Below are 56,753 nucleotides of genomic sequence, written 5' to 3' on the forward strand. Positions count from 1 at the left end.
CATCCTAGACCTCGCCGACCCGGCGCCGCCGGCAGTTCGTCGTCTCCGGCGGCTACGCCGCCTCCGACTCCTCACTACCGGCCAAGATGAATGTCGGTACACCGGACGTAGTCATTGTCGCCGCCCAGTTTTCCCAGCAGTATTCCATCGGGCGCCAGGAAGATGACAGTACAGTAGAGCGTACCGCCGTCGCGCTCAATCACACCGACGATCAGGTATTGCCTCAGGTCGCCTGCGATCTGCGCGATTCGATTTGTCCACACGGATGGCACCTCGATGGCGCTGTCAAAGTACCGGCGATAGTCCTCTCTGCCTTCAGGCGTCCTCTCGCCGACGGGAGCGCCGAAATGCAGTCCCTTGGGATAGGCGGATACGAAGGCTTCCGGGAACACAATCAATTGCGAATCGAGTTTCGACGCCGCGACTACGTCCCGTTCGAGCTTGGCCAGCGTTCGTTCGACATCGAACATGGCCGATCCCGTTTGCATGACCGCTGCACGCAGAACTTGCTCCATTCTGACCTCCGGTTCAAAGGCGTTAGTTCACTTTATTAAAGGGCGAGAATTGGTGCGCGCATAGATTTTTTGGCCATCGTTCAGATCTCACATCGTTGAACGCCCGTCAGCCAGCCCGTCTCTACGCCCTATTCAGCGGATGACAAAGGCAGGTGGATTGATTCGTCGAGTCGGGCAACTGCGCCGGAGGACCCAGACACGTCGGAATGTGGGCAGAGAAAAGTCGTGATCGTGATGTGGCGGCAATTTCAGTTTAGACGCGGCGGTACTCCCTGCTGTATGCCATTCGCCATATGCACAGACGGCTCGCAGAAGCCTTTCGACGCTGGATTTGCCTGTGTAGTGGGGCATGCTTGTCTCATCCGCGCCCTTGAATACGGAAAAACAGACGGTGCCGTTCACGTCCGCTTCGCGCGACCTTCATTTGAACTGGCGCTCTCGGCCATGTTCAGCCGGTCGCCCGCTCACTCGGCCAGACATTCAAAAGTCGCTTTCATGCTGAAAGCTGCCGCTCGCTTTGCTCCGTGACCCGGAAGAGGCTGGCCGTTGAACCTCCGACTATGGGTTGTGTGCGCTTCCGTCGACAACGGTTAGTCCAGGCGGCTTGGCGAGTATTCGCATCGCTGCTGCAGCGAGCGTCTTCGATGACCTGCATGAGTGCCTCGCAGGAGAACGGCTTGTGCAGATAGACATCGAAGAGCCGGGCAATGTCTCGCTGACTGACAGCGTCGCCCGTCATTGAAACGAGGAAAGCCGCGGAGCAAATCGGCGTTTCCCTCAGCGACCGTGCGACAGACTCATTGTCCTCAGGCTTCGATCGGATTCTAAGCCTCGAGGACATCGTACAAACACGGGAGACGGAGGCGGACCGCATGTGTCGCGATCTAACCCACAGCGCCAGACGGAGAGTTGGATCCGACCCACCGGTCGCAGCGCGCATGTCTGTCTACCAATTCGCCCTGGTCGCCATGAAAGATCCAATATTTTCAACTAGTTGTGTGATCGCTTACCGCGGTGCCACCATTTGGCACGCACTTTGCCTTGATCCTCATCGAGGAGTATCTACACCCTCAAAACAAGCTCTGACATTCCTGACTGACTAATTTACCCTTGGAGAATCGAAATGAACGCGCTGGTAATCAAAGACCTCCCCGTAGCCGTTGAGATGGATCGTACTGCAATGACCGCCGTCAGCGGCGGCAGGTTGCCGCAGCAGATCGTGAACATCATCCAGGCCGTTGCCGACTATGCAAATGATGCTCCTACCCAGCACAGTTTTACTGGCAGTGGGGCTTCTGTGACGTATTAACAGAAACACGGTGATTTCGTAGCTCAAGGCCCCGCCAACGAGGGGCCTCTTTGAATTCGCTTCCGCTGACTTTATCTGCGCTGCCCCGATACCGACCATTCCGCTTCAATTCGACGGGTTGTTGTGAGCGTGAGCATTCTTTCTGAGGGCATTACGACCGTTTTCTTGTTCACGATCGATGAGGTACTAGGCTTCCGGTTCCTCACCAGGCGTGCTCAACTTTTCTCCTCGCAAAACAACGGACTCCCACACGGACCGCGGACGCGAAACACCATGACGACGCAGGTCCCAGCACCTTGTTGGCTTAAGCCGCCGTCGGTGTGGCGACCGGCCAGCGGCGGCTAAGTCGAATAGCTGTTCCCGAAAATGCCACTTGAACGTACGGACCGGTCAGTTTTCTGCCAGTGAGAGCGCGCACCGTGACTGGCCGTTGAGGGTCGGTCTGAGGCATTCACATAGGTGGGCCGAGTGTTTGACTCGGTCCTGCCACCACCGGTCATTCGACACTGACGCCTGAATCGCTGATAATCGCTAACTGCCCGCCGTTATATCCCTGAGTCTTGGTCGCAATCATGCTCAAACTCGCCTATCTGTTTCTCTCGATCACGCTCGCCACCCCGCTCTCGGCCCTAGCGTACGGTAGTGATAATCCAGACTACGATCAATGCATTCTGCATTCGTTGGGAAACAGTCAGAGCAGCTTTGCGGCTCGCCAGATCAGCAACTCGTGCGACGCGATTTACAGAAATGGCGCAATGCTTTTGCCGCGCGAAAGAGCGTATCACCTGTGTGTCCTGCAAAATGTGCAGACCGTGAGAGGAGCATTTGCGGTCAACGAGATACTGCATGCATGCCGACGTCAAAATCAGATGTAGGACGGACGCCATTGACGATTGCAGCCCTGAGATTCGCAAGATTTAATTTCGATTGCGTTCATTGACCTCGCCCCGTGCAGACGTGGCGAGACACTGGCACGAACGGCTGCTTCCGGAAAATGCCAAGGTCCGCTTCGGGTCCGACTGCTGCCCGACCCGAGGCATCAATGGCGGAGCACGCCGCCAGCTCATCGTCGGACCGGGTGCGGCCACAACCGGTCACTCGGCAAAGCGGCGAGAATTGGCGACAATTTTCGTTCGACGTATCCTTGAGGATCGATGTTCTGACACTCTTGGCCAACGACCCGATAACAAAGCCCGATGCAATCACATCTCAGAATCGCCAGGCCTGTCAGCGACCTTTCGCGGGCAGAAAGCATGTATTGCGCCGCGCTCAGCCTGGTTGTGCTGGCAAAAGCTCAGCCTGGTTGTGCTGGCAAAATTTCAAGACCATCAGGGGTTCGATGGGGTGATGCTCGGAGGTTCCGGCATGGACTATCACTTCGAGTTCACACAGTGCCGCGAACATCCGGTAGCGCCAACACCGACACGTGAGGATTTGCTGGTGTTTTACGCCCCGGATCGAGTTGAGTGGCGGTCGACTTGCGATCGCCTCGCCGAGAGCGGATTTGTTTGCGTGACGTCGCTCAACCCTTATTGGGATGTGTCAGGTAGAACATTTGAGGATCACGACGGCTATCGAATCGTTTTGCAAAACTCGGCATGGTCCTCATGATGCATGCGTAATGCAATTGGACGCCAGCTCGATCGCTTTGCAGCAAGTCGCCCGGTCGCGTAAAAGGCAAACTCCGGCCGCAAGCCGTCACTCGACAGTGGCTCTCGAAAGCGGCCGCTCACTGACATTGACCTACGGAGCGGCAGGCTCTAACATGCCTTTCATGCTCGCTTACGCCCATTACCCCTCCCGCCTTGTCCACGCATGCTGTCACGGCCTGCCAGGGGGAGCTTGCGTCTAGCGCGCCAATCTGCGTCACGTCCAAGCCTCAACTGGCCACCCGTTGCGAAACCGGTGGCCTTTTTGTTTTTCACGATCGCTCCACCACGCGAAAATTCCAATGCCACTCGTCCTATATGACACCTGGTCGCGCGCCGTGCGCCCCTTCAAGCCGATACAACCCGATGATGTCGGCCTGTATTGCTGCGGGCCTACGGTGTACGACCACGCGCATATCGGCAATCTGCGGACCTATGTGTTCGAAGACGTGCTCCGGCGCGTCCTGATGCTAAACGGCTACCCCGTACAGCACGTCGTCAATATCACCGATGTCGGTCATTTGGTCTCCGATGCCGATGAGGGCGAAGACAAGATGGAGAAAGGAAGCCGGCGAACAGGAGAGTCGGCATGGGCGATCGCCGAGCGTTATACAGAGGCTTTCCTGGCCGACTGGCGAGCGCTCAACTTGCTGGAGCCTTCGGTCTGGTGCCGCGCAACCGACCATATCGCGGATCAGGTCGCCTTCATTGTCACCCTTGAACGCGCCGGTTACACGTACCGGACCGCAGATGGCGTGTACTTCGACACCAGCAAGCAGGACGATTACGGCTTTCTGGCTCGCCTCAACCATGAGGGCCTGCAAGCCGGCAAGCGGGTTGCACTAGGCGAGAAAAAGCGCGCCACGGATTTCGCGCTATGGAAATTCAGCCCCGCTGATTCCCGGCGCCAGATGGAATGGGACAGCCCTTGGGGACGCGGCTTTCCCGGCTGGCACATCGAGTGCTCGGCGATGTCGGCCAGGTACCTGGGGTCCTGGTTCGATATTCACTGCGGAGGTGAAGACCACATCGCCGTGCATCACAGCAACGAAATCGCGCAGACGCAAGCCGCGCACGGTACCCGGCTCGCCAACTTCTGGATGCACGGCCATTTCCTTACACTGGACGCTACGAAAATGTCCAAGGCGGGCGGTGACTTCCTCCGCCTGCAGACACTGGTCGACCGCGGAGTCGATCCGCTGGCGTATCGCTACCTGTGCTTGACGGCGCACTACAGAAGCTCCCTGCGTTTCAACTGGGATGCGCTTGAAGCCGCAAAGGTCGCGCTCGACCGGCTACGCAACGTCTATGCGAGTTGGCCCACCGGTGGTACGGCGGATGAGCGTTTTGTCGCCCGGTTCAACGCTGAGGTCAATCAGGATCTGAATCTACCCCGCGCACTAGCCGTGCTGTGGGATCTGGTGAGGAGCGATTTGCCTCCTGCCACGCGACGGGCCACCGTTGACAGCTTCGATTCGGTACTTGGATTACGACTGCCCGATTGGCAGCCGGACAAGCGGGATATCCCTGCAGACATTGCTGCGTTGGCCGAGCAGCGCGAAAAGGCGCGCGCCAACAGGGACTGGGACCAAGCGGACCGCCTACGTGACACATTGAGAGCCTTGGGATGGCAAATCGAAGACGGTGAGCGCGGGCAACGACTGATCCGGACTGTCAAAGGAACGACGGTACTTGGGGATGGCTGCGTATGACGCTCGATAGATTGGCGGCTGTGCGTCCTATGCGCTATGCGGGGCGCACAACCGCAGGCGAGATGGCAACGGCTCGGCGCGACCGGTTGAACGTCTGCTTCGCGTGCGATCGACGGCCCGCTCCTGGTCGCTTTATGCCTTTTGCATGAGGCGCACACCGCAGACGATCGTCGTGCTATGTCGCGGAACGCAGTGCGGCAAATTTCGGACTTTCGGTATCGACCGTCAATTCGGTGACAATCGAACCGGGCGGTGGCGCTCCGGTAGACTTCAACTCCTGCCCAACCTTGCCGGGATTGCATGGACAGCGATACGTCATGGCTCGCGAGGCGCGTCCGAGACAATGACTCGGAACAGACATTCGTTGACAGCGGGATTCCCATCAGTTCGTTTGGATGTCTGTTGTCGAGAAGTCCGACTGTCCGTATACAGGGTCGACCTTTGCCCGACGCGGACTGATGAACGGCGGCTCACCCGGCGTGTTAAACGTCGGACTGGGTTCGGCCACAAGCCGCCGTTGGTCGATGCCTCGATATACACGTTCAGGCGTATCTTCCAGCCTGCAAACGGACTTTCGAGCGTTGAGTCCGTCTGTCGCGAGACCGGCCTTTGCGGCCGTTGGCGCCCCGTCCCATCGCAGCCTGTCCAATGGCTGCTCCCGAAAACTCGGAGGACTGAGGTCGAACTGTTTTCGACCGTTCGAGACTACCGTGACCGGGGCTCGTTTCTCGATACCTGGCATACACTCGTTCGGCGATAGCTCACGATTCGTCGCGCACCTCCTGGTGAGCCGCCTCCCTGGCTGTCGGCCACACCCGCTCCTCAAATTGATCAGACGGGACCGGCTCCGAATACAAAAAGCCTTGCGCAAAGTCACAACCCACGGCGGCGAGAAAATCACGTTGATCCGTCGTCTCGACCCCCTCGGCAATAACCTGCAATCCCAACTTGTGAGCGAGCATGACCATTGCTTCGCAGAGCGCCTGATTGCCGCCGTCGAAACCGAGGTTCTGTACGAATGAACGGTCGATCTTGAGATAATCGATGTCGAACCGCTTCAGATAGGCTAAGGACGAGTAACCGGTCCCGAAGTCGTCGATCGAAATCCCGATTCCTGCCTCGCGGAAACTCAGCAACTTCTCGTTCAATTCGGCGTCCAGTAACAGCCCTTCGGTTATTTCAATTGCCACGCTCTGTCTAGGCATGCCTTGCCGAATGAGGTATTCCGACCATTGGATACACACCAGATTGTCCTGGCGAATCTGCACCGGTGAAATGTTCACACTGATCTGAAACGATGGATGGAATCGTCTGCGCCATTGACGCGCCTGGCGCACGGCCTGTTTGAACACCCAATCGCCGATCGGAACGATGAGCCCCGTGTCTTCGGCCAATGCGATGAAATCCAATGGACTGATCGTGCCGCGCACCGGGTGCAGCCAGCGAATTAGCGCTTCAGCTTTATAAATTTCGCCAGTCGCCAGATTGACGATAGGCTGGTAATAAACACGGAACTGTTCGACTTGCAGGGCGGTACGTAGATCGCTCGTGAGACGCTGGCGCTTTTCTGCCGCCACTTGCAACTCGGGCGTAAAGTAGTGGAAACGGTTGCGCCCCGCGGCTTTGGCCGCGTACATGGCCTGGTCGGCATTCTTGAAGAGAACATCCAGTTCTGTCCCGTCGTCAGGGTAAAGCGTGACTCCGACACTCGCAGAAATGAAAGCCTCGTCCGGACCAAGCTTGAAGGGTTGGGCCAGCGTGGCGATGATCGTCTTCGCGATCTGTTCGATGCTCCCGGTGTCGTCCAACTCGGGCAGAATCACCGTGAACTCGTCACCGCCAAGTCGAGCGACCGTGTCGAATTCACGCACACACGAGGTAATGCGCCTCGCGGCCTCGATCAGCAGGATGTCGCCCATATCGTGTCCGAGCGAGTCGTTGACCTCCTTGAAGCGGTCGAGATCGATCAGCATCAAGGCCATCGGCCGCCCGGAGCGATGGGACACGCCGGCTTCATGCTCGAGACGGGCATGAAACATCTGGCGGTTCGGGAGATGGGTCAGCGCATCGTAATTAGCCTGTTTCCATATCGTTGCCTCGAATGCCATCCGGTCCGACAAATCACGACCGACCGCCAACACGGAGTTCACCTCGCCCGACGCGTCGATCTCTGGAGTGAGCCTGATATGGCTGCACTGTTCCTGTCCGTCCTTACTGAGCCATCTCAGTTCGAATTGGCGACTTTTCCCGGTTGTAATGGTTTCGCTGATCTTCTTCTCGTAAGCCAGCGCGTTAGCACCGCCCGGTATCTCTGAGGGCCGTTTGCCGAGCGACTCGCGAAGGCTGCGGGCCGCCGAGACACAGAAAGCCGGATTGGCGTAGGTGCGGCGCAGCTCCCGGTCGTAGCGCGTGATCGTGTCAGGTGAATTCTCGATCAACGTGCGCGACTCCTGCTCTTTGGCGACGAGCTCGGCCGTTCGCTCGATGACCGTCTGCTCCAAGGTAGCGTTGATCTCGTTGATCTTCTGGATCTTCTGCCCGATCGCCGCACTCATTCGTTCGAACCTGTGCGCCAATCTGCCCAATTCATCCTTTACGCCAATCTCACTGCGCGCGTCCACCGATGCCTCCGCCTCTGCGCCTGCATCGCTACCGGTGTCGTCCATCCTTCGCACCAGATCTTTGAGCGGTACAGAGATGCTGTGTGAAATGAAGTTGGCGAGGAAGATCGAAAGCAGAAACCCCGAAATGCCCACCAGTATGATCTGATCGCGTACGGACTGTGCCTCCGCCGTCAACTTCTTTTCCGGGATCGTACTGACCACAAACCATTTTGTGCCGGCGATACCCGTGTATGCAGCGAGATATCGTTCGCCATTCTTGCCATGGAAGTCGACGAAGCCCTTTGGCTCGCCGTGCGGATCGGCGTTTGCGATTCTTTCGAGCAGACCCGGTTCAGCCTTTCCGTCGGTGCTCATTGAAGAGCCGTCGGCACGAACAATCAGCTTGTCGCTACTGGCGTCAAGTACATAGATCTCCGTTCCACTGCCCACGGCGACGTCATTGAAAATCGATGAGAAATACTCGGGGCGAATCACTAGAACCAGATTGCCGATCTGCCGATTGTCGCTCTTGCCGATGATGGCGCGCACCATCCCGAGATCTTGCTGACCGGCCCCGTTGTCATAGCTGCCCCAGTAAGGCCGGCCATTTCGATCGGGAGCCTGCTGGACCAGATGCACCACACTCCGCGTCAATTGCGCGAACGCCTGGGTGTCCGTGATCCGGTTGTCCTTGTCGAGAAAATATTTCTGGTTGATGAAATCAACCGCGCCGTAGTGCTCCAGGAGCAGTCGGGTCAGATCCTGGCGAGCTTCGCTCTGCTCCTTTTCATTGCCGTGTGCGACGCGGGTCAGCGCGTCTTGAACCTGATCGGAGAGCACCAGAAGGCTGCTCTCCGTCTCGATCTGCTCCATCCGCAACGAGATGTTTTTGGATACCTGTTTGACTACCTCTTTGGAAAATATCTCCGCTTTGTGCTTGAACTCTGCTGTTGACTCCACATACGAAATGTAGCTAGAGACAAGTATCGGTATCAGCGAAAGCAGGATAAACGCGGTTATCAGCCGGTAGCGAATTTCGACCCGGCGCAGCAGATCCAACGAGAAGTAGGCGAATGCGCTTCGCAGCCAGGCGATCAGTGGGCTCATTTGTAGTGCATCTTCGCTTCATTCTTAACAGACTCGTCCAGGAGTTTTGCAGCCTGCATTGGCGTGATTTTCCTGAACAGCACATCCTGTATCAATCGATGCAAGCGCTCGATGGAATTGGAAGGTAGAAACGAATAGTACGGGCTGCCGGTCACAGCATAGCGACTGACCATGTTTGTGTAGTCAACAATCTTCTGATCGCTCACCACCGTCCCCGGGAACTGCTTGAATGGGGAAATGTTCTGGCGCTTAGCCTGGAGGATGGAAAACCCCTGCCCAGCGATGAACTCGAGAAAACGCATTGCCGCGGCCTTGTTGGGCGTTTCCGACACCGCAAACCCGGTTTCGCTGCCGATCACGGGCACCACCTGCTCGCCTGGCGCGTTCCAGGGCGGGATGAGCACGCCAACTTCAAAGGGATTGCCGTGCAGCAACAGACCGGCTGCCCAGCTACCGTGAAAAGCCATCGCGACTTTGCCCTCCTTGAATAGCCGTATGCCCTCGTCGTAGCCTGTTGTCATGAACGATTCCTGTACAAAACCCCGTTCCGGCATCAGCCTGATCCTGGCGAAAATATCCGCTACCTGGGGGGTGTTCAAATCCAGCGTGCCATCGCTGATTTTGTCCTTCCAGTCTGGCTCGCGCGCAACCACATTGTTAGCAAAGCCTGAACTGAAGGGGCCGTTGCCGAGCATATTTGGGAAGCCGCCGTTCCACATTATTGGCGTATAGCCCGCACGTTTGAGCTGTTCGCAAACCGCCAGGAATTCGTTGAAATTGGTCGGCAGTTCCCTGATCCCCGCCTTCGCAAACATGTCCTGGTTGTAATAGATCAAAGTCGTAGCCATTCCCCCCGCTATTCCAAAGTGCCTGGATTGGCGACTGGTCCAGTCTTTTTTGAGAGGATCGAGCATGTTGTTCCAGGCGGATGTCTTGCTAACGTCGGCGAGGAGCCCTTGATCGGCGAGGTCGGCCGCGTAGGCATTCGGGTTGATACTCACCAGATCGGGCAAGTTGCCGGAGGCGATCCGCGGCTTGATATTTTCTTCCACCGAATTGCCAATCATGAACTGCACATCCACGTGTATGTCCGGATTCAGCTTGCTGAATTCGGCAGCAATCTGAAGCATTTCTTCCGGCCAGTCAGGAGCCCAGACCAAGGCGGTGATGGTGGTACTGGCCGGCCTGCTCGTGCTCGAAGAATCGTGGTCTCGCTGATGGCAACCGCACAACGAGAAAAGAATGAAACAGGCCAAGACCGACAGCAAGGAACCAAACTCAGTTTGTCGCACGTGGGGTTCACTTTTTCAGGTTCGGCATGGATTGGGCGGCCCTCGGCAGAGGCTATGGGCGCATTCGATGGCAAACCGGTGAAACTTTCATCGCGGTCGAATCACTTGCATAACCATGGCGGCGTCCCTGCAGCGGTAAGTTGTGACGAAGCCCGGCATGCCGCTGCGCATTTCATCACAAATCTTTCTCGCTGCCGGCCGATCTTTTGTCATCGACGACGCCTATCGATCGGCACCTGAATGTTTATAAAACAGGGCTGCCTAGAGCGCTTGACGGGTCGGCACTCACACGGCATATCGGCAACAAACCCAGATACTTTAACTAAAGGGAGCCCGAATCTCGCCGGCATGACGGGAAGTGGCCGATACGAGGGGAGCGGCTCAGACGTCACCGACCTCGCATAGTTTTCATTTCCTGTGACACCGGACACACGTCTACGCGTTAACCCTAAAAGTTCCGCCGCGTTATATCAATTTTCGCAACAAACATTACCTATCTCACGACTTACTCTGCCCAGTTCGCCAAATTACAATGCAATCACTGACTACGAACAAGCAAGTTCGCAGCAAGATAAAACCCTGAACTGGAGGTAAGTATCATGAAATCGCTGATTCAAGCCGTTGTCATCGCCGTCGCTGTCGCCGCTCCGGTCGCCGCGTTCGCGCAAGCCAACCAGCCCGTGACCCGCGCTCAAGTGCGCGCCGAGCTGATCCAACTGGAAAAGGCAGGCTATCAACCTGGTCACGCCGACCCGCACTACCCGGCTGACATCCAGGCTGCGCAAGCCCGCGTCGACGCGCAAAACGGCGTCGGTCAAGCCGCTACCGGCTTCGGTGGTGTGGTGAGCGGTACGTCGCAAACGAGCCATGCGGCTCCGACGAGTGGCCCGAAGTCGGTCTACTTCGGTCAGTAAGCGGTAGGTGGCAGGCGGTTCGTCAAGCGCAGCTGTGTGGCCACGAAGCCCTACGGCGAAACGAACCGCGAGCACTTCCAGATAGCGCGTCCTTGCGACGCGCACCCCGATTCAAATGAACTGGCCCGCGACTCGGGTATCTCCGAGCGCGGGCCAGTTCGTATGTGGTTACCTCCGTCATCGGGCTCCCGATGACTTCGCCCAGGCCTTCACGGTCTGGGCGCTTTTTCGCGACGCTCTGCGTGCGCCGCGATGAATTCTCAGCTGCCCGCGCTCAGTCGCGTGCGATCAGATTGCCGACCTGGCCGCGCCCGGTCACTAGGCAACTCGACAGGAAGCTCTCGCTCTGCGCGCTCGCGCCAGCGTCACCAAAGCCCTTTTTCAACGCATCCGATTTGACGAGCGCCGCGCCCTGGTGACACGTAATCGTGCCGACCTCGCCCGCCTGCGCACGCATCAACGCCCGATCCGCCATCAGATAGCCAAGCAAAAGCACCAACGCAATATTGAACGCTTGTCGCATGGGTCGTCTCCTTTTCGAAGAGACTAACGTGAAGCGCGAATGCAGTGGCCTGGGGCTTTCCCGATTGTTGAAGATTCAATGATCCAGAATAAATCGCGGCTACTGCGGGCGATTCGTAGTGCATTGAAGCGATTCGGTTTTATTCGATGCGCGTGACTGTGCGCGCAACCGTAGGCGTTTACGCCTACAGCCGAGTTTCGATCCGCGCGATGCGGCTATTGATCGCATGGCGCACCAGCGCATTCGACGGCACCAGCAGCAGCGATGACGCGATGATCCGATACACGTCATGGCGCGTCACCTTCGACACTTTCGCCGGATCGAGCCACGCGTCGTTATCCGCGAGCAACAGTAAGGTGTCGAGGCCGATGAGGATCGGCCACAGGCAGGCGAGCCGCAAGCGCACCGCGCTCACCGGAATCGCGAGCGTATAGTCGAGCGCCGCGCGGAAATGATCGAGCGTCTTGCGCAGCAGTTCGACGAGCAGCGGCCGCGCGCGCATCGAATTGGCCGGTTGCAGCAGATCGCGCGCGCTCAGACCGTGGCGCTCGAGCATGCTCTGCGGCAGATAGCAGCGGCCGATGCGCAAATCTTTTCCGCAATCGCGCAGCACGTTGGTCATTTGCAATGCCTTGCCGAAACGCACGCCACGCTGCTTCATCGTGTCGGGCTGTTCTTTCAGCGTGCCCGGCATGTGCGCGTAAGTCATCGTGGTCCAGAACTCGCCGACGCAGCCCGCGACCAGATACGTATAGCGATCGAGTTCGTCGTATTCGCGCAGCGCCGCGATCTGGCCGGAGCGTTCGTCGGGGAACGTGCCTAGATCGAATTCCATGCCCTCGGTCAGCGTCGTGACGATCGCGCGCACCGAGTGGCAGTCGGACTCGCTCAGTTGCGCGAGCACGTCGAGCGCGGGGCTCAACGATTCGAGCAGCAGCTTTTCATCCGACTGCGCCTGCTGACCCGCGACTTCCGCGGCGATGCGCTGGAACGGCGCGCTGTCGACGGCCACGCCATTGACCTGATCGCGCAACGCGAGCAGCAATTCGAGGCGTTGGCCCGGCGCGATCAGCGAGGTGTCCGCAATCGTATCGGCCGCGCGCGCGAGCAGATACGCAAGGCCGATCGGATCGCGCATGCCGATGGGCAGCACGCGCAGCGTCAGATAGAAGGAGCGTGAAACGCCTTTCAGGAGCGGGCCGAGAAGAAAGGCCCGGGTCGGATTCGGCATGGGTTGGATCGGTTGGCAAATAGGCGGGTGAAAGCCCGCTGGGATCAGGCGCTGCCGAATTGTATACGGCGCGGCGCGTCACCCGGTACACCATGAACCAGCATCAGACGCCGTCCGCCGAAGCCGGCGCCACTCGCAGCCGCCGTTCGAAACTGCACCTGACCTATCTGATCGGCAGCCTCGACCGCAGCCTGCGGCGCCGTGTGAGCGAAGTGCTCGCCTTTCCGTTTCATTGCATCGGTTTGCAAGTTCGACCGGCCACCGCACTTCACTCCCCCCTCATACCGCATGCACTGGGCTTCTCGCCGCCGGCCTTTTTCGCCCTCTCACGCCGCCATGTCGAGCACATGCCGTTCGCCGAGCACGCGTTGCCGGATAGACTCCCCGCATTTCACGCCGCGGGACACTGTCGCTCGCGATCGGGAATGGGGATTGCTGCCGCAACGGGGTTGAGCACAGGACGGTTACGACCAGGCCGTCGCTTGCACTTTGAACGACACATCGACAATGACTACCGACGCATCCAACACGTCCCGCCCGTCCGACGCGGCGCGACCTAACGCGGCGCGACCTAATGCGGCCCGGCCTGACGCGGCCCGACCTGACGCGGCCCGACGCAATGTCGAAACCGGCGTGCCCGGTTTCGACGAGATCCTCGGCGGCGGTCTGGTGAGCGGTGGCGTCTATCTACTGGAGGGCATGGCCGGCGCCGGCAAGACGATCCTGTCGAGCCAGATCGGTTTTCATCGGGTGCGGCAAGGCGAGAAAGTGCTGTACATGACGCTGATCGCCGAATCGCACGACAAGCTGCTCGGTCACCTGAAAGGCCTGAGCTTTTTCGACGAAGCCGCGGTCGCGCAGCAGATGCTGTTCGTGTCCGGCTATCACGAGCTGATGCAGGACGGCCTCGACGGTTTCCTGAAGCTGATCGCGTCGAGCATCTACGACTACCGGCCGAGCCTGATGATCATCGACGGCTTTCGCAGCGCGCGCGAATTCAGCGAAACCGAGCTGTCGCTGTCGAAGTTCATTCACGAGCTGAACGCGCTGGTCGCCGCGATGGACTGCACGACGCTGCTGCTCGCGCCGCTGTCGGGCAACGAGTCGCATCCCGAGCACACGCTGGTGGACGGTCTGATCGAGCTGAACAGCTATCACGACGGCATGCGGCGCGCGCGCGAAATCGAAGTGCACAAGATGCGCGCGCGCGATCATCTGATGGGCAAGCACTTCTTCCGCATCGCCGGCAGCGGGCTGCTGATGTTCCCGCGCCTCGAAGCGCAGTGCGCGGAGCAAGCGGGCCCCGTCGATCTGAAAGCCCGGCTCGGCTTCGGCTTGCTGCACCTGGACAACCTGCTCGGCGGCGGCTTCGCGCAAGGCGCGACGACCACGCTAATCGGCCCGTCGGGCGTCGGCAAGACGCTGCTGTGCCTGCAGTTCCTCGCCGCCGGTCTCGCACGCGGCGAGCGTTGCGTGTATCTCGGCTTCTACGAGAGTCCGCAGAGACTCATCGGCAAGGCCGAAGCGGTGTCGATCGCGCTTGCCGATGCGTGGCAGGACGGTCGTCTGATGGTGCTTTGGCAGCCGGCGATCGAACTCGCGGTCGATGAAATCGCGTCGAAAGCGCTCGCCACCGTCAAGCAGACCGGCGCGACGCGCATCGTGATCGACGGCGTCGAGGGCTTTCGCGATTCGGCGTTGCGTACCGAGCGCTTCGGCCTGTTCCTGAACGCACTGCTGCATCAGTTGCGCGAAGCGGCCATCACGACGCTCGTCACCGAGGAGCTGCCGCTGTACAGCGATCCGGGTCACGCGAAGGCCGTGCGCGTGTCGGCGCTGACCGAAAACCTCGTGCTGCTGCGCTACGCCGAGACCGAAGGCGGACTGCGGCGCGTGATTTCGGTGGTGAAGCAACGCGAAAGCGCGCACGACACGTCACTGCGCGAACTGTCGATTTCGTCGCAAGGACTCGACGTGATCGACGGCTCGCCCGGCGCCGCGGGCATCCAATCGACGCCGGGCCTGTCGGTTACGCTGCAATCGCGGCGAAAAACCTAGCCGCCCATGAAAACCATTCTGGTAGTGGACGACGAGTTCGACATCCTCACGGTGTGGCGGCTGCTGCTGGAACGACACGGCTATGCGGTACGGACAGCGTCGAACGGCTCCGTCGCGCTCGAACTGGTCCGTTCGAGCCGGCCCGATATCATCGTGTCCGATTGCATGATGCCGGTCATGTCGGGCCTCCAGTTGTGCGCGGCGCTGTATGAGGACCCAGAGCTGCGCGACATTCCGATCATCCTGTGCAGTGCCGCATCGGACATTCCGGTGCAGCCGAATCCACATTTTGCCTACACGCGCAAGCCGCTTTCGTTCGACCAGCTGCTGGCGATGCTGGTGCGCATGGGTGGTTGACGGCCGCCCTTCCTCCCCCGCCTTCTCTGCCTCTTTCCCCCGCTAAAACACAGCTTGAGACGCTCGCGCCATTTGTCGAGCGTTTGCAGCGTTCTGCGATTCTCCGTGGCCTTTTACAGTAGGCCATCGATCGCGCATGGCCAGCAACCCGCAGCGCGACGCAACTTTCGGAGGTCGTCATGAACAGCAATCGTGGTGCGGTTCCCGCTGGCTTCTTGAGCATCGCGGTGGGCTCGTTGGCGCTGGCCAACCTGTGGCGCGTCGCAATCCGCCTGTGGCATTTGCCGGCCGTCGCCGGCAGCGTGGTGACGATCGCGGCGCTCGCCGTCTGGGTCATCATTCTGTTCGCCTACGCGCACAAGTGGTTCGCACAGACCGCCGACGCACGCGCCGAACTGGACCATCCGGTGCAGTCTTCGTTCGTCGCGCTCGCGCCGATCTCGACGCTGCTTGCCGCGCAACTGCTGCAGCCGTACGCGCATACCCTCGCGCTGACGCTGTACGGCATCGCGGCGATCGCGCAACTTGGGCTCGGCGTCTATCTACAGGGCAAGCTGTGGCAAGGCGCCCGCAAGCCCGAACTGACCACGCCGGCGATCTATCTGCCGACGGTCGGAGCGGGCTTCGTCGCGGCGGCGAGTTCGGCCGCATTCGGCTTCCATCAACTGGGCGCGCTGTTTTTCGGCGGCGGCATGCTGGCGTGGCTCGCGCTCGAATCGATGATCCTGCATCGCGCCGCCGTGCATGAACCGCTGCCCGAAGCGCTGCGCCCGACCCTCGGCGTGCAACTCGCGCCGCCAGTCGTCGGTGGTGTCGCGTATTTGAGCCTCACCAGCGGCACGCCCGATCTGTTCGCCTACGCGCTGCTCGGCTACGGTCTCTATCAGGCGCTGATGCTGCTGCGTTTGCTGCCGTGGATCCGCCAACAGGCATTCGTGCCCGGCTACTGGGCGTTCAGCTTCGGCGTAGCGGCGTTGCCGACGATGGCCCTGCGTCTCGTCGAACGCGGCGCGACGGGTCCGATCGAATTCGCGGCACCGGTTCTGTTCGTGGTGGCGAACGCGATCATCGCGATTCTGGTCGTGAAGACGCTTCAGCTGCTCGTGCAAGGCAAGCTGATCCCGCCCGTGGCGGCGAGTTCGACGGCGGCGGCGCCGGTCACGCAAGTCACGACGGCCGCGCGGATCGCCCGGGTTCGATAAGCTGCGGGCAGCGACCGAACGCGGCGGCGACGCGCAAAGCGTCCCGCCGCGTTTTTGCGTTTATGTCAGAACCCGTGCAACGACACGACGATCAACGCAGCCGCGACGATCGCGACCACGTCCTCGATCAACGCCGCGGGCGCATCGCGCCCGAACATGCTGGCGAGCGAACTGCGCACCTTCGCGCCGCCGAGCGTGCCGATCACCGCGCCTACCGCGCCGACCACCGCGCCCACCACCCCGACGATCATGCCGCCCGCCAGGCCGCCATGCGCGCCGCTGATCGCCGCGCCGCTCAGCGCACCGAGCACGATTCGCGCGCCGAACTGCAGCGGCACCTTGCGGCTCGGCGTTTCGGGCAATTGATCCGTGATCAGTTCGATGACCGCCAGCACGGTGAAGATATACGGCGTGGCCGCGAAGCCGAGGAAGGCAAGCGATGTGCCTTGCAGCGGCAGCCATCCCAGACGCGCGGCCCAGCTGACGGCGGTGGGGGCGATCATCGAGCGAAGGCCGGCGACGACGCCAATCAGCAAGGCCAGAACATACACGGACATAGCGGACTCCCGATCGAGGGCAATGATGCAAGGTTGCACGAGCCGACGGCTTACCTGGACGAACGTCGGCAGAACATGTCGAGCATTCCATCTGGACAGTCAACTTCTCACCACCTACATCGAGGCAATCCGTGGCAGCCGTTCACCGTTGCTCACAATTGCCGGCTCTTCATTGCCGACTCGCCACCGCGCGTCTGGCGCGGCGCCGCGCATGCGATTGCCCCCGTCGATGTGGCCCTAGTGTCGCACAATTCGACTGGCGAATAACAGACCCGGAGTCGGCGAAGTGGGCCGATGGTGATAAGTTAGCCCACTCACAAGAAAATCTTGCATCTGCACCATGAGACCGTATCTTCCGCTGAACGCGCTGCGCGCGTTCGAATCGTCCGCGCGGCATCTGAGCTTCACGCGCGCGGCGCAAGAGCTGAACGTGACCCAAGCCGCGGTCAGCCAGCAGGTCCGCTCGCTGGAGGAGCGGCTCGGCACTGCGCTATTCAAGCGTTTGCCGCGCGGCCTCGCGATGACCGACGAAGGGCTCGCGCTGCGCCCCGTGCTGTCCGACGCGTTCGATCGTATCGAGGCGGTGCTCAAGCAGTTCGACGGCGGGCATTTTCACGAGGTGCTGACGGTCGGTGTGGTCGGCACGTTCGCGGTCGGCTGGCTGATGCCGCGCCTGAAGTCGTTTCGCGACGCGCATCCGTTCGTCGAGTTGCGGCTGCTGACCAATAACAACCTCGTCGACCTCGCGACCGAGGGCCTCGATTTCGCGATCCGTTTCGGCGACGGCACGTGGCCCGGCTCGCTCGCCACCAAACTGCTCGACGCGCCGCTCGCGCTGCTCTGCACGCCCGAGATCGCCGCGCGCCTCGCACGGCTCGACGATCTCGCCAACGAAACGCTGCTGCGCTCGTACCGCGTGGACGACTGGATGAACTGGTTCGCGGCCGCGGGCATCGCGCCGCGGCCGGTGCGCGGACCGGTGTTCGATTCGTCGCGGTTGATGGTGGAAGCGGCGATACAGGGCGCGGGCATCGCGCTCGTGCCTGCGTTGATGTTCGAACGGGAGATCAATACCGGGCGTCTGGTGCGCCCGTTCGACGTCGAGGTCAAGGCGGGCAGTTACTGGCTGACCTGCCTGAAGGGCAAGCCGATGACGCCGGCGATGTTGCTGTTCAGTCAGTGGCTCGCCAAGGAAGCGGCCACGGCGGGTCACGCATGAAGTCCTACGCGGCCGTGCGGCAATACCCGTTCATCGCGGGCCGCTCGGCTTGCGGCGGGAACACGTTCCACGAACCGTCGCCGTGGCGGAAGAAGAAAATCGACAGCAATCCTTCCGGCTTCGACGCCTGCACACATACATAGCGTTGCTGTTGCGACGCGCGATGGCAGAACCGCACCACGCGCGCGGGCATCGACGGCGTGGGCGCGAGCCATTTGTCGACGGCCCAGTGCAAGCTTTTTTCTGCGGCTACCATGATGTTCTCCTCGAATCGTCCCGTTCCTGACGCGCTGCGTTCACGCGAGTTGCGCGAGTTGCGCCACGCGGTGTTCGTTCCTCGCCCCGCTCTCGACAAACGCCTTCACGAAGCACAGCAGTGCGCGCATGCCCGTGCCCGGATGGCGCAAGCAGCAATGCACCTGTTCGCTGCGGCTTTCGCCGAGCAGACACCACGCGCAGAAGTGTTCGCAGTTGTTGGTCAGCAGGCGATAGCGGTTTTCGCCGAGGCGGGAGCGCGCGCGGCGCACCGCATCGGCGCCGACGTAGATCGCGCTCGGCGTCGCGCGAACCGACAGCGAATGGCCGGCGGCGAAGCGCGCGAGTTCGACTTCCTCGACCGGTCCCGGATGCGCGGAGGCCGCAAAGCCCGAGTAGTGCACGACGCGGCCGTTGCCAACATAGATGCCGTGATGTTCGTAGCCGTTGCGTTGCGTGACCAGATGCGCGCCGATCGGCAGATCGATCGTCGATGATGCGGTGTCGCAAGCGGCTGCGGATTGCGGGTCGTCGTCGCGTGTACCGAGCGTTTGGGTGTTCATGGCTGGCCTCGTTCGCATTCCAACACTGTTGCGACAGCTTTTGCATCATCCGGGCCAGGCGCCGGAAAACCCCTGTTTACAGGGTTGACGGCCGATCGAGCGGTTTTCTGAAGAGGAAGATGTCAGGACGGGACCAACAGAAATCGCGCTGATCTGTTGGTGTGCGACGCTCATTCGCGAGCTGTGTCGCGGGTTGATTTCAACTGAATGGAGAACCCGTGGGACCCCGCTGAATGTGTTGGGTCTCACACCTGTTCGAATGTGGGCTTGTTGGCCGCGAGCCGACCGATCGCGTCGACCGCGTTCGTGGTAAATCCGCGCAAGCCGCGCCAGTCAACGCGCCGCGGGCTTCGCGTCGAATCCGCCCCCGATTGGCATGGCCTTTGCACCGTGTGGTGCAGAGTCCATTCAGCCGCGCGCATTGCGCACGCGGCCAACCGGAGAACGATATGTCCTGCATCAAATTGAACGACCTCTCGCTGAACCTCGCGCTCGATCGCAAAGCGATGGCGGCGATTCGCGGTGGCGGCGGCGCGCCATGGATCTATGGCTGGATTCAGCCGTACGTGCCGCAAACGCCGAGCATTGGGCCGGTGGTCAATCTGTACGAGGTCTCTAACAACTTCTATGCTAACCAGATGATCAACCAGTTCCAGTCGGTCGACGTACGCAACACCGGCGCGAACGCAAACCTCACCGTGTCTCCGGACGCACGCAACCGAAACGATATGGTGTAGCCGTTGTGACATGCGAGAGCCAATTTCGCTGGACGTCGTCCGCGCGTTCCGACACGGGACGGGTCCGCGAAATCAACGAAGATGCCTGCCTCGACGAGCCCGAAGCGGGACGCTGGGCTGTCGCCGATGGGATGGGCGGTCACGCGGTCGGCGACGTTGCCAGCCGCACCGTGATCGACGCGTTGACTCAACTGGCGGCGCCGCACGGCCTCAGAATGCTGATCGCCGATGTACGCACGCGTCTGCAAACCGCGAACCGTCAATTGCGCGACGAAGCCGCGCGCCGCCAGGTGCAGCGCATCGGCAGCACCGTGGTCGTGCTGCTTGCATGCGATCGCTTCTGCGGCTACGTGTGGGCCGGCGACAGCCGCATCTACCTCTACCGCGCGGGGCAATTGCGGCAACTGACGCGCGATCACAGCCAGGTCGAGGAGCTGCGCTCGCTCGGCGTCATCACCGACGAAGAGGCGCGCCATCATCCCGCGCAGCACATGATCACGCGCGCGGTCGGGGCAACGGATTCGCTCGAACTCGACGACGACGCGATCGAAGTCGCCGACGGCGACGTGTTCCTGTTGTGCAGCGACGGTCTCAGCAACGAACTGAGCGACGACGAGATCGCCGACGTGCTGACCACGGCGGAGCGCGAAAACGCATGTTGCGAACTCGTCGACCTCGCGCTCGCGCGCGGCGGGCGCGACAACATCACCGCAGTGGTCGTCGAAGCGCAGGACCCGAATGCGGCGGACAAGACCTTGCTGAACCCGGCGCCTTGATGATCTTCAGGCGCGCGTTTCACCGAGCGTTCAGTGGTCCTTCACTCAGCCTTCGTCGTCTTCCTCGTCGCGCTCGTTCGCGCCGTTCTTCGTGGGCGGCGCATTGCGATTGCGGAAATCCTTCGAGTGCAGGCCGTGCTTTTTCAGCAGCATCTGCAAGTGCGAGCGATTCATATCGATGCGCCGCGCCAGTTCGGCGACGGTTCCGCTGACTTCACGCAGTCCGCGTTCGAGGAACGCTTTCTCGGCGTCGTCGCTGGCCGCCCGCTTCGCGTCGCTCAACGACATCAGATTCGCGACGCTGATCGGCTGCTCGCCGCTCGCCTGTCCGCCCTCCGCCTGCGCCGCCGCCGAACCGGGTCCGGCGGGTCGCATATCGAGCGGCAAATGCTCGACGTCGGCCATGTCTGCAGCCAGACATGAGATGCGGTACATCACGTTGCGCAATTCGCGAATGTTGCCCGGATACGCGTAGCTCAATAGAAAGTCCCGCAAACGCGGCGTCAACCTGACCGGCCGGCGTTTCAGCGTGCCCGCCGCTTCGTCGCCGAACCACGCAATCAGCAACGGAATTTCGTCGCGCCGTTCGCGCAGCGGCGGCAACGTCACGTGAATCACGCTGAGCCGGTAGAACAGATCCTCGCGAAACCGGCCTTCCTCGCTGAGCTTGCGCAGATTGCGATTGGTCGCCGCGACGATGCGCGTATCGACCGCGATCGTTTCGTCGGAGCCGACGCGTTGAATCTCGTGCGCCTCGAGCACACGCAGCAGCTTGACCTGGCCCGCGAGCGGCAACTCGCCGATTTCGTCGAGAAAGATCGTGCCCGTATGCGCGCTTTCGAATTTGCCCTTGCGGTCGCTCGACGCGCCGGTGAATGCGCCCTTGCGATGCCCGAATAGTTCGGATTCGAGCAAATTGTCCGGAATCGCGCCGCAGTTCACCGAAATGAACGGCTTGTCCGCACGCGAGCCGTTCGCGTGAATCACTTTCGCCATCAGCTCCTTGCCGGTGCCGCTTTCTCCATCGATCAACACCGGCAAATCGGTTGGCGCCGCTTTTTCCGCGATTTCGAGCGATTCGAGCAAACGCGGGTTGTCGCCGAACGTGCCCTCGAAAATGAAGCTGCGTTCGAGTAGTGCCTTGCGGCGCGCACCGCGCGATTGCTCCGCGCTCGTCTGCGGCTCGCCCGCGGTGGCCGCCTGCACGAAGCGCTCCTTGTGCGAAAGCTGCATCACTTCGTCGCGCAACGACGTGGCCTGCCGCAGCAGCTTGTCGATATCGGCGCGTTCGAGCCGCGACGACCAGCGCAACGTGGAGCGCAGGATCTCGATCCGCTCGATCAGTCCCGCGTACGATATCGCGGGACTCGCCTCTTCAATCTGGTCGAGTATCTTCATCATGATGCGCTCAACTGTTTCTGCACGAGCTGATAGTACATGCCGCCGCGCTGGATCAGCTCCTCGTGACGGCCCTGTTCGACGATCGCCCCTTCATACAGCACGAGAATCTTGTCCGCGCGCATGATCGTGCTGAGCCGATGCGCGATGATCACCGCCGTGCGGCCCTTCAGGATGTCGTGCATGTTGCCGAGAATATTGCTTTCCGATTGCGAGTCGAGCGCCGACGTCGCCTCGTCGAACACGAGCAGACGCGGATCGTGATACAACGCACGCGCAATGCAAAGCCGCTGGATTTGACCGCCCGACAAACCGATGCCGCGCTCGCCGACGACCTGCTCATAACCGAGCGGCATCTTGCTGATGAAGCCATGCGCGTCGGCCATTTTCGCCACTTCCTCGATGCGGCGGCGCTCCGGCGCGTCGTCCCCGCTTGCGATGTTCTCGGCGATCGTGCCCGAGAACAGCAGATTGCTTTGCATCACGTAGCCGATTTGCGCGCGGAAATAAGTCTTGTCGATCACGCTGGAGTCATAGCCGTCGATCGTCATTTTCCCTTCGCTCGGCTGATAGAAGCCAACCAGCAGCTTCGCGAGCGTGGTTTTTCCCGACCCGCTGCGCCCGACGATCGCGACCAGTTCACCCGGCTTGATATCGAAGCTGATGTTCTCCAGCACATAAGCGGAATCCTCTTCGCCATAGCGGAAGTACACGCCTTGCAGGCTGATTTCGCCTTGCAGCTCCGGCAGCATCACGCGCGAGGGCAAATCCTGCGGCTTCTGTTCGGGCTCGATATCGAGCACATCGCCGAGCCGTTCCATCGCAACACCCGCATCGTTGAGCATGCTCCACAAGCCGACGAGACCCATCAGCGGACTCAATACGCTGCCCATGAATGCATTGAACGCGATCAGCTGACCGATCGTCAATTCACGCGCGAGTACCAGATTCGCGCCGACCCAAAGAATCGCAATCGTCGTTGCCGCATTCAGCAATTGACTGCCGAAGCCGACCAGAATATTGAATGCGTGAGCGCGATACTGCAATTCGAGCGCCTTTGCGTATTTCTTCTCCCAGCGCAACCGTACCGGCCGCTCGATGCCCATGCCCTTGACGGTCTCGACGCCGGACAGAGCTTCCATCAGGAACGACTTCGCCTCGGTCGACGCCGTGAACACCTCGCGTGCGTAGCCCTTGATCTTCGGCGTCGCGATCACCGTGAGCCCCATGATCGGAATCACGAACGCGATCAACACCAGCGTCATCTTCACGTTGTACACGAACATGATCGTGAAGTAGATGAAGATCATCAGCAGATTCAGCGCGGTCGTCACGGTGGACTCGGTCAGGAACGCGCGGATCGTCTGGTTTTCCTGAAAGCGCGCGAAGATATCGCCGGTCTTGCGCTTCGCGAAGAACGAAAACGGCAGCGACAACGTATGCTTGAAGAACTGCGACATCATCGCGAAGTCCATGTTGCGAACCATGAAGTTCGCCAGATACGCGCGAATCGTCGACATCAACTGCGTGAAGACATTGGAGATGATGAGCCCGCCGATCAGCATATGCAGCAGACTGACGTTCTGATGCACGATCACGCCGTCCAGAATGTTCTGAATGATCAGCGGTGGAATCACGCCGAGCACCTGAATCACGAAGGTCGCCAGAAACAGATAGCCGAGTATCTTGCGGTACGGCTTCAGATAGCCGACAAAGCGAATCCACGGCGAGCGCTCGGCCGACATCTGCAGCAGCTGCGATCCGCCGGTAAACAATAGGCAGGTGCCACTCCACCCGCGTTCGAAATCTTCGACGCTCAGCTTTCTGAAACCGAGTGCCGGGTCCGCCACCCAGACATAGTCTTTCGACAGCCCGTACACGACCACATAGTGATAGCCCTCCCAATGCACGATGAACGGCAGATCGAAGCCGCGCAGCGAATCGAACGTGCATTGCACGCCGCGCGTCGTGAAGCCGAGCGACTCGCCCGCGCGCGCGAGGCTGTCGAGCGTCGCACCCTGCGTCGTCACATTCGCGAGTTCGCGCAATTTGCCAAGCGTCATCGGAATGCCGTAATGGCGGCAGATCATCGCGAGACACGCGGCGCCGCAATCCATCTCCTCGGCCTGCTCGACGAGCGCGAAACGCCGGATGATCTTCTCGCCGAGTTCCGGCTTGCTGTGCAGGTCGAGCATCAACGGCAGCTTGCGCCGCTGTTCGAGCCGCTTTTGCCGCTGTAATTCGCGATCGCCATAGCGGATGCGCTCGTCGAGCACTTCTCGCAGTTTCGGATTGCGCTCGAGAATGAAATGAACGGTGCGCTCGGGGATGACCAGCAGCCGCGTGTCGGTGGTTGCAACGACCGATGCCATCTGTTCCTGGCGCATCAGGCACGCCTTCTCGCCGAATATCTCCCCTTTGCCGAGCGTCGCGAGCGTATAGTCGTGGCCCTCCTCCTGCCGCACGATGCGCACCTGGCCTTGCCGCACCACATAAAGCCGCCTGTCGTCGCGGCCGTCCTGTTTCAGAATCTCCTTGCCGGCAGCGACCCGTTTTGCGCCGACGCTGCGCACGTACTCTTCGAGTTCCGCCTTGTTCAGCTTGCCGCGCAGATCGAACAATTGCGCAACGAAGCCCCCGGCCGAATTGATCGCCACATAGCTGGCGACGAACGCCAACGCAGCGGGGTTGCCCGCCATCACCGGCTCGATCGCGCTGCGCGGAATGAACAGCACTTCGGTCTTGCCCGACGAACGTACCGACGCTTCGTGAACGTACGCGCGCAACATCGCAATGTCGGCAAAGATCTCGCCCGACTTGCGCACGCCCATGCTGGTTTCCTTGCCGTGCTCCTCGGTGAAGATTCGTACCGTGCCCGAGCGGATCACATAGAGACCTTCGGCCACTTCACCGGCCGAGCACACCGTTTCGCCAAACGAATAGAACCTTGCCTGCGCGTACTCGGCAAGCCGCTCGATTTCGTCGCGCGAGAACGGCGACAGGATCTCCACCGAAGCGAGAAATTCGGCGGTGGAAGGCGCGGATGGCGCGGTCTGGAGGGCGTCCATGTATCGGTGAGCCTCGCTTTATCGGGCGCTAGTCGGGCACTAGCGCGCTTCGATCACGTGTTCCTGGGCGCGGGCAATGAGCCAGCTCTCGCGCAGCAAACGGCGGATTTCGGTGGCCACGTCGGCATCGAGCGTGGCCGGATATTTGGCCGTGACCGCGAAGATCTCGAAACACGAACGGTCGGCCGACGGAAACGGCCCAAGCAGATCGCCGACCGCCGCATTGAAAATCTTCGCCTCGATATCGGGCTTCAGCGAACCGCGCAGTACCTTGCCGATCACGCCGCCCGACTCGCGCGTATCGGCAATCGAATGCTCGCGCGCCATCTCGCCGAAGGCGTCGGGGTCGTCGTGCAGGTACGAGATCATTTCCTTCGCCTTGCCTTCGCTATCGAGCACGATATGGCTGACTTCGATCGCGTCGAACTTCGGTGAATTCAACGCGAAGTAATCATGGATCGCAGCGTCGTTGCCGATGTCGTCGAGCATCTTCTCCTGATAAAGCCCGTCGGTAATGAACGCCTCGAATTCGTCGAGGCTCACGTGCAGCGCGTCGAGATAATGATTCATGTCCGCCGCGCGATGCAGCCCGCGCACGCGGCGAAACTGGTCCGCGCGCTGCTGGATTTCGTCGGCGCTGACGGCGACGCCCTGCTTCTTCGCCGCATGGACGGTAAGCTTGTCGCGCACGATCTGCTCGACCAGGCTCTCGAACTGGCCGGTCAGTTTCAGAAGACGAATGAACTCGTCCACGTCCACGACTTCGTCATCGATACGCACTATCGCGGTCATTTGCTCGGCTCCTTTCGTGGATGTTTGATTCGCGCGCTCAACCCGCCACCTCTCTGAACGGATCGAGACCGAGGTCGATCAGGCGCCGCTCGCGCACGACGATTTCCGCATTGGCGGTCATGCCGTAACGCAGCGGATAACGCGTACCGGCCACCTGGTAGTAGTCCTTGTCCAGCGTGACACGGCCTTCGTAGACCGGTTGCTTGTCCTGCGCGGATGGCTTCGTGGCCGGCGAGATATATGCGAGCGTGCCGCTGATCAACCCGTAGCGCTGGTAAGGAAACGCGTTGAACTTCAATTTGACAGGCAGGCCCACGTGCAGAAAGGCGCGGTCGTGTTCGGAGATTTCGATCTTCAGCACGGGCCGCGCGTCTTTTGGCGCAATGCCGCCGAGCGGTGCATTCGCCTGAATCTTGTCGCCGCGCTGCGTCGACGTGACGTCGGTGATCACGCCTGAAACCGGCGCGAGAATCAGCAGAAAATTGTCTTTATCGATGTTCTCGAAACGCACCCGCGCGGCGGCATCGGCTTCGAGGCGCGCGCTTTGCAGTTGCACGCGCAGTTTGTCTTCCGCATCGGTGATGTCGCGCACCGCCTGATCGTATTGCAGTTGCAGATCGGTGCTTTGCTGGCCGCTCGTCGCGAGTTGCGCATTGGCCTGCGCGTATTCATGGCTCAGACGAAAGTCGAGCTCGGCCAGCTTCGACTGCGCGACACGGTAAGCGTTATCCGCTTCGAGCGCGGCCGTGCGTTTCTGCTCGACCTGTAATTCGGCAATGCCACCGCCGCCCGGCTGCGCAAACAGCCGCGAATAGCGATCGAGTTCCTGATTCGCCGCTTCGCGCGTGCGGCGCGCGTTGTCGAGCGAGCTGCGCGCTTCGTCGAGTTCGGCCTTCTGCCCTTCGGCAAGCTTCGTCGTGCCTTCTGAAACGCGATTCTCGTGCAAGCGCTCCTCGACTTCGAGTTGCGCCTTCAACGACGCGGCCTTGCGTTCCATCAACGCCTTCTTCTCCGGGAACTGCTTCCATTCGCGTTCGGCGTCTTCGAGCTTCACTTGTGCCTGTAACGCGTTGCTCGCTGCCTCGATCGCGCCGCGCGCATTGAGCCGCGCGAGCACGTCGCCTTTCGACACCGGCTGCCCCTCGGCGATATACAGATCCGCGAGTTCGCCGTCGATCGGCGTATAGATGCGCCGCACCTCCGATTCCGGCGACAACGTGCCGGGCGCACTGACGATCACATCCGCGCGGCCGACGAACGACCACAGCAAACCCGACACGACGAGCGCGACCATCGCCCAGATCAGCGCGCGCGCAAGCCGCACCGGCTCGGACGTCAAAATCGCAATGCCTTCGACGCTATGATCTTCGAGCGCCTCCGACAACGGTCTAGGGTGAGGATCGCGTTTCACTCTGATCGCCTCCAATCAACGCGAGCTTCGCTTTCAGCAGCCCAGGGTCCAGCACCATGCGCAATTCGGTCAACGAGCGGCGCTGCAAACTCGCTTCGGCTTCGATATCCGCGAGCAGGCGATCGAAGTCGGCGGGATGATCGGCCTTCAACTGCGTATAGATGCGCATGCCCTGGCGTGCCGCCGTCTGCGCCTCGCTCAGCAGACGCGCCTCGTTGCGAAAGCCCGGGGAGATGCCGGCTTCGAGCCGCTGCGTGCCGCCGATCGGGCCGTTCGCGCGGTACTCTTTCCACAGGCTTTGCGCGCGCACCAGCAGATCTTGCGCATGCGCGAGTGCCTTGTCATGCAATGCGGCCACGTCTTTCTGGATCGCCTGCACGAACCATGCGTCGGTCCGCGGATCGAGGCTCGCGTAGAACGACAGCAGACGCTGGTCGTAATCTTTCCCGTCACGCGTTTTCCGCAGATCGTTGTATTGATCGGACAACGCCTTCTTGTGCGTCGCTTCGGCCGAGAGCACATCGGACCACGGGCTCGCCGGCATCGACTGCAAATCGTTCAGCGCCTGCTGCGCGTCGCCGCGCTGCCACGCGGCATCGACCGCGTCCTGCCGTTGAACGATGTCCGGCGACGGCAAGCGCGTCGCCGCAAGCTGCTGGAATTGCGCCTGAAAAGGCGGCGTGCTGAAGCGCACCGTTTTCATCATCGCCAGCAATGACGTCAATTGACGGCTCAACGCGGCATTCAGCAACCCGGTGTATTGGCGCAAATCGTCGCGCACTCTATCGAGCCCCGCGAGCCGCGGATAACGCTGCGCGTAATCGTCGAGTACCGGCGGCAGCGCGTCGGGTTTGTCGCGCGAAAGTTCGGTATGAATTACGCCATTGAGCCGATCGATCGCGGCGACGTACACCGAATCGTCGCTTTCGAGCTTGCGCAGATGGCTGAGCGTGTGTGCGTAGGGCTCCGCGAAGACCGGCACGTAACTCGCAATCCGATCGAGCGCGCGCTGGTGACTCGCCGCGTCGTCGTCCCAGCGGTGCAGCAGACCGTTGATCGTCGCTTCGTCCGTATACATGCGGATCGGCGCGTCGACGCCGCCACGCGCCGCGACGAAGCGTTCGAGATCGCCGACCCATTGCAATTCGCCGACCAGCGACGCGGCATCGGCGTCATTTCCGCTCAACGCCCTCATGTTCTTCAGCAGCGTGTCGGCCTGGTCGAACTGCGCTTTTTGCACGGCTTCGATCCAGCCCGGCAAGTTCGCTTTCAACAACGCCTCGCTCGCGAGCGCGCTGATTTTCGTGTCCGCCGGATGCGTGGCCAGATAGCCGCGCGCCATCGTGAGGGCGCTCGAGTAATCACCGCTCGCGAGCAGGCTCTTCAACTCCCGTTCCGATGAACCGTGCAGATAAAGGCCCACGCCAAGCGCAACCACGATCGCGATAGCCGCTCCGCCCCATGCCGCCGCGCGCCGCACATTGGTGCGCTCGCCGTCCGCTAACGCCTTGTGGAGTTCGCCGGCGATCATCTTCCAGCGACGCGGCTTACCTCTGGCCGCGCTTTTAGCTTTGCCGCTTCTTTCGTTCGCGCCGTCTCTCGTATCGGCGGGATGCCCCGCCTGCGCACCTTTGGCGCCCTGCGCGCCATTTGCCGTCCCTACTCCGTCACGCTTCGCGCGCGCGGAGCCCGGCTGCGCCGCTTCATTCACTTCGTCTTCGCGTTGCAGCGCCGGATCGACGCAAAAGATGTCGAGAAACGAATGCGCAGCGCCGACGAAGGTCGTCTTGTCGGCATCGGCGGCACTGTCGACAGCGGGCTGAAGAGAGAGCTGGGTCACGGTGGGTTCGACGTCGGCGGAGTTCTGTAGCGACACCCTGTAGACGAAGTGGTCGCCGCCAAATGCAACGACGTCGCCCTCCGCTAGTGCAAGCGCCGATTCGCCGATCCGCTGTCCATTCACGAACGTGCCGTTGGTGCTGCCGAGATCCTCGACATAGAGCTCGCCGCCCTTCAGAAACAGGTGCGCATGGCGCCGGGAAATGTAATTGACCTGGTGCGGATAACGGTCTTTGTAGCGGGAGAAAACCTCGTCCGTTTTACTGACCAGAAATGGAAAAGCCAGCACGTCGACCGGTTGCAGACCCAGGTCATCGCGCTGCGGCACCAGCAATAGATGAATGAGGGGAGAAGCGCTTCCAGCGGTGACGACGCGCGCGCGCGGCTCGATGCCGACGCGATAGCGCAGTTCGCCGCCAAAGCAGAGTTCATCGCCGGCGCGTACACGCGCAGGGGTTTGTCGCACCGCGATGCCGTTGACCGTCGTGCCGTTCTTGCTGCCGAGATCGGCAACATAAATCGCGCCATGCTCGATGAAAACGCGCGCATGTCGGCGCGAGAGAGCGGCGGTCCATGGTGCGGGATAGTCGCTGAACGGCGCTTCGCTGCGGCCGATGGCGAACAGGTTGTCGACGATGCGAATGGCGTCGAGCGCGGGGCGCTGCGCGCAGGCAACCGGTGACAACACCACGTCGAAGGCAGCGTCCACTGTCACGCGCATTTCAGCAATCGGAGCTTCGCCGGTGGCCATTTTATCTGGATCGCTAAGCGTTTACCCGCCGCGGCGGGAACGCGGGGCGAACTGGACGAAGAACAACGGCGCAACGATATTGTCGTGAAGAGCCACGCAAACGCTGACCCCTAAAGGATTGTAAGTCACGCATCGAGAGTGTCAATTTGGATATCGCCGGATGAGAAGACCGCGGATAAGCCGTCAGCCGACGAAATACCCGCGCGGTACGCCAACGCGTGGATTAGCTCAATGTTTCGTTACTTCTCTTTGACCTGCGCTTGCACATCGACACCGGGCCATCCGCCGCCGAGCGCCTTATAAAGCGTTACCGTGTCGGACAGAATCAATTGGTGGTTTTCCAGCAACGCCTGTTGCGCCTCCAGCAAGGTCCGCTCGTCTTCGAATACTTCGAGTTGCGACACGACGCCAAGGCGCAGTTGCGACTGGATCTGATCAGCGACGATCTGCAGGCGCGACACCTGCTGCAGCAATTCCGCGTGCTGCGCCTTATGGGCACTCAGATTGACGAGCGCGTTCTCCACTTCCTCGAATGCGCCCATCACGGCCACGCGATATTGCTGCTCGGCGACTTTCGATTGCGCCTCGGTCACCTTCACATGTGCGCGCACGCCCGGGTCGAACAGCGGAAAATTGATGCTCGGCATCAGGCCGAACGTGAACGACTTCAGCAACTGGTTAAGCGCGTAACTTGCCGTGCCGCCTTGCGCGGTGAGGCCGATGCTCGGCAATTGCGCGAGCTTCGACTGACCGACGAGGTCATAGGCCTCGAGCACCCTGAATTCGGCCGCCACCACGTCGGGGCGGCGCGACAGCAATTGCGCGGGCAAACCATCGGGCACGCCCGGCAATTTCACGCGCTCCTGTAAATGGCCCTGCGGCACATGGAATTCGCCGGCCGGCACGCCGAGCAACGTGCATAGCGCGTTGTCGGAGACCGCCCGCGATCGGCGCAGATCATAGAGATCGTTGGTGAGCCGGTTGATTTCCGCCTGCTGGCGCAACACCTGCGTTTGCGGCACGAGCCCATTGCGCGCCTGGCCTTCGTAGATCGCCAGGATTTGCTTGTTCGTGGCGATGGTCTTTTGCTGCTGTGCGATCTGGTCGTCGAATTGCAGGATCTGGAAATAGGTACTGGCCACATTCGCGACGAGTTCGAGATACCCCCCGCGCCAATCCGCCTCGCTCGCGTGGAATTCGGCCTTTTGCGCCTGCACGCCTTTTTCGACCTTGCCCCAGATGTCGATGTCCCAGTTCACCTGCAGCGCGAGGTTGTACGTCTTCGTCAAAGGCTGGCCAGTCGTCTTCGTGTAGTCGGCGCCGGCACCGAGGTCCGCCGTCGGCAATGCGGCCGCGCCTGTCTCGCTGATCTGCGTGTGCGCGACTTCGATACGCGCGGCCAGCACCCGGATATCGAAGTTGCCGTCAATCGCCTTGTCGATCAGCGTATCGAGGTACGGGTCCTGGAAGCCCTTCCACCAGTCGCGCTCGATCGTCTCCGCGGCCGACACCGGCGCGCCATTGCGATCCGACCACGATGTCTTGGCCGGCGTGTCCGGGCGTTGATAAGCCGGCATGCTGACGTCGACGCACGCGCTCACTGCCAAAGCGCACATCGTTGCCGCGCAGATCCCGCGCAGCACACGGGCTATGCGGCGAGGCGTCCTCGCTTCAGCAGGAACCCGCTGAAGGTCCAGCGAATCACACGACGAATCGAGCGATGACTCCGGCAATGCTGACACGGTGGTCTCCAGTTGCACCCGCCTGTTTCGCGCGAGATGCCCGGTTTTTCAGGCCGAGCCGCTTCCGCGCGGCTTCGGCAATGAAGCGGCGGAAAAGTCGATGCGGGGAGCGGCGGATACGCGAAGGATGCGTGGAAAGGACGATTGGATTAGCGGTCTTTTTGAGCGATGCGCCTGTTGGGGCACGCACACGCGGCCGCCCGGGCCGCGCGTGCGCCGCTCACTACCCGTTGTTGACGTTGCTCGAGTAAATGGTCGGTTGGATGTAGGTGGTCGTACCGCTGACCAGCGCCGAGTCGTTGCCGTTCGCGCTCTGGATGTTCATTTCCGTGTTGATCATCTGCGTCGTGGAGACGTTCTTGATGCTGCTCGGCGCAAAGACGGGCGCGTAGCTGAGGTACGACGGCATCGAATAGTAGCCGTTGCCACCGCGCACGGCGCTCATCGCCTTGCTGTCGAGTTGTTCGGTGTTGGACAGGTCCTTGATCATCAGCGTGTTCATGGCAAATCTCCTGGGAATGGGAAAGCATCATCGAGCGTCGGGGTTCGAGCAACTTGTCTGCTCGGGCGCTACTGATGCATGGGCTATGCCAGGAGTGCCTTGCTTTCGTCATTCGCGTCCTGAATGCCTTGTAGCAAAGGCCAGGAAGATCGCGCCCGCTGTCCCGACGCTGACGAGCGGCAGAGCGAGACCAGTGAATGGTGGATCGCAGCCAACAGCGCGCGCGACATTGTTGGCTGCTCGATGACAGTCAGCGCGCGATCACCGTGATCTTCTTCGAATACACCGGCGGGTTGTGCGGCATATGCATGTCGTCGCCCATCAACAGCTGCAGCGTATGCTTGCCTGGCGGCAATGAAATCATCGTTTCCGTTTCGCCCGCGCCGAAATGCAGATGATGGCGATCCGAGGGTATCTCCTGATCCATCGGCGGCAGATCGGTATCGATCAGAAGATGATGGTGGCCGGTGTTCGGGTACTTCACGCCTTTCGGCGCGACCCCCATGAAACGCAGACCGAACCACACGCGAAACGGTTTATTGGCGGGCACCACCTGGCCATCGTTCGGATAGCCGATATACGCGTAGGCGCCGGGCGGCGACGGCGTCGCTGCCCACGCGCACTGCGGCGCGGTCGATACCGTCAGCGCCGCTGCGACGAATGCCGCGGCCGCAATGATCTTCTTCATCAGGACTCTCCGTTCCGGCTTGACCAGTTCGAACGAACGGACCGCGTTAGTTCTTTAGCACGGTGATGGTGATCTTCTTCGAATACACGGGCGGTACGTGCGGCACGTGATTATGGTCGCCGAGAATCAGCTGCAGCGTGTGCTTGCCGGGCGGCAACTCGATGCGCGCGTCGGTTTCGCCCGCGCCGAAATGCAGGTGCTGGCGATCCGATGGAATCTCCTGATCGAGCGCGGGCAAATCCGTGTCGATCAGAAGATGATGGTGGCCGGTATTCGGAAACGCGACGCCCTTCGGACACACGCCCATATTGCGCAGCCCCATGCGCACCCACAACTTTCCGCCGTGAATCACCGCGCCATCCGACGGCCAGATGATGTACTCCTCGGCCCCCGGCGGAGACGGTGTCCGCTCGGCGCGCGCAACGCCGCCAGTGCCAATACCAAGGCAGACCGCGACGAGCGTCGCGCACACCGCAGCGCGTAATCCGCCGCGACGCGCTTGCGCCGGATCACGACTGCCGAAAAGGAAGGAAACACGGCTTCTTCGCATAGCGCACTCTCCCGAACAGGAGTCATGGCTGGGGCCCGGCTATCGATGACCTTCCGGGTGTTCGAGCGGCACGTCGCGGGTTGAATCCGGCAGGCAGCCACCTAGTTAAAACGACCGTGTGACGTGACTTTGTGAATCAGCTTAGGACGTATCTTGCCAAAAAGATACGCAATGCTCGTTAACCGTATGACGCGTTAAGGACTCCCGGACAGTTGTAACGCAAGGCGCGTGCTATCGTTAATAAAGAGCGCGGGCAGCGCGAGCCTGGTGCACGAATGCCTGAACTCTGTCCGGTACAAACGGGATATAAAGATGTGGCGACGATTCCTGCTGGTGTGCATGGTTGGGGCAATCCAGGCGCAGTGGGACGGTGCCGGTGCCGCGACGCAACATGAAAGCATCGAGCCGAGCGCGGCTTGGGTAGCGAGTCATCCGGCTCGGCCGGCGGATACCGCTTTGCTCCTTTCACCCTTTGCTTCGTCACGCGACGGCACGCATTCGCGGCGTGTCGCGCTCGTGATCGGAAATGGCGAGTACGGTGACGCCACTAACCCGATCCGCGCCAACGCGCCGCGCGACGCCGAATCGATCGGCGCTGCGCTCCGTGCGCGTGGCTTCGAAGTCATCACGCGCACGAATGCTACGCCGCCGCAAATGCGCGCGGCCATCGACGAATTTCAACGACGATTGCGAACGGGCGATATCGCACTGTTCTATTTCGCCGGACACGGCATGCAGGTAGGCGCACAAACGCTGCTTTTGCCGGCGGGACTCGATGCGCGAGGCGATATCCGCGCGCCGGTGTCGCTACTGAATAACGGCGTCGATCTGAATACCGTTTTGCATGCGATGCAATCCGCTCGCGCGGGCCGGCTCAATCTCGTGATTCTCGATACGTGCCTCGACAATCCATTTGCCCCCGCCGCGGTTGCGATCGATAAACCGGGGATCGCTGCCAACACCGTGATTGCCTATGCAACCGCACCGGGCGGTTTCGCGGCGGACGGTCCGCGCCATGGCGTCTATACCGATGCCTTGCTGCAAGCGCTCAACGACGCCGACGCATCGTCTCGATCGCTCGCCGCGCTGTTCCGACAGGTCGGCGCCGAAGTACGCGCCGCTACACGCGGAACGCAGCAACCGTGGCTCTCTGTCGCGCGTTCATCCATTCCCATAAGTGGCGAAGGCGCTATCGAGTCGTCGAATACGTCAGAGCGTCGCGCCATCACGCCGCGCAGTCGCGGCATCATGCCCAAGGAAAGCGGCGAACAATACGAAATCACGTTCTGGGATTCGATCAAGGACAGCAACTACCCAGCCGATTACGAGGCATATCTGAAGGCCTATCCGAATGGCCGCTTCGCCACACTCGCACATGCGCGTATCGATCGATTGCGCGCGGCGGCATCGGCTCCCGCGGTGAGTGCCGCGCCGGCGGCACCGCCAGCCGCGCCCGCGACGCAGAGCGGTCACGTCGCGCCACCCACGCCGCCTGCCCACGTCACGCATCCCCCGACGCAAGCCAGCGCAGCCGTGCCGCCGCCGCCACCGCGCCCCGCTGCCGCGCCATCGCCAACGCCGCCCGCCACGGCCGCCGCGGCGCCATTCGCCGAAAAGACCGTCGCCCATCCACCGACGGCCGGTGAAATCCGCGACTGCGCGGCCTGTCCGGTCATGATCGCGGTACCCGCCGGCTCGTTCGCAATGGGCAGCAATACCGACGATCCGTCGGAAAAGCCCGTGCATCACGTGAGCATTGGCGCGCCCTTCGCGATCGGTAAATTCCCCGTGACGGTCGAGCAATGGAATGCGTGCGTCGCCGCCGGCGCCTGCCAGAAGCTGACGCCGGAGAGCAATAGCATCAAGACCGCACCCGCGCGTGATCTCAGTTGGGACGACGCGCAGCAGTACGTCAAGTGGCTCGCCAAAACGACCGGCAAACCGTACCGTCTGCCGACCGAAGCCGAATGGGAATACGCGGACCGCGCCGGCACCACGACCGCGTACTGGTGGGGCGAGCAGATGCGCAAGGGCAACGCCAATTGCAAGGACTGCGGCGACCCGTGGCACAAGGAAGGCCCGGAAAACGTCGGCACGTTCGCCGCGAATCCGCTGGGTCTGTACGACATGAACGGCGGCGTCTGGGAGTGGACCGCCGACTGCTGGCACAACACCTATCAGGGCGCGCCCGTCGATGGCCACGCGTGGGACTCGCCCGGCTGCGAGATGCGCGCGATTCGCGGCGGCTCATGGCGCGAAGGCGGCGACTACATGCTCAGCGCGACGCGCTTCAAATACGGCGCGGGCGTGCGCCAATCGCAGAACGGTTTTCGCGTCGTCAAGGATCTGCACTAAAAGCCGTGTCGATTGGCACCCTGACGGATCATCGCGTCGCGGGTTTGGTCGTAATCGGGGCGAAGTCCGCCAACAGGCGATCCTGCCCGTATTGACCGCCAATCTGCTTGAGCCGGGTCTCGAGCGCGCGCAGATAATCGGCGCGCGCTTCGCTTTCCGGGCGCAGCTTGTCGAACAGCGGCACCGGCGTCACCATCAGCACCACCATTTCCGAGCCGAACGGCTTCGATACGGTCCAATCGCCCGCATTGCTGCCGATCGTGTACGGACCGCCGTTCGCCTGCATCTGATTATCCGGCCACAGACGACTGGGCACCATGTGCACGACGTGGCCGTCTAGCTGGTAGTAGTCGACGGTCGCAAAGGAATCGAACGGCGGCGCTTTCAGGTCCACCACCAGCGAGTCGTTCTCGGTCAGAAAACCGCTTGGCGGACGCATCTGCAGCGACGCCACGCGCCCCGCCTGCCAGTTGCGCACCAGAAACGGCGCGAGCGTTTTGACGAAGTCGCATTTATCGTCGGCGAGCGGCCGCACGTCTAGCGAAACCGTATCGACGCCAGGCAGCGCCGCCAACGTCTCCTTCAGATGCGCGGCACCGTATCGCTGCGACAGGAAACCGCGTACCGTCAGTGCGTGGTCCTGCACCGCGCCCGATAAAGCCGAACACGGCACCTGGGCAAGCGTGGGCGTGATCGCGGCGAGCGTCAACGCGGGCTTCGGCGCGGGCGCCGGAGGAGGCGTTGTCTGCGCGGCATTCGTTGCAGGCGCGACAGCGGACGCCCCAGCCGCCCGATCGACCTGATCGCCCTGCGATCGCGCCGCCTCGGTTTGCGCGGCTTGCTGCCGGCTGGACCCCGAGCGAAAAGCGAACACGCCCACGGTGACCGCGCACACGACGGCGAGGCCTGCGAGCCCGACCCACGCGAGCGTCCCGGACTTCTCCGCGCGCGCTTCATTGTCGAACTCGGCGATAAAGCGCACGACGCTCGGTATCCGCGTATTGCGATCGAACGACAACGCGGCACGCAACGCGCGCCACTGTCGCGCATCGAGATTCGCCGGACGCTGCGGCTTGAAATCGGCATTGCGCGCCTGCGTGGCCGACAGGCGATCGAACGGATGATGTCCCGTCAACAGCTCGTACGTGATGCAGCCAAGCGCGTAGATATCGTCGCGCGGGTCCGGCTCGCGATGCTCGATCATCTCCGGGCTCGCATAGGCCGGCGTCAACGCGCCCAGACTGCCGGGATCGAACACCGTCGCGTCGCTCTCCTCTTCAGGCCGCTGGAATACGCGCGCGATGCCGAAGTCGATCACTTTCACTTCGGCATTCGTGGTCAAAAACACGTTCGCGGGTTTGAAATCGCAATGGACGAAGCCGCGCTCATGCGCGTACGCGAGCGCCGCGCACATGCCGCGCACGATCGGCAGCGCGGCCCGCACCGGCATGCCCTGATAGCCCGGCGTGCGCAGCAGCTGGCTCAAGGGTTTGCCGCTCAGGTACTCCATCGTCAGATAGACGATCGGCCCGTCGCGGTCGAAGTCGTAGACGGTGATGATGTTGCGATGCGCGAGTACCTGCGCCTTGCGCGCCTCGCGCTGCAGCGCGACCAGCGAATTCGGATTGCCGCGAAACTGGACGTTCAGCACCTTGATCGCGAGATAGGGCTTGCGATCCGACGCTTCGAGCTTGCGCAGATCGAGCGCCTTGTACACGGTGCCCATGCCGCCCACGCCGAGGCACTCCTCGAGCACGAAGCGGTTGTTCAGCGTATCGCCGATGCCTTTGATGGTCTCGTGCGCGGCGCCTCCGGCAGTACTCGCGGCGCCCGCACTGCCAGCGCTCGACGAACGCAGCGACGGTAGATCGACCGTGGTCTGGATGCCGGTTTCCTCGCCACCCGCCGCGACGTTCGACACGCGCAGCAGCTCGATGCGCCGTCGCACTTCCAGGTAGAGATCGTCGGGCAACGGTGACCGATGATGCGCGGCGTACAGCGTCTCCAGCAGCCGCGTCGGACCGAGGTGCTCGGTCGCCAACGCGCTGTCGAGCTGCGCGACGAACTCGTCACGCGATAGCTCGCCGCTCTGGAAGTCGAGAATCACACGCGCAAGGCTAGCCATTTGTGCGAAGCACCGCCGTTGCCGCTGGACCGTGTCGCATGCGACCGACGCCACGCGGGTCGATAGAAAACCTGTCGTATCCAGTTACATGTGCCGTTTCGATACTAGCTCCCGGTCCGCGCTTTCGCAAACCAGGCAAACCAGGCATGAGCCGCGCGCCGCGCCGCGTGCTGGCTCGCGCAATGTCGTGCGCCATCCAACAGGGTCCGCCGCGATGTCGGACGGCGGCCACCGCTCCGAGCGCGTCAGCGTGCTTCGAGCTGACCGGCACGGTGGTCCCTCCACGCGCAAAACCCTTATACGACAGGGCTTCGCCGATTTCCTCAGGATCCTTGATTAATACTGGCACAGCCTGTGCATTAGTGATGTCCGAGCAAACGAATTGCTCGAAACCACTCGCAACACTGCGAAAACTTCTTTCAGGAGACTCACCATGAAAACGCTGATGATCAAAGACCTGTCCGTCACCGAACAACTCGACAGCAAAGCCATGCAAGCCGTACGCGGCGGCTTCGGCCCGAGCAAGTACTACAGCTTCGCCCCGGTCTATGCGCCGACCAGCGTCAAGAACACCACCACCACGCAACTGATCAGTAACGAACTGAACTTCCAGAACGCCAACGGCAACGATGTTGCGCTCGCCACCGGCATCACGTCGGACTTCTCGCCGTATATCAATTCGAGCAACAGCAACCACTAATAGTGCGTGGTGCGGCGAGGCGCCCGCAGCCGCGGGCCGCTTCGCCGCGAGCCATTCATGTCCGCTTTCCGTACGTCTTTGGAGAAACGCCATGTCATCCCTCATGATTCGCGATCTGTCCGGCACGCGCGAACTCGACCGCCGGGCCATGTCCGGGATCGCCGGCGGCACCGGCAGCAACGTGCCCATGCCCTCGGGCCTTGGTGGTCTCGGCAGCCTTGCCGGCCTCGCCAACGTCAACGTCAACGTCAACGTCATTCAGAATCTGGATCAGAAGCAAATCGTCAACGTCGCAGCGCTCAATGACATCGGTTCGATCGGCCCAGGCGTCGTGCTGCCGCTGAAGCTGAGAGTCGACCCTATCCTGTCGGGCGCCAATTACTCCGCCGTGTAAGCCGGGGCAGCAGCGGGGGACTGGGGGTTCCTTCACTGCCGCGGCAACACCACGGCCATGCGCGTCGCGAATGGATTTCCTATACTGATAGTGCGTTGAGACCTCAATACAACGAATGACACGCCGAACACATTCCGAGCACGGCGGCCGGCACCCGAACGGGTCTGGCCGCCGGAGCGTCTTTCTGGAGCCATCATGGCCAAGCTGAGCATCAAGGATCTGACCGAAAGCGTCGAACTGGACCGCGAGGCGATGGCCGCGATCGTCGGCGGCGCCCGTGTCGGCGCGCGCTCGAGTCTCGCCGCACCGCTGGTGCCGGCCGCGATGCGAGTCGTCGAGTACCCGCCGGGCTTTCCGGCCGCGCATCTGCGTATCGCGGAAGCAGCCTCGCCGCGTAGACGCCAGCGCCGCTAGCATTCCTCGCCGGGGCGTTTCACCATCACGGCACGCGCATATGGCGCGTGCCGTTTCTGTTTGCGCTTGCGATTGAGCGTTGGACGCCTGAGTTCGCCACGCGCGACGCTGCGCTGCGCCCCAACCATTCGCTCGTGACTCGTGGGACGCGCGCAAACACTTCGACGCGCAATCGCGATCGTGTCCAGTGCGATTCAACGCGGCTATCGCGCGGATCCTTGCCAGGCTTCGCATCGCGGCCCCCGCTCCATGTTGCGGCGCACGTTCCCTCACATTGGCATAGGCCTTGCAGAAATCGATGCGGGCGCCGCACTGTGCTCGCCTTTCCACGTCAAGGAGAAATGCCATGAAAGCCACTGTGATCATCAAAGACCTGCCGCCCGGCGCGGGCGAGCCATCCGACGAGAAAACGCTGAGCGCCGAACAGATGAAGACGCTGCGCGGCGGCCGCTCGGTAGTCGTCAAGGTGGACGGTGGCGGCACGGGTACCGTCGACGACTGGGACATCAACACCGCGATCTTCGAAGGCCGCATCAGCGGAACCTATCTATAGGACGCGCGACGTGTCCGCAATTGGAAAAACGGCACCCGGCTCAGGTTTTGAGCGCGACGGGTGCCGTTTCAATTGGCTCGAGAATCTCCGCACGCGCCGCGCGCCGTCCCGGTGATCTGATTAAAGGATCGACCTTGGGCACAAGGTTTGCTCCCTAGGGATTACCCTGCGGCCTTGTGGCCAACGTAGATAAAGCAGGTCTCTCAACCAGGCGGAGGTCATAACATGCTAGGAACCATTCTTCTAATCGTGCTGATTCTGCTTCTGATCGGCGCATTTCCAGCATGGCCACACAGCCGATCGTGGGGCTATGGTCCGACCGGTGGACTCGGCATCGTACTGATCGTGGTGATCGTTCTGCTGGTTGCCGGTGTGATATAGACCACGCGTAGTGGACTGGAACATGAGGCGGGCCGCCGTCTATCCGCGTGATGTCGCGTGCCGACAGGTGGCGGCTTCGCTTTTTCGTCGTTGCCGAAACACTCGATGGAAAAGTTACTGGCCAATCAGGTCGCGCTTATTACCGGCGCCAGTTCGGGAATCGGCTATGGCATCGATATCGTGGTCGCGAATGCCAGGCTACAGAAGGACGGAAAATTCGCCGACATGACGCTCGGCTTTTCGAACAATGGCTAAAGCCCGATACGCGGACCATCGGCGTTGTCGTCGTTGGATTGCTCGAATAGATCGACATCTTCGAGCCGGGCACGCTGCCTGCTGAAACTCCTGCGTATTCGAACTTCAATACGAAAGGAGATGACATCATGCCTTACCTACTTGGCTGGCTGCTCGGCGTTCCAGTGATCGTACTGATCATCCTGTACCTCATTTTCCATTGATATCGCGCGGTACAGACGATAAGGATGACGTTGTTCCCGCGGCGGCGGTATGCGGATCGTTTCATGGTCAGCGTACCGCCGCCATCAGCGTGCCCATCCCTACCAGCAAGCTCCCCATCAGACGGCTCACGATGCGCAGCCGCGTCGGCCGCTGTAGAACCGTACGCAGACGGTGCGGGAAGATTGCCGTCGATGCCACGCCCGACGCGAATATCAGCGCAAAAGTACTGCCCAGCAAAAGGTACTGATGATCGGCCGACGAATGCGCTTCATTCGACGAGGTACTGATGGGACAGAACCGGTGAAGCCGCAAACGTGCCGTATCTCCATTGTCTGAAGCCTCGAAAACGAAGGGTATATCCGCCGCTATGCCGCATTGCTCGATCAGCAAAAACAAGATCGCAGGCATTCGCCATAGCCGCTCGATGTTCGCGCTGCGCTGCATGAAGAGCATTGCGTCAATCGCAATCTGATTGACAAGACTGCGCGCGCTTCAATGCGCGGCCCGCGAGGCGGCGATGATCGCGTCGGCCACGGCCTGCGGCTGGCTCAGCATCGCGACGTGGCTCGTGGCGACGCGCGTGATCTTCGCGTCGATGTGTTTCGCCATCTCCAGTTGCAAGGACGGATCGATCATGCGGTCGCGGCCCGACACCACGAAGTACGACGGCTTGCCATGCCAGGCGGCGTTCGTCACCTTGTCGTCGATACAGCCAGCGGCCCAAGGCTGCTGGGTCGCCGCGATCAGGCGCTTTTGCGACAGCGGCAGATCCTGCGCGAAGTCGTCCAGCACCGCCTGGGTCGATAGCGTCAGATAACCCGCCGAGTCCTTGCGCAATTCGCTCGCCCAGACTGGCGCGGGTTGGTCCTTCGTGATGTCGGCAATGGACTGACCGTTGTCCGGCGCAAATGCCGCGATGTACACGAGGCTCTTCACCTTGTCGTCGTTGCCGGCCTCGCTGACCACCACGCCGCCCCATGAATGGCCGACCAGAATCACAGGCCCGTTCTGCTGCGCGATCACGCGCCGGGTTGCCGCCACGTCGTCGGCAAGCGAGCTCAGCGGATTCTGCACGGCCACCACGTGCAGGCCGCGCGCTTCGAGCAATGGGATCACTTTGTCCCAGCTGGACCCGTCAGCGAAAGCGCCGTGTACGAGAACGACGTTCTTGCCCTTCAGGTCATCGGACGGCGCGGCCAGCGCGGACTCCGTGGCCTGCAACGCGAACAGTCCGCCCAGCAACAGAACGGAACCCAGAATTTTTTTCAGCAGCGTGGTCATCGTTTTTGTCTCGACAGGTTGAGTTAAACAAGGAGTCCGCGCGTCGACGTGAGCCGATGCACGCGGACGGCCTGCTCATTTGCATCGATCACGAATGCGCGTAGATGGAACCGAGGCCGGCGATGTGGGAGCCGTCGTACACGCGATCCGCCGCCGCACGCTTCATCGGCACGTGCGAGCCCGAAGCGGAACTGCCGTTCGCGACGCCACCGTAGGCGGCCGCGTCATGGCCCGCACTGATGCGCGCCTCGGCCGCTTCGATGTTCTGCGGGTATTGCGTGTTGTCGCTGGCCGGGTTGTAGCCGGCCTTTTCCAACTGGACCAGTTGCGCGCGGACTTCGGCACGTGTGAGTGCCTGTTGCGGTTGAGATTGCGCGAACGAAACGACGGGAACGGCGACGAGTGCGGCGACGATCAGCGATTGAACGAGTTTCATGAGTCTTCTCCGGGTATCAAAACATTCAGGGATCAACGAATCAGGAGTGCGCGTAGATCGCGCCGAGGCCGACGACGTTCGAGCCGTCGTTGGCGCCATTCGCGGCCGCATGCTTCATCGGCACATGCGAGCTGGAAGCCGAGCTGCCATTCGCGACACCGCCGTAGGCGGCCGCGTCGTTGCCGGCGCTGACGCGCGCTTCTGCCGCTTCGATGTTCCGCGGGTATTGCGCGTTGTCGCTGGCCGGGCTATAGCCGGCCCTCTGCAACTGGACCACCTCCGCGCGGACTTCGGCACGTGTGAGTGCCTGTTGCGGCTGCGATTGCGCGAACGAAACGACCGGAACGGCGACGAGTGCGGCGACGATCAGCGATTGAACGAGTTTCATGAGTCTTCTCCGGGTATCGAACCATCAGGGATAAGGATTGAGCGGGACGCGAAGCCATCAACGCAGATACACTGTGACGTCCCGCCTGATTCACACGCAACGTTGTGAATCAACCTTGCGTGAAGACATTAGAACGCTCCAACGTATCTGCAATGTTTTCGTCACCCCCCATTTCTGCAAGCGTGTTTGTCTGCGTATGCCGTTGATACATTGCGATACAAAAACCGACTTCCGAACATGCCGAGCAGGGCCGGCGTCGCATGCGTCGTGCGGTTTGCAGGTGGGTTGCAAATAGCCCGCTCATGAAAAAACCCCAGCAGCCGTACGTTCGACTGCTGGGGTTCCGTTCAGAAGAAGCCGGCGCGCGCCGGCTCCATCAAAGGCGGGTGACGTCGAGAATCGCATCCGCAAAGGCTTTCGGCGCTTCCTGCGGCAGGTTATGGCCAATGCCGCCGCTGATATTGCGGTGCTGATACTTGCCGGTAAACTTCTTCGCGTATGCTGCGGGCTCGGGATGCGCGGCGCCGTTCGCATCGCCTTCGAGTGTGATGGTCGGCACCGCGATCGTCGGTCCGGAGGCGAGGCGCTTTTCGAGTTCGTCGTATTGCGGCTCGCCCTGCGCGAGTCCCAGACGCCAGCGATAGTTGTGAATCACCACGGCAACATGGTCCGGGTTATTGAACGATTCGGCGGAGCGCTCGAACGTGGCGTCGTCGAAATTCCATTTCGGCGAGGCGGTATGCCAGATCAGCTTGTTGAAGTCATGACGGTTCGCTTCATAGCCCGCGCGGCCGCGCTCCGTGGCGAAATAGAACTGATACCACCACGCGAGCTCGGCCTTCGGCGGCAACGGCGCGCGGTTCGCGTCCTGGCTGCCGATCAGATAGCCGCTCACCGACACCATCGCCTTCACGCGTTGCGGCCACAGCGCGGCGACGATGTTCACCGTGCGCGCGCCCCAGTCGAAGCCGCCGAGCACGGCCTTGTCGATTTTCAGCGCGTCCATCAGGTTGATGATGTCGACCGCGACCACCGCCTGCTGACCGTTGCGCGGCGTATCCGCCGACAGAAAACGCGTGCCGCCGTAGCCGCGCAGGTAAGGCACGATCACGCGATAACCGGCCGCCGTCAGCAACGGCGTCACTTCGGCGAAGCTGTAGATGTCGTAAGGCCAGCCATGCAGCAGAATGACCACCGGTCCGTTCTGCGGGCCCGCTTCCGCGTAGCTGACGTTCAGCGTGCCCGCGTTGATCGAGCGAATGTTCTCGAACGACGCCACGCGCGCGCCCGCTTTCGCATTGCCGGCCGCGTCGGCCGATTGCGCATGCGCGAGTCCGCCCAGTCCCAATTCGAGCAGGCTGATACCGGCAACCGCCGTTCCGAGAAAGCGGCGGCGGCGACTATTGATCTGATCCGACATGGTTGTTCTCCTTCAAGCAAAGGCTTTGATACGGAATTGATCGGGTCCGCTCGCGCGCGATATCGCACAGCCGCATGCGAGCGCCGTGCAGACGGAGCGGACTTCAATGGCAATCTGAAACGAATCGAACGAGACGGGTAGAGCGAATCTGAAACCGGAGATGCTTGACGACTGAACCACTGGCTTACCGCTGTCGCAACGCTTGAGATAGATAGTGACAGCGCAAGCCTTCATCAGCAAGAGCAACTAAGTTCACAAATCGTTGCCTTGTGGGCAACACATTAACCGCAATCGACAAATCACATGCGCGAGATCAACCAGCAACGCCTTCGCTACTTCAACGAGGTGCTCACGCACGGCACCATCCGCGGCGCCGCCGAAAGCATCAATACGTCGCCCTCCGTGATCACGCGGCAGATCAAGCTGCTCGAGGACGAACTCGGCGCGGTGCTGTTCGAGCGGCAGCCGCGCGGAGTCAGGCCGACCGAAGCGGCCACGCATCTGCTCGAATTCTGGCGCGGCTACCGTTCGCAGCAGGAGAAGCTCGAAGATCAATTGCATGCGTTGAAAGGCCTGCAGCGAGGGCAGATCCGGCTCGCGGTCAGCGAAGGCTTCGTCGATACGCTGGTCGACGATGTGCTCGCGCCATTCTGCGTCCAATATCCAGAACTCGAAATCGGCCTCGATATGCTCGCGGTCGACGCGATCCAGGAAGAAGTCGCCGAAAGTCGTGCGCATATCGGGCTTGCGTACAATCCGCCGCCTCATGCGCGCCTCGAGCATCGCGCGAGTTCGCCGCAGCCGGTCGTGTTGTTGCTAAGAAGCGACCATCCGCTCGCGAAGCGCAAGCGACCCGCGACGCTCGACGACCTGCGCGCGTGGCCGCTCGCGTTGATGCCACCCACCTTTGGGATCGGTCATGTCGTCAAGATGACGGAACTCGCCGAAAACGTGTCGATTCCCGCGACGCTGACCACCAACTCACTGAGCGCATTGAAGCGCTTCGTCACGGTCGACAACTTCATGACGCTGATCGGCGAATTCGCTGCCTACCGCGAAATCGCGAGCGGCGAATTGACGACGATACCAATCGCGCATCCGCTGTTTTCCGGCGCGCAGGCGCGTGTGCTCGTCAAGACCGGCCGGCCGCTCGCACCGGGACCTCTCGAATTGCTGCGCTGGATCGAGGAGCGTATGCCGATGTTCTCCACGTCCAGCGCAAATAGCGTCGCAGCCGCGATGGGAACCGCGGTGCGTAAGCGCAGGGCGCGCTGAGCCAGCGTTCGGCTACCGCCGCCTCGCCCCCCGCGCGCATCGGCTCCTCAACCGATTTGTGTCGCAATGTATCCGCGCCATCCGCAGACACACTACATTGCAAGCGCGCCTGACCCCGACATAAACCAGATACGTGCGGGCGTTCCAATACGGCCATCCCAGCCAACGGAACGCCCATCATGCACAGTACTCTCGAAACTCCGCTCGCCCTGCTCGCCGGGCTGCTGACGATTGCCTCTCCCTGCGTGCTGCCGGTGATGCCGATCCTGCTCGGCACTTCCGTCGAACGACCGAGCCGCACGCGGCCACTGTTCATCGTCGCCGGCTTCATTCTGACTTTCGCGTCTTTCGCGCTGCTATTGGGCGCGGTGTCGAGCACCGTGCACGTCGCGCAACAGGTACTGCGCAATACCGGCATTGCGTTGCTCGCGCTGTCCGGGTTTCTGCGTATCTGGCCGCGACCTTACGACTGGCTCGTCGCGCAACTGCAAGGGCCGCTCGAGCGCATCGGCGCGGCCATTGCGCCAGGGACGCAACCCGGCAGCGGCAACGCGGGCGGCTTCGTGCTCGGCATGTCGCTAGGCGCGGTATGGACGCCCTGCGCCGGCCCCGTGCTCGCGTCGATTCTGGTGCTCGTCGTGAAGGCTCAGGATCTCGGTTGGTCGGCTCTGCTGCTCACGCTGTATGCGATCGGCGCGGCGATTCCGATGCTCGCGATCATCTACGGGGGCCATTACGTGATGCGTCATGTACGTGTGGTCTCACGTCACGCGGAGCGCCTGCAACAGGTATTCGGCGTACTGGTGATGCTGACCGCCCTCGCCATCTATTTGCAGTACGACGTGCTGCTGTACGCGCGGCTCGCCGGTCTTTTCCCTTCACTCAAAGGACTTTGACATGACTACCCGCTTAAAAACCTTCGCACTGTCCACCGCGTTTGCCGCCTGCGCGTTGATCGCGACGAGTACGGTCGCCATCGCCGCGCCGCAGGAAAGCGGCTCGCCCGCACCCGAGCTCACAGGCATCACGCAATGGCTCAATAGCGAGCCGCTCAAATTGCAGCAATTGCGCGGCAAAGTGGTACTCGTCGACTTCTGGACCTATAGCTGCATCAATTGCGCCAACACGCTGCCTTACGTAAAAAGCTGGAACCAGAAGTACAAGGATCAGGGGCTCACGGTGATCGGCGTGCATACGCCGGAATATCCGTTCGAACGCGACACCGGCAACGTGAAGACCGCGCTGAAACGGTTCGGTATCAGCTATCCGGTTGCGCAGGACAACCAGTACGCGACCTGGAATGCCTATAACAATCAGTACTGGCCCGCGTTCTATCTGATCGACAAGCAAGGTCATATCGTCTACACGCACTTTGGAGAAGGCGCCTATGCGCAGACCGAAGCCAGGATTCAGGCGCTGCTCGCGCAGAAGAATTGACGAAGCGTTTGCTGACTCGGAGAACGGGAAAGCCCGCTGCACCCACGCGATCGGGTGCAGCGGGTCTTCGTTTTTGGCGGACGACTAAAAGAGGTAATTGACGAAAAGGCCGTACGTAATCTGACTCGTCTTTTCGGTGATGGGGCTGTCGGTCGCGTCGCCGCGCAGCCACGCGAACGACACGCTCGCGCCAACGTTCCAACGCGTCGCAATCCGGTAAACCCCGTTGACTGAGAAGCGCAACTGGTTCAAACCGGAGCTGGCCGAGTAGGTCGGCAATCCCGAGCGCGCGCTCTGCTCGGAATTCACGCCAAAATAGGTTTCGTTGTACTTGTCGCTTCCCCACGTCAGGCCCGGGCCTGCGCTAAGCGTCAGTTGCGGAACGGGTTGATAGCGTCCCAACAGATCGAAAGTCGCGACGGTGCCGCGATCGTTGCCGGCAATATCGGTCAAAACGCTCGCGCGCGCCGTGACGAACTCCCACGTATAAACACCGAACAGCTCCGCGTGCGCGGTGCGTTTGACGTCGCCGAGTCCGTGCAGCCGCGAGTCGTCGGACTCGCTGCGCGGTTCGATGAAATCGTAGGTCAACGCCGCGCCGACGCGCCAGTTACTATCACGATACAGATATGCGCCCAGCGATAGCACCGAGCCCGCGTCTGGATTCGCGCCGATAAAGAAGCGGTCGTAATTCACGCTCACCGACGGCACCGCCTCCCATTTCGTGCCACTCGCGCCCGGAAATTTCGGCATGTTCACGACCCCTGCGCCAACCGCAAAGCGCCACGGGCTCGCGCCCGCGCCAGGCGCCTGCGTCACTTCCGGCGCGCCGATGGAGAACAGGCTTTCCGACAAACCGAGCGTATCGTCGGCCATCGCGGTAACGGCAAACAGCGACAAGCCAGCCCCCGCCAGCACCTTGAGCATACGCGGCTTTGACACATCGATCATTTCTGTTTCTCCGTGAAAAAATTAAAAAAGACTGAATGCGACTTTTCCGATCCCGGCATTCATGGAGTGGCGGCGAAATTGTGAAATAGTTGAGTTTCTAATTGCAGCGGCGTTAAAAGAATGACCGATCGCCTCGCTCGATAATCGCGATGATAGAAAATACGTTTGTAATAGCCGATGCATCCGCTTTATTGGGACGTTTGTTTGGCACATCCCCCCCCAAGCAGGGTAGGGAATCGTGCCTTATTTCGGGGGATTCACATACAGAATACGTGGCGTGAGCATAGCCCGTTCTTTTCACCCGTCGCAAGCATATTTTTCTAATTACATGCGGCAACCGCGTAATCGAGAAATAGATGCAATTTCAATGCTTGTATCAAGCGACGCGGAATTTGCCATCCTCGTTCGTAGGCGATAATCTGTGCGGGCTTGACTTTCGCGTCGCCAAGTGTGAAATGTAGTCAGATGGCGGCTTTCGATGCACGGTGATCTACGTTACGGGTGAGCTATGCCTTCAGGAAAGTACATCGGCGATAAAGCAGTCAGTCCGTCGTTTTCATGTCTTTGTGACAAGTCTCAAGCGCAGTATGCCAACCGCCGTATCAGTGCCGATCTGTCGCGGCGCGGCTTCGTCACCGGTCTCGCCGCTTCGATGCTGAGCCTGGTTCTGCCCGGTCTTGGCAATGCTCAAACCACCCAACCGCCAGCACCGCCGGACAAGCCGGTGCTGTTCACGAACTTCCGCTTGTTCGATGGCAAATCGTCGACGTTGCGTGACGGTCTCTACATGGTTGTCGAGGGTGACAGCATCAGCCAGTTGGGTCGGGGTCAACCGGCTTCGATCGACGGCAAAACGCTCGTCGATTGCGGTGGCAAGGTGATGATGCCCGGAATGATCGACATGCACTGGCACGCGCTGCTCGCGGCAGTGCCGATTCAGGTCATCCTTCAATCCGACATTGCTTTCGTCCATCTTGCGGCAAGCGCTGAAGCCGAACGTACACTACTGCGCGGCTTCACAACGATACGCGACGCGGGCGGCCCGTCATTCGCGCTGAAGCAGGCAATCGATAGCGGCATGATTTCCGGGCCGCGAATCTATCCGTCCGGCGCGATGATCACGACCACCGGGGGTCACGGCGATTTTCGTGCGCTGAGCGATCTGCCGCGCGCCGGCAACCAGGTCACCCAACTGGAACGGGACGGTGGCTTCGCGATCGCCGACAGCGAAGACGAAGTCCGCTTGCGGGTGCGCGAGCAGTTCATTCAGGGCGCGACGCAGATCAAGCTGGTCGGAGCCGGTGGGGTATCGACGCCGCGCAGCCCGCTCGACATGCTCACGTTTACCGAAAGGCAGTTGCGCGCGGCCGTCGAAACAGCGGCCGACTGGGGCACCTATATCCTCTCGCATGCGTACACGTCCGAAGCGGTTCAGCGCTCCGTTGCGGCAGGCGTGCAGTGCATCGAGCACGGTCATCTGATGGACGACAGGACTGCGGCGTTGATGGCGAAGAACGGCACGTGGTTGAGCACGCAGCCGTTCGTCAACGAAGACGACGCGGGTCCGCTCGCCCCACCGATCCGCGAAAAATTTCTTCAGGTGATCGCGGGCACCGACAGGGTTTTCAAGCTCGCGCGCAAGCATGGCATCAAGGTCGCGTTCGGCACGGACCTGATCTTTTCGCAGGCCGTGGCCGCACGGCAAGGCACGATGCTCACGCATATGAAGGCGTGGTATAGCGCAGCCGAAGCATTGGGCATCGCAACGGGCACCAATGGCCAGCTACTCGCGCTGTCCGGGCACCGCAATCCGTACCCGCGCAAGCTCGGTGTACTCGAGGAAGGTGCGTACGCCGATCTGCTGCTCGTCGACGGCAATCCGCTCGAGAATCTCGACCTGATCGCGAAGCCGGAGCAGAACCTGCGCATCGTGATGAAGGATGGAAAGTTCTACAAGAACACGCTGAAAGCGTAAACAACAATACAGGCGGGCGCGCAACCTGGCGCGCCCGCATTCGCTACACCGTCACACTATTTAGCCGTGCCCCTGCAGACGGATGTCGCGCGACGATGCGCCGACGTACACCGAGCTGCCCGGCACATAGAGCCAACGGTTGCTCGTCGTATCCCACACGCTCTGCATGCGCTGCGTCACGACAACGTGCACACGACGCGATTCGCCCGGGTTCAGACCCACCTTGTCCCAGCCGACGAGACGCCGTGGCGGTTCACCCTGATACGGCACGCCGAGGTACACCTGCGGCACTTCCGCACCGGCGACGCGACCATCGTTACGCACGTTGAACGACACGTCGATCAGGCCGCCCGGCAGATGCTGAACCGACAGACCCGAGTATGCGAAGTGCGTGTACGACAGGCCATAGCCGAACTCGAACATCGGCGTGATGTTCTGCGAGTCGTACCAGCGATAGCCCATATCGAGCTTCTCGGCGTACACCGGGTTCGCCGCAAACGCGCCATTCGTGCCCCACGTCGGCGTATCCTGGTCGCGCACCGGGAACGTGACGGGCAGCTTGCCGGAAGGATTGACCTTGCCGAACAGCACGTTCGCAATCGCATTGCCGCCGCCTTCGCCCGGATACCATGCTTCGATGATCGCCGACACGCTATCCTTCCACGGCATCAGCACCGGGTTGCCGCTTTCGACGACGACGATCGTGTGCGGATTGGCCGCCGCAACCGCTTCGACGAGTGCATCCTGGTTGGTCGGATTCGCGAGGCCCAGGCTCGGCAGATCGCCGATATCCTCACCGGCCGGCTGCGCGACCACGACGATCGCGACGTCGGAGTTGGCCGCCAGCGTGGCCGCCTGGGTGATCTGCTGCTGCGTGTAGGCGGCAAACGGCGACTGCTGATCGCTGTTGCCGGCGAAGGTCACGGTGGCCTGCGGCGCGAGCGCCTTGATCGCCGACACGATGGGCGTGTTCAGCTTCAGCCACGGGTTGGTCCACCAGCTGCAGCCCGTCTCCGTGCCGAACGTCAAGCCGCCGCAACCGGCGAACGCGCCCGTCACCGGATCGCGCGTGTTGCCTGAACCGCCGCCCGTCAGCACCGCCGCGTCGGCATGGCCGCCGATCACCGCGATACGCGACAGCGAACCAGCGGCGAGCGGCAACTGATTGCTGGCGTTCTTCAGCAGTACCATCGACTGCTCTTCGACCGACTGCGTGAAGGCTCTCGCGGCCGAGAAGTCGATGGTCGCGCCACCCTTCGGCGGATCGTCCATCACGCCCGTGCGGATCATCACATACAGCTTGCGCTCGACCATGTCGTCGAGGCGCGCGGTCGACACCGAGCCGTTCGCGATCGCCTGTTTGACCAGCGTGGGCGTCAGATAGACGGTCGAACCGACGTCTTCCTCCTCGTCGAGACCCGCATTGATCGCCGGTGCCGTGCTATGCGTCGCGCCCCAGTCCGACTGCACCTGACCTTCGAAGTGCCAGTCGTTCTTCAGCACGTCGTTGAGAATGTGCGGGTTCTCGCAGGCCTGGATGCCATTGACCTCGTTGTAGCTGCACATCACGCTGCCTGGCTGCGCGCGGCGCGCGGCGATTTCGAACGGCAGCAGATAGAGCTCGCGCATCGTGCGCTCGTCGATCTGGCTATTGCCGCCGCCGCGGTTATGTTCCTGCTCGTTGCCCATGTAGTGCTTGATCGTCGCGATGACCTTCTGGCTTTGCGTGCCGTCGGTGCGCTCGGCGAGCATCTCGCCGGCAAGCACCGGATCTTCGCCGAGGTACTCGAAGAGCCGGCCACCGCGTGGCTCACGCGCGAGGTTGGTGCCACCGCCGAGCCCCATGCCGAAGCCCTGCTGACGCAACTGGATCGCGATCTGCTTGCCGAAGTTCCACGACAGCGCGCGGTCCCAGCTCGCCGCTACCGCGAGCGTCGCCGGGAAGGTCGTCGATGGCTGGTTGGTGCTGCCCGAACCCGTGGCCGAGTCGACCATGTTCAGGTCGGGAATGCCGAGACGCGGCACGCCCTGAATGTAGCCCGCGCCGCCGCCCGGCACGGCGGACATCGCGTACTGCGAGTGAATGAACTGCAGCTTTTCGTCGATCGTCATCTTGTTGACGAGCGTTTGCGCGCGCCGATGCGCCGCGGCCGACGCGAACGCGTTCAGCACCGTCGACATGGGCGCGAAGTCGAGACCAGGAGTGGGGATGTCCGCGTGCGCAGCGGCGGGCGCAGCGGCGCTCACGGCCGCCGCAATCGCGACAGCCGGCCATAGTTTCTTCTGCATAGGTGTCTCTCCGAAATTGTGCTTTTCTGGGGCAACGGAGCGCGTCGGGGGATGGAAAACGGACGCGAAAACAGGCATGCAGCGATGACTGCAAACGTTTGCCTGTGGGAAGAAGAATCGGCGCAACTGGATGGGCTGTAGCGACTCTCCGTGGTGAGTAATGTAGGAATGTAGTCTGACTACAGCATCGGTATTTATACCAATACGTGTAATTTTATGCGTAATGTGGCGTAAGGCTTTTCCGACACAGGCTAATTGAAAGTTAGCGAATCAAAGCGAATAAAGAGTCGGCAATTTTGTGCGGGTTTTTATTCAAATTGGTGAGTGGGCATTTGCGCATTGACAAGAAAAAAGCCGCCGTCTAGTTTACTGGAAACCGCATCCCTTAAACTGGATTACATGGACATCAACGCCCTGATCGCGCGCCGGATCAAAGAACTGCGCGACGCTCAAAATTGGTCGCTCGATGCACTGGCCGAGCGCAGCAAAGTCAGCCGCTCGAATATCTCGCTGATCGAGCGCGCTCAGAGCAGTCCTACCGCGACCGTGCTCGACAAACTCGCGACCGCGTTGAACGTGCCGCTCGCGTCGCTATTCGAGCAGGATGGCGCGCCGGCTGCCGAGCCATCGCCGGTCAGTCGCGCGACCGAGCAGGCGGTGTGGACCGATCCGAGCTCGGGGTATGTGCGACGTCATCTGTCGCCGACCGCGCGCTCGGCGATCCAGTTGGTCGAGGTCAACTTTCCCGCCGGTCAGCGCGTCAGTTACGAAACCGGCGCGCGCGACGCGGACATTCATCAACAGGTGTGGATGCTCGACGGGTCGATGGAAATCACGGTCGGCGACACCAGCTGGCGGCTCAAGACCGGCGACTGCCTGGCGATGCGGCTCGACAGCCCGATCGTGTTCCGTAACCCCACTCGCAAACGCGCGCGCTATCTCGTCGCGCTGACCACATCGCCAGTCAACGAACGGAGAAACGGATGAGCGATAACGTGACCATACGGCGCGTGGGCGCGAACGAAGCTTCGGCCTGCGTCGAAGCGCTCGCCGACGTGCTGGTCGACTGCGTGGAAGGCGGAGCATCGGTCAGCTTCATGCTGCCGATCTCGCGTAACACGGCGCTCGCGTTCTGGCGCAACGTCGTGGAGAGCGTCGCGCGTGGCGAGCGCGTATTACTGATCGCCGAAGATCACAGCGGCGATATCGTGGGCACCGTGCAGTTGATTACCGCGCAACCCGAAAATCAGCCACATCGCGCCGACGTCGCGAAGATGCTCGTGCACAGAAAAGCACGCCGGCGCGGCGTCGCGCACGCTCTGATGCGCGAACTCGATCGCGTCGCGCGGGAAGAGAGAAAGTCGGTTCTCGTGCTCGACACCGTAACCGGTGGCGATGCCGAACGGCTTTATCAGCGCGCCGGATGGCAACGCGTCGGCAGCGTGCCGAATTACGCGCTGATGCCCGACGGGGCGTTGTGCGCGACGACGTTCTATTGCAAACAGCTTTGACTGCGCTGGCAGTGGGCTCCGTGCAAGTATTTGAAAATTTCAACTACTTGCCTATAATGCCTGCACTGTGTATGACGGTCGACAGCGGAGCAATTTCTTGTACTCGGACTTCCTGACTTTCAGGCTCGACCTGACCAGCGCATTGCTGATCAACCGCGCGAACATGGTCTACCGCGAGCGCTGGGATCTCGACGTGCGTGCGTTGCGCGTGCTGCGCCTCGTCTGCGCGGAGCCCGACATCACGCCCAAATCCGTTTCACAGCGCGCGCTGATCGAAAAAACGCTGCTTTCCAAAGTCCTCGCCGAGCTTGAAACGCGCGGCCTGATCACGCGCAACATGCATGCGTCGGACCGCCGCAGTATCGCGTTGCGTGCCACGGCGCACGGCCTCGAAGTCGCGCAGGCGTCCGAAGCGGTGGGCACCGAGCTCGAGGTCGAGCTCGCGAAGGCGCTCAGCGCGAACGAACGCAAAACGCTCGAACGTCTGCTCGGCAAGCTTTCACACAGCCTGCTCGAAAGCGAGTCCGCAAGCGCGCCGCCTGCGCGATCCTGACAGACGGTCCGCATTTCGCCGCCTTCCTTCCCTGGCGTTCATGGCAACAAGGAGCCCTCCATGTCGAAGCTGATCGAAACGATCTACAAAGACCTGCACGCGCACGCCGAACTGTCGATGCGGGCGCTGCGCACTGCGGGCATCGTCGCCGACCAGGTTGAAACCATTCAGTGAATTCACACGCCGTCTACACCATTCTCGACCTGATCGGCACCTTCGTGTTCGCGATCAGCGGCGCGGTCGCCGCGCGTCAACGACGGCTCGACCTGTTCGGCATCGTCGTGATCGCCTTCATGGTCGCGTGCGGCGGCGGCATCGTGCGCGACGTGTGCATCGGCGCGATCCCACCGGCCGGGCTGTCGAACTGGCGCTATCTGGCCACCGCGCTCGCCGCGTCGGCGGTGACGATTCTCGCGTATCCGCAGGTGCGCCGGCTGCGTCAGCCGGTGCTCTTCTTCGACGCGATCGGGCTCGGTCTGTTCGCGGTGTCGGGCGCGCAGAAAGCGCTCACGTACGGCCACAATGCCGAACTCGCGATTCTGCTCGGCGTCGTCAGCGCGGTGGGCGGCGGAGTGATGCGCGACGTCGTGCTCTCGCGCGTACCCGCGATTCTCGAGCGCGAAATCTATGCGTCGGCCGCGCTGTTCGGCGCGGCGGTGCAGGTCGGTTTTTCGTACGCGGGCTGGACGGACTGGTGGACGCCGTGGTTCGCGACGTTGGCCTGCGTGTTGGTGCGGCTCGCGTCGCTGCGCTACGGCTGGCGGCTGCCGGTCTTCCAGGGCAGACGCACGGCCGAGACGCGCGACAATCCATAACAGGTCCTGCGCGCTTCAGCTCGCGGTTTGCGCAATCAGCACCGCCGCCGCGCCACGTTGTCTCGTGCGTTCCACCGGCTCTCTCCGTTCATTCCACATGTCGATCCGCTCGCGACGAAGCGCGTCATGCACCACCCGCCATGCTCGGCAGCAGATCGCGATAGATATGAATCATCGCGGGCCCCATCAGCACGACGAGCAGCGCCGGAAAAATGCAGAACATCAACGGAAACAGCAACTTCAGCGCGATCTTCGCGGCCCGCTCCTCCGCGCGCATCCGGCGGCGCGTGCGCAGCGTATCGGACAGCACACGCAGCGACGCGCCGATGCTGGTGCCGAAGCGCTCGGCCTGGATCAGCATCGCGCTGAACGAGTCGATGTCTTCCACACCGGTGCGCAGCGAAAAATTGCGCAGCGCCTTTTCCTTCGAGAAACCTGAACGCATTTCGAGCAGCATCAGTTCGAGCTCGCTCGCGACCACCGCGCTGCGAAGGCGGATTTCCTCGCCGACTTTCATCAGCGACGCATCGAGGCCCAGACCCGCTTCGACACACACGGTCAGCAGATCGAGCGCATCGGGAAAGTCCTCGACGATGCTGCGCTTGCGCGCTGCGATGCGGCGCGACAGCACGACGTTCGGCAGGTAGTAGCCGAGCGCGGCCAGCACGACCAGCACGATCGCGCGTTCGAGCAGCGAATTCGCGAACGACGACCCGTACAGCGCGAGCATCGCCACGAGCGGCAACGTCAGCGCGAGCGCGGTCTTCGCGGCCAGATAGACCGGCGCGGCGTTGGCCGAGCGCCAGCCGGCGGTCATCAATTGCAGGCGCAGTGCGGATTGCTCCCAGCCGTCCTTCGGCACCGACAGCTTCGAGATCGGCTGCGAAATCTCGACGAGTTTTTCGTACCACGGCGTCTGCGCGGCGGCGTCGAGTTGCTCCGGCGCCGGGACGGCATTCGCGCCGCCCGCCTGCTCGATACGGCGGCTCATGTCGCGCGGCGTGCTCAGATGCATCGCGCCGAACACGGCCGCGAAAACGATCGCGAATACGCCGGCAAGCAACAGAGTCTGCGTGATGTTCAGTGTTTGCATGGTCCTTCTCCGATGACCTCTCGCCCGCTCAGACGCGAATCTTCACGATGTGCCGCATCCACAGAATGCCGAACAGCATGGCCACGCTCGCCACCGCGATCATCTTGACGCCCGCCGGGTCCTGCCACAGAACGTTCAGGAATCCGGGGTTGATCGCCATCATCGCGGCGCCGACGCCGAACGGCAGCAGGCCGAGCACCCAGGCGGACATCTTGCCTTCGGCGGCGAGCACGCGAACCTTGTCGAATAGCTTGAAGCGGTCGCGGATCAGCGCGGTGATGCCGTCGAGCACTTCGGCGAGATTGCCGCCCGTCTCGCGCTGGATCACGACGGCGATCACGAAGTAACGCAGATCGCGAATCGGCACGCGCGTCGCGAGATTCGTCAGCGCCTCGCTGATCGACACGCCGTAGTTGATCTCGTCGAACACGATGCGGAACTCGCCGCTCATCGGCTCGGCGAACTCGGTGCCGACCATATCGATCGCGCCGGTGAACGCATGGCCCGAACGCAACGCGCGCGACAGCATGTCGCAAACGTCCGGCAGTTGCCGTTCGAGTTGACGGATGCGCCGGTTGCGCCGCCGCTGCACGTAGGCGAGCGGCAGCAATGCGGACAGCGCCGCGGC

General features: G+C 61.6%; 53 protein-coding genes and 2 pseudogenes (1 of these 55 running past the window's edge). 28 read left to right on the forward strand and 27 right to left on the reverse strand.

Annotation, left to right across the window (positions count from 1 at the left end; translation table 11 throughout):
• Positions 1-74 precede the first annotated feature (74 nt).
• Positions 75-515: a nitrilase-related carbon-nitrogen hydrolase gene (locus F6X39_RS25440; protein WP_262414813.1), complete on the reverse strand. Its 441-nt coding sequence runs from the start codon at positions 513-515 to the stop codon at positions 75-77.
• A 1,123-nt stretch (positions 516-1,638) separates the two neighbouring features.
• Here F6X39_RS25440 and F6X39_RS25445 point away from each other — a divergent pair.
• The 4 genes from F6X39_RS25445 to cysS all read left to right on the forward strand — a co-directional run bounded on the left by F6X39_RS25445 (position 1,639) and on the right by cysS (position 5,185).
• Positions 1,639-1,824 (forward strand): hypothetical protein, encoded by a 186-nt coding sequence (locus F6X39_RS25445; protein WP_187618624.1) that lies wholly within the window; start codon positions 1,639-1,641, stop codon positions 1,822-1,824.
• Between the two features lie 572 nt (positions 1,825-2,396).
• Complete coding sequence (locus F6X39_RS25450) at positions 2,397-2,699, forward strand: VF_A0006 family four-cysteine protein (protein WP_184046296.1); 303 nt, start codon at positions 2,397-2,399, stop codon at positions 2,697-2,699.
• 490 nt (positions 2,700-3,189) lie between these two features.
• The gene (locus F6X39_RS37005) at positions 3,190-3,435 is read left to right on the forward strand and encodes a VOC family protein (RefSeq protein ID WP_262414814.1); all 246 of its coding nucleotides are present in this window, start codon (positions 3,190-3,192) and stop codon (positions 3,433-3,435) included.
• Between the two features lie 340 nt (positions 3,436-3,775).
• Positions 3,776-5,185, forward strand: coding sequence for a cysteine--tRNA ligase (gene cysS / locus F6X39_RS25460; protein WP_187618625.1), 1,410 nt, complete (start codon positions 3,776-3,778; stop codon positions 5,183-5,185).
• Between the two features lie 761 nt (positions 5,186-5,946).
• Here the strand turns inward: cysS and F6X39_RS25465 are convergent.
• Together F6X39_RS25465 and F6X39_RS25470 are read right to left on the reverse strand one after the other, a co-directional pair.
• Entirely contained in the window at positions 5,947-8,895 is a 2,949-nt protein-coding gene (locus F6X39_RS25465) for an EAL domain-containing protein (protein ID WP_187618626.1), read from the reverse strand.
• Positions 8,892-10,127 (reverse strand): ABC transporter substrate-binding protein, encoded by a 1,236-nt coding sequence (locus tag F6X39_RS25470; RefSeq protein WP_262414818.1) that lies wholly within the window; start codon positions 10,125-10,127, stop codon positions 8,892-8,894. The genes F6X39_RS25465 and F6X39_RS25470 overlap by 4 nt, the downstream gene beginning before the upstream one ends.
• 659 nt (positions 10,128-10,786) lie before the next feature.
• On the opposite strand from F6X39_RS25470, the gene F6X39_RS25475 reads away from it, so the two are divergent.
• The gene (locus tag F6X39_RS25475) at positions 10,787-11,101 is read left to right on the forward strand and encodes a DUF4148 domain-containing protein (protein WP_184024579.1); all 315 of its coding nucleotides are present in this window, start codon (positions 10,787-10,789) and stop codon (positions 11,099-11,101) included.
• Between the two features lie 274 nt (positions 11,102-11,375).
• Here F6X39_RS25475 and F6X39_RS25480 read toward each other — a convergent pair whose 3' ends face one another.
• Together F6X39_RS25480 and F6X39_RS25485 are read right to left on the reverse strand one after the other, a co-directional pair.
• Complete coding sequence (locus F6X39_RS25480; RefSeq protein ID WP_129961873.1) at positions 11,376-11,624, reverse strand: hypothetical protein; 249 nt, start codon at positions 11,622-11,624, stop codon at positions 11,376-11,378.
• 184 nt (positions 11,625-11,808) lie between these two features.
• Positions 11,809-12,855: a phytoene/squalene synthase family protein gene (locus F6X39_RS25485; RefSeq protein WP_187618628.1), complete on the reverse strand. Its 1,047-nt coding sequence runs from the start codon at positions 12,853-12,855 to the stop codon at positions 11,809-11,811.
• Between the two features lie 92 nt (positions 12,856-12,947).
• On the opposite strand from F6X39_RS25485, the gene F6X39_RS25490 reads away from it, so the two are divergent.
• The 4 genes from F6X39_RS25490 to tehA all read left to right on the forward strand — a co-directional run bounded on the left by F6X39_RS25490 (position 12,948) and on the right by tehA (position 16,472).
• Entirely contained in the window at positions 12,948-13,415 is a 468-nt protein-coding gene (locus F6X39_RS25490; protein ID WP_187618629.1) for a hypothetical protein, read from the forward strand.
• Entirely contained in the window at positions 13,363-14,913 is a 1,551-nt protein-coding gene (locus F6X39_RS25495; RefSeq protein ID WP_222945315.1) for an ATPase domain-containing protein, read from the forward strand. The genes F6X39_RS25490 and F6X39_RS25495 overlap by 53 nt, the downstream gene beginning before the upstream one ends.
• 6 nt (positions 14,914-14,919) lie before the next feature.
• Positions 14,920-15,270: a response regulator gene (locus F6X39_RS25500; protein ID WP_187618631.1), complete on the forward strand. Its 351-nt coding sequence runs from the start codon at positions 14,920-14,922 to the stop codon at positions 15,268-15,270.
• Between the two features lie 179 nt (positions 15,271-15,449).
• On the forward strand, positions 15,450-16,472 hold the full coding sequence (gene tehA, locus F6X39_RS25505; protein WP_187618632.1) for a dicarboxylate transporter/tellurite-resistance protein TehA: 1,023 nt from the start codon (positions 15,450-15,452) through the stop codon (positions 16,470-16,472).
• 65 nt (positions 16,473-16,537) lie between these two features.
• Here the strand turns inward: tehA and F6X39_RS25510 are convergent, their stop codons facing one another.
• Positions 16,538-17,029, reverse strand: coding sequence for a DUF4126 domain-containing protein (locus tag F6X39_RS25510; protein ID WP_090807556.1), 492 nt, complete (start codon positions 17,027-17,029; stop codon positions 16,538-16,540).
• Positions 17,030-17,369: 340 nt separating this feature from the next.
• On the opposite strand from F6X39_RS25510, the gene F6X39_RS25515 reads away from it, so the two are divergent.
• Positions 17,370-18,248: a LysR family transcriptional regulator gene (locus F6X39_RS25515; protein ID WP_187618633.1), complete on the forward strand. Its 879-nt coding sequence runs from the start codon at positions 17,370-17,372 to the stop codon at positions 18,246-18,248.
• A gap of 4 nt (positions 18,249-18,252) precedes the next feature.
• On the opposite strand, the gene F6X39_RS25520 is transcribed toward F6X39_RS25515, so the two are convergent.
• The gene (locus F6X39_RS25520; RefSeq protein WP_184072863.1) at positions 18,253-18,504 is read right to left on the reverse strand and encodes a hypothetical protein; all 252 of its coding nucleotides are present in this window, start codon (positions 18,502-18,504) and stop codon (positions 18,253-18,255) included.
• Between the two features lie 40 nt (positions 18,505-18,544).
• The gene (locus F6X39_RS25525; protein ID WP_187618634.1) at positions 18,545-19,066 is read right to left on the reverse strand and encodes a lecithin retinol acyltransferase family protein; all 522 of its coding nucleotides are present in this window, start codon (positions 19,064-19,066) and stop codon (positions 18,545-18,547) included.
• Between the two features lie 449 nt (positions 19,067-19,515).
• Between F6X39_RS25525 and F6X39_RS25530 the strand changes: the two genes are divergently transcribed.
• Positions 19,516-19,803, forward strand: a complete 288-nt coding sequence (locus tag F6X39_RS25530) for a hypothetical protein (RefSeq protein WP_090807566.1) — start codon at positions 19,516-19,518, stop codon at positions 19,801-19,803.
• A 5-nt stretch (positions 19,804-19,808) separates the two neighbouring features.
• Positions 19,809-20,579 carry a PP2C family protein-serine/threonine phosphatase gene (locus tag F6X39_RS25535; RefSeq protein ID WP_187618635.1) on the forward strand — a complete coding sequence of 257 codons (771 nt, stop codon included), beginning with the start codon at positions 19,809-19,811 and terminating at the stop codon, positions 20,577-20,579.
• A 45-nt stretch (positions 20,580-20,624) separates the two neighbouring features.
• On the opposite strand, the gene F6X39_RS25540 is transcribed toward F6X39_RS25535, so the two are convergent.
• The 9 genes from F6X39_RS25540 to F6X39_RS25580 form a co-directional block, all read right to left on the reverse strand.
• Positions 20,625-21,980 carry a sigma-54 interaction domain-containing protein gene (locus F6X39_RS25540; protein ID WP_187618636.1) on the reverse strand — a complete coding sequence of 452 codons (1,356 nt, stop codon included), beginning with the start codon at positions 21,978-21,980 and terminating at the stop codon, positions 20,625-20,627.
• The gene (locus F6X39_RS25545) at positions 21,977-25,045 is read right to left on the reverse strand and encodes a peptidase domain-containing ABC transporter (protein WP_187618637.1); all 3,069 of its coding nucleotides are present in this window, start codon (positions 25,043-25,045) and stop codon (positions 21,977-21,979) included. Before F6X39_RS25545 ends, F6X39_RS25540 begins: the two co-directional genes overlap by 4 nt.
• Before the next feature lie 39 nt (positions 25,046-25,084).
• On the reverse strand, positions 25,085-25,837 hold the full coding sequence (locus F6X39_RS25550; RefSeq protein WP_184024541.1) for a peptidylprolyl isomerase: 753 nt from the start codon (positions 25,835-25,837) through the stop codon (positions 25,085-25,087).
• 37 nt (positions 25,838-25,874) lie between these two features.
• Entirely contained in the window at positions 25,875-27,248 is a 1,374-nt protein-coding gene (locus F6X39_RS25555) for an HlyD family efflux transporter periplasmic adaptor subunit (RefSeq protein WP_184024538.1), read from the reverse strand.
• Positions 27,226-29,838 carry an FHA domain-containing protein gene (locus tag F6X39_RS25560; protein ID WP_187618638.1) on the reverse strand — a complete coding sequence of 871 codons (2,613 nt, stop codon included), beginning with the start codon at positions 29,836-29,838 and terminating at the stop codon, positions 27,226-27,228. Before F6X39_RS25560 ends, F6X39_RS25555 begins: the two co-directional genes overlap by 23 nt.
• 239 nt (positions 29,839-30,077) lie before the next feature.
• Entirely contained in the window at positions 30,078-31,454 is a 1,377-nt protein-coding gene (locus tag F6X39_RS25565; protein WP_222945316.1) for an efflux transporter outer membrane subunit, read from the reverse strand.
• A gap of 349 nt (positions 31,455-31,803) precedes the next feature.
• Positions 31,804-32,082 carry a hypothetical protein gene (locus F6X39_RS25570; protein ID WP_187618639.1) on the reverse strand — a complete coding sequence of 93 codons (279 nt, stop codon included), beginning with the start codon at positions 32,080-32,082 and terminating at the stop codon, positions 31,804-31,806.
• 250 nt (positions 32,083-32,332) lie between these two features.
• On the reverse strand, positions 32,333-32,770 hold the full coding sequence (locus tag F6X39_RS25575) for a DUF4399 domain-containing protein (RefSeq protein ID WP_187618640.1): 438 nt from the start codon (positions 32,768-32,770) through the stop codon (positions 32,333-32,335).
• Between the two features lie 46 nt (positions 32,771-32,816).
• Positions 32,817-33,320: a DUF4399 domain-containing protein gene (locus F6X39_RS25580; RefSeq protein ID WP_187618641.1), complete on the reverse strand. Its 504-nt coding sequence runs from the start codon at positions 33,318-33,320 to the stop codon at positions 32,817-32,819.
• A gap of 312 nt (positions 33,321-33,632) precedes the next feature.
• On the opposite strand from F6X39_RS25580, the gene F6X39_RS25585 reads away from it, so the two are divergent.
• Positions 33,633-35,675, forward strand: coding sequence for an SUMF1/EgtB/PvdO family nonheme iron enzyme (locus F6X39_RS25585; protein ID WP_187618642.1), 2,043 nt, complete (start codon positions 33,633-33,635; stop codon positions 35,673-35,675).
• A 28-nt stretch (positions 35,676-35,703) separates the two neighbouring features.
• On the opposite strand, the gene F6X39_RS25590 is transcribed toward F6X39_RS25585, so the two are convergent.
• Entirely contained in the window at positions 35,704-37,800 is a 2,097-nt protein-coding gene (locus F6X39_RS25590; protein WP_187618643.1) for a serine/threonine protein kinase, read from the reverse strand.
• Positions 37,801-38,233: 433 nt separating this feature from the next.
• Here F6X39_RS25590 and F6X39_RS25595 point away from each other — a divergent pair, with 433 nt between their 5' ends.
• The 6 genes and pseudogenes from F6X39_RS25595 to F6X39_RS25620 form a co-directional block, all read left to right on the forward strand.
• A complete protein-coding gene (locus F6X39_RS25595) occupies positions 38,234-38,500 on the forward strand; it encodes a hypothetical protein (RefSeq protein ID WP_187618644.1) in 267 nt (88 codons plus the stop codon).
• A 91-nt stretch (positions 38,501-38,591) separates the two neighbouring features.
• Complete coding sequence (locus F6X39_RS25600) at positions 38,592-38,894, forward strand: hypothetical protein (RefSeq protein ID WP_184024502.1); 303 nt, start codon at positions 38,592-38,594, stop codon at positions 38,892-38,894.
• Between the two features lie 195 nt (positions 38,895-39,089).
• The gene (locus F6X39_RS25605; RefSeq protein WP_184005151.1) at positions 39,090-39,308 is read left to right on the forward strand and encodes a hypothetical protein; all 219 of its coding nucleotides are present in this window, start codon (positions 39,090-39,092) and stop codon (positions 39,306-39,308) included.
• 346 nt (positions 39,309-39,654) lie between these two features.
• Positions 39,655-39,861 (forward strand): hypothetical protein, encoded by a 207-nt coding sequence (locus F6X39_RS25610; protein WP_184072833.1) that lies wholly within the window; start codon positions 39,655-39,657, stop codon positions 39,859-39,861.
• Positions 39,862-40,086: 225 nt separating this feature from the next.
• Positions 40,087-40,242 (forward strand): DUF3309 family protein, encoded by a 156-nt coding sequence (locus tag F6X39_RS25615; protein ID WP_018423731.1) that lies wholly within the window; start codon positions 40,087-40,089, stop codon positions 40,240-40,242.
• 105 nt (positions 40,243-40,347) lie between these two features.
• Positions 40,348-40,437: pseudogene (locus F6X39_RS25620) on the forward strand (sugar dehydrogenase); the annotation flags it as partial.
• Between the two features lie 330 nt (positions 40,438-40,767).
• On the opposite strand, the gene F6X39_RS37010 reads toward F6X39_RS25620, so the two are convergent.
• Positions 40,768-40,938 (reverse strand): hypothetical protein, encoded by a 171-nt coding sequence (locus F6X39_RS37010; protein WP_262414815.1) that lies wholly within the window; start codon positions 40,936-40,938, stop codon positions 40,768-40,770.
• 157 nt (positions 40,939-41,095) lie between these two features.
• Between F6X39_RS37010 and F6X39_RS37015 the strand changes: the two are divergent.
• A pseudogene (locus tag F6X39_RS37015) lies at positions 41,096-41,173 on the forward strand (AsnC family transcriptional regulator); the annotation flags it as partial.
• Between the two features lie 20 nt (positions 41,174-41,193).
• On the opposite strand, the gene F6X39_RS25630 reads toward F6X39_RS37015, so the two are convergent.
• The 4 genes from F6X39_RS25630 to F6X39_RS25645 all read right to left on the reverse strand — a co-directional run bounded on the left by F6X39_RS25630 (position 41,194) and on the right by F6X39_RS25645 (position 44,226).
• Positions 41,194-41,982 (reverse strand): alpha/beta fold hydrolase, encoded by a 789-nt coding sequence (locus F6X39_RS25630; RefSeq protein WP_187618645.1) that lies wholly within the window; start codon positions 41,980-41,982, stop codon positions 41,194-41,196.
• Between the two features lie 88 nt (positions 41,983-42,070).
• A complete protein-coding gene (locus tag F6X39_RS25635; protein WP_187618646.1) occupies positions 42,071-42,418 on the reverse strand; it encodes a DUF4148 domain-containing protein in 348 nt (115 codons plus the stop codon).
• A 40-nt stretch (positions 42,419-42,458) separates the two neighbouring features.
• Positions 42,459-42,806, reverse strand: a complete 348-nt coding sequence (locus tag F6X39_RS25640) for a DUF4148 domain-containing protein (RefSeq protein WP_187618647.1) — start codon at positions 42,804-42,806, stop codon at positions 42,459-42,461.
• Between the two features lie 376 nt (positions 42,807-43,182).
• Positions 43,183-44,226, reverse strand: a complete 1,044-nt coding sequence (locus tag F6X39_RS25645) for an alpha/beta fold hydrolase (protein ID WP_187618648.1) — start codon at positions 44,224-44,226, stop codon at positions 43,183-43,185.
• A 303-nt stretch (positions 44,227-44,529) separates the two neighbouring features.
• On the opposite strand from F6X39_RS25645, the gene F6X39_RS25650 reads away from it, so the two are divergent.
• The 3 genes from F6X39_RS25650 (at position 44,530) to F6X39_RS25660 (ending at position 46,938) form a co-directional block, all read left to right on the forward strand.
• Positions 44,530-45,501: a LysR family transcriptional regulator gene (locus F6X39_RS25650; protein WP_187618649.1), complete on the forward strand. Its 972-nt coding sequence runs from the start codon at positions 44,530-44,532 to the stop codon at positions 45,499-45,501.
• Between the two features lie 179 nt (positions 45,502-45,680).
• Positions 45,681-46,397, forward strand: coding sequence for a cytochrome c biogenesis CcdA family protein (locus tag F6X39_RS25655; protein ID WP_187618650.1), 717 nt, complete (start codon positions 45,681-45,683; stop codon positions 46,395-46,397).
• Position 46,398: 1 nt separating this feature from the next.
• Complete coding sequence (locus F6X39_RS25660) at positions 46,399-46,938, forward strand: thioredoxin family protein (RefSeq protein ID WP_184024470.1); 540 nt, start codon at positions 46,399-46,401, stop codon at positions 46,936-46,938.
• 84 nt (positions 46,939-47,022) lie between these two features.
• On the opposite strand, the gene F6X39_RS25665 is transcribed toward F6X39_RS25660, so the two are convergent.
• Complete coding sequence (locus F6X39_RS25665) at positions 47,023-47,889, reverse strand: MipA/OmpV family protein (protein WP_187618651.1); 867 nt, start codon at positions 47,887-47,889, stop codon at positions 47,023-47,025.
• Positions 47,890-48,397: 508 nt separating this feature from the next.
• Between F6X39_RS25665 and F6X39_RS25670 the strand changes: the two genes are divergently transcribed.
• A complete protein-coding gene (locus F6X39_RS25670; RefSeq protein WP_262414816.1) occupies positions 48,398-49,864 on the forward strand; it encodes a metal-dependent hydrolase family protein in 1,467 nt (488 codons plus the stop codon).
• 60 nt (positions 49,865-49,924) lie between these two features.
• Here F6X39_RS25670 and F6X39_RS25675 read toward each other — a convergent pair whose 3' ends face one another.
• A complete protein-coding gene (locus F6X39_RS25675) occupies positions 49,925-52,153 on the reverse strand; it encodes a beta-glucosidase family protein (RefSeq protein WP_187618652.1) in 2,229 nt (742 codons plus the stop codon).
• A 399-nt stretch (positions 52,154-52,552) separates the two neighbouring features.
• Between F6X39_RS25675 and F6X39_RS25680 the strand changes: the two genes are divergently transcribed.
• The 4 genes from F6X39_RS25680 (at position 52,553) to F6X39_RS25695 (ending at position 55,032) form a co-directional block, all read left to right on the forward strand.
• The gene (locus tag F6X39_RS25680; protein WP_187618653.1) at positions 52,553-53,140 is read left to right on the forward strand and encodes a helix-turn-helix domain-containing protein; all 588 of its coding nucleotides are present in this window, start codon (positions 52,553-52,555) and stop codon (positions 53,138-53,140) included.
• Positions 53,137-53,664, forward strand: a complete 528-nt coding sequence (locus tag F6X39_RS25685; RefSeq protein ID WP_187618654.1) for a GNAT family N-acetyltransferase — start codon at positions 53,137-53,139, stop codon at positions 53,662-53,664. The genes F6X39_RS25680 and F6X39_RS25685 overlap by 4 nt, the downstream gene beginning before the upstream one ends.
• Before the next feature lie 97 nt (positions 53,665-53,761).
• Positions 53,762-54,217 (forward strand): MarR family winged helix-turn-helix transcriptional regulator, encoded by a 456-nt coding sequence (locus F6X39_RS25690; RefSeq protein ID WP_187618655.1) that lies wholly within the window; start codon positions 53,762-53,764, stop codon positions 54,215-54,217.
• A 170-nt stretch (positions 54,218-54,387) separates the two neighbouring features.
• Entirely contained in the window at positions 54,388-55,032 is a 645-nt protein-coding gene (locus tag F6X39_RS25695; RefSeq protein ID WP_187618656.1) for a trimeric intracellular cation channel family protein, read from the forward strand.
• Positions 55,033-55,156: 124 nt separating this feature from the next.
• Here the strand turns inward: F6X39_RS25695 and F6X39_RS25700 are convergent, their stop codons facing one another.
• Both F6X39_RS25700 and F6X39_RS25705 read right to left on the reverse strand, forming a co-directional pair.
• The gene (locus F6X39_RS25700; RefSeq protein ID WP_187618657.1) at positions 55,157-56,125 is read right to left on the reverse strand and encodes a type II secretion system F family protein; all 969 of its coding nucleotides are present in this window, start codon (positions 56,123-56,125) and stop codon (positions 55,157-55,159) included.
• Positions 56,126-56,153: 28 nt separating this feature from the next.
• Positions 56,154-56,753, reverse strand: the 3' portion of a protein-coding gene (locus F6X39_RS25705; protein WP_187618658.1) for a type II secretion system F family protein. 378 nt of this gene lie beyond the right edge of the window; 600 of the gene's 978 nt are visible here — the last part of the coding sequence; its start codon lies beyond the right edge, outside the window; it ends in the stop codon at positions 56,154-56,156.

This window comes from Paraburkholderia sp. UCT2 (assembly GCF_014397665.1).
GTDB classification, from domain to species: Bacteria; Pseudomonadota; Gammaproteobacteria; order Burkholderiales; family Burkholderiaceae; genus Paraburkholderia; species Paraburkholderia tuberum.

Coding starts and splice junctions, on each gene's coding strand:
- F6X39_RS25615 (WP_018423731.1), top strand. CDS start 40,087: ATGCTAGGAACCATTCTTCTAATCGTGCTGATTCTGCTTCTGATCGGC.
- F6X39_RS25575 (WP_187618640.1), bottom strand. CDS start 32,770: ATGAAGAAGATCATTGCGGCCGCGGCATTCGTCGCAGCGGCGCTGACG.
- F6X39_RS25665 (WP_187618651.1), bottom strand. CDS start 47,889: ATGATCGATGTGTCAAAGCCGCGTATGCTCAAGGTGCTGGCGGGGGCT.
- F6X39_RS25660 (WP_184024470.1), top strand. CDS start 46,399: ATGACTACCCGCTTAAAAACCTTCGCACTGTCCACCGCGTTTGCCGCC.
- F6X39_RS25580 (WP_187618641.1), bottom strand. CDS start 33,320: ATGCGAAGAAGCCGTGTTTCCTTCCTTTTCGGCAGTCGTGATCCGGCG.
- F6X39_RS25605 (WP_184005151.1), top strand. CDS start 39,090: ATGGCCAAGCTGAGCATCAAGGATCTGACCGAAAGCGTCGAACTGGAC.
- cysS (WP_187618625.1), top strand. CDS start 3,776: ATGCCACTCGTCCTATATGACACCTGGTCGCGCGCCGTGCGCCCCTTC.
- F6X39_RS25450 (WP_184046296.1), top strand. CDS start 2,397: ATGCTCAAACTCGCCTATCTGTTTCTCTCGATCACGCTCGCCACCCCG.
- F6X39_RS25465 (WP_187618626.1), bottom strand. CDS start 8,895: ATGAGCCCACTGATCGCCTGGCTGCGAAGCGCATTCGCCTACTTCTCG.
- F6X39_RS25440 (WP_262414813.1), bottom strand. CDS start 515: ATGGAGCAAGTTCTGCGTGCAGCGGTCATGCAAACGGGATCGGCCATG.
- F6X39_RS25635 (WP_187618646.1), bottom strand. CDS start 42,418: ATGAAACTCGTTCAATCGCTGATCGTCGCCGCACTCGTCGCCGTTCCC.
- F6X39_RS25655 (WP_187618650.1), top strand. CDS start 45,681: ATGCACAGTACTCTCGAAACTCCGCTCGCCCTGCTCGCCGGGCTGCTG.
- F6X39_RS25530 (WP_090807566.1), top strand. CDS start 19,516: ATGTCCTGCATCAAATTGAACGACCTCTCGCTGAACCTCGCGCTCGAT.
- F6X39_RS25475 (WP_184024579.1), top strand. CDS start 10,787: ATGAAATCGCTGATTCAAGCCGTTGTCATCGCCGTCGCTGTCGCCGCT.
- F6X39_RS25630 (WP_187618645.1), bottom strand. CDS start 41,982: ATGACCACGCTGCTGAAAAAAATTCTGGGTTCCGTTCTGTTGCTGGGC.
- F6X39_RS25540 (WP_187618636.1), bottom strand. CDS start 21,980: ATGATGAAGATACTCGACCAGATTGAAGAGGCGAGTCCCGCGATATCG.
- F6X39_RS25560 (WP_187618638.1), bottom strand. CDS start 29,838: ATGGCCACCGGCGAAGCTCCGATTGCTGAAATGCGCGTGACAGTGGAC.
- F6X39_RS25685 (WP_187618654.1), top strand. CDS start 53,137: ATGAGCGATAACGTGACCATACGGCGCGTGGGCGCGAACGAAGCTTCG.
- F6X39_RS25520 (WP_184072863.1), bottom strand. CDS start 18,504: ATGGTAGCCGCAGAAAAAAGCTTGCACTGGGCCGTCGACAAATGGCTC.
- F6X39_RS25645 (WP_187618648.1), bottom strand. CDS start 44,226: ATGTCGGATCAGATCAATAGTCGCCGCCGCCGCTTTCTCGGAACGGCG.
- tehA (WP_187618632.1), top strand. CDS start 15,450: ATGAACAGCAATCGTGGTGCGGTTCCCGCTGGCTTCTTGAGCATCGCG.
- F6X39_RS25700 (WP_187618657.1), bottom strand. CDS start 56,125: ATGCAAACACTGAACATCACGCAGACTCTGTTGCTTGCCGGCGTATTC.
- F6X39_RS25550 (WP_184024541.1), bottom strand. CDS start 25,837: ATGACCGCGATAGTGCGTATCGATGACGAAGTCGTGGACGTGGACGAG.
- F6X39_RS25485 (WP_187618628.1), bottom strand. CDS start 12,855: ATGCCGAATCCGACCCGGGCCTTTCTTCTCGGCCCGCTCCTGAAAGGC.
- F6X39_RS25650 (WP_187618649.1), top strand. CDS start 44,530: ATGCGCGAGATCAACCAGCAACGCCTTCGCTACTTCAACGAGGTGCTC.
- F6X39_RS37005 (WP_262414814.1), top strand. CDS start 3,190: ATGGACTATCACTTCGAGTTCACACAGTGCCGCGAACATCCGGTAGCG.
- F6X39_RS25515 (WP_187618633.1), top strand. CDS start 17,370: ATGAGACCGTATCTTCCGCTGAACGCGCTGCGCGCGTTCGAATCGTCC.
- F6X39_RS25585 (WP_187618642.1), top strand. CDS start 33,633: ATGTGGCGACGATTCCTGCTGGTGTGCATGGTTGGGGCAATCCAGGCG.
- F6X39_RS25570 (WP_187618639.1), bottom strand. CDS start 32,082: ATGAACACGCTGATGATCAAGGACCTGTCCAACACCGAACAACTCGAC.
- F6X39_RS25680 (WP_187618653.1), top strand. CDS start 52,553: ATGGACATCAACGCCCTGATCGCGCGCCGGATCAAAGAACTGCGCGAC.
- F6X39_RS25445 (WP_187618624.1), top strand. CDS start 1,639: ATGAACGCGCTGGTAATCAAAGACCTCCCCGTAGCCGTTGAGATGGAT.
- F6X39_RS25495 (WP_222945315.1), top strand. CDS start 13,363: ATGACTACCGACGCATCCAACACGTCCCGCCCGTCCGACGCGGCGCGA.
- F6X39_RS25545 (WP_187618637.1), bottom strand. CDS start 25,045: ATGGACGCCCTCCAGACCGCGCCATCCGCGCCTTCCACCGCCGAATTT.
- F6X39_RS25610 (WP_184072833.1), top strand. CDS start 39,655: ATGAAAGCCACTGTGATCATCAAAGACCTGCCGCCCGGCGCGGGCGAG.
- F6X39_RS25640 (WP_187618647.1), bottom strand. CDS start 42,806: ATGAAACTCGTTCAATCGCTGATCGTCGCCGCACTCGTCGCCGTTCCG.
- F6X39_RS25480 (WP_129961873.1), bottom strand. CDS start 11,624: ATGCGACAAGCGTTCAATATTGCGTTGGTGCTTTTGCTTGGCTATCTG.
- F6X39_RS25675 (WP_187618652.1), bottom strand. CDS start 52,153: ATGCAGAAGAAACTATGGCCGGCTGTCGCGATTGCGGCGGCCGTGAGC.
- F6X39_RS25525 (WP_187618634.1), bottom strand. CDS start 19,066: ATGAACACCCAAACGCTCGGTACACGCGACGACGACCCGCAATCCGCA.
- F6X39_RS25510 (WP_090807556.1), bottom strand. CDS start 17,029: ATGTCCGTGTATGTTCTGGCCTTGCTGATTGGCGTCGTCGCCGGCCTT.
- F6X39_RS25600 (WP_184024502.1), top strand. CDS start 38,592: ATGTCATCCCTCATGATTCGCGATCTGTCCGGCACGCGCGAACTCGAC.
- F6X39_RS25595 (WP_187618644.1), top strand. CDS start 38,234: ATGAAAACGCTGATGATCAAAGACCTGTCCGTCACCGAACAACTCGAC.
- F6X39_RS25490 (WP_187618629.1), top strand. CDS start 12,948: ATGAACCAGCATCAGACGCCGTCCGCCGAAGCCGGCGCCACTCGCAGC.
- F6X39_RS25590 (WP_187618643.1), bottom strand. CDS start 37,800: ATGGCTAGCCTTGCGCGTGTGATTCTCGACTTCCAGAGCGGCGAGCTA.
- F6X39_RS25670 (WP_262414816.1), top strand. CDS start 48,398: ATGCCTTCAGGAAAGTACATCGGCGATAAAGCAGTCAGTCCGTCGTTT.
- F6X39_RS25565 (WP_222945316.1), bottom strand. CDS start 31,454: ATGTGCGCTTTGGCAGTGAGCGCGTGCGTCGACGTCAGCATGCCGGCT.
- F6X39_RS25500 (WP_187618631.1), top strand. CDS start 14,920: ATGAAAACCATTCTGGTAGTGGACGACGAGTTCGACATCCTCACGGTG.